The sequence below is a fragment of the Pseudoalteromonas sp. SWN29 genome (assembly GCF_015864465.1).
In the GTDB taxonomy this organism is placed as follows: Bacteria; Pseudomonadota; Gammaproteobacteria; order Enterobacterales; family Alteromonadaceae; genus Pseudoalteromonas.
Genome location: NZ_JADYXE010000002.1, coordinates 1 through 57,671, shown reverse-complemented (window position 1 = coordinate 57,671; position 57,671 = coordinate 1). Strand labels below are relative to the sequence as shown.

Genomic DNA, 57,671 nt, shown 5'->3' with positions numbered 1-57,671 from the left:
TGCTACCTTAGCATGGAAAGTTAAGATATTTAACGTTCAGTACTTGAATTATTTTTGATTGGAAGTTTGATTTTTATTTATTAAAGATGAATTTAAATTCACAACTGCACGTGAAAATTCATGCAAGGCTAAATTGTAATTTTTTTAAAAGGGAATTTTAGAAGTATTAGGTTAGGTGTGGGTTTGTTTAAAAATATAACAATTAATGGGCTTTATACTGCATTGCGATCGCAAAAAACCCATTAACTAAAAGCTGATTAGTTAAAACCAGTTACTCAGCAGATTCTTCTGGACGGTGCTGCTTTTGAACACCAGTTAAAAACAAGCGTAGTATTTGATCGTTACAAACACGGTAATGTTTGTTGTCTACTTTACGAGAAAATGCGCTTAACTCATGTTTACTTAAATCAAAATCAACAAGTGCCAGTGTTGCAATAACATCTTCTGCTTTCATGTTTAAAGCAATACGCAGCTTCATGAAGATAATATTGTTATTTAGCTTTTTCTCAGGCTCTGGTTGCTCACCTTCGCGTTTGCCACGTTGGGTGTTAATAAACCCATTTAAAAAGCTAGCAAACTCAGTATCACTTATTGGGGTAAAAGCCTCTTCACCTTCTTTAGTTAACCATGCAATTACTTGCTCTTTGGTAACAGTATGCTCTGCTGATGCAAAAACATTGACCATAGCAGTATCAGTTAAGTTAAAAGTGTAGCGAATGCGGCGTAAAATATCGTTATTAGTCAAAGTAAATCCCAAAGTGAGGTATAGCAACCAAGCAGTTATTGCTTAATTTTAAATAAGCACCTAGTTTAACAGGTTTACTAATACCACCCTATTAATTTTTATTTAAGCTTCTTATACCTAATTACCTAGCACCTTGGCAGGATCTACGCGCGTTGCTTGCCATGCAGGATAAATAGTGGCAAGTATCGCAAGCACAAACGTAACAATCACTGTAATACCAATGTCTTCAAGTGCTAATTTACTTGGTAAAAACTCTATAAAATAAACACCTTCAAGCGGGTTAGCACCAAATAATTGGCTTATCCAGGTAAATAGCTCGCTTATGTTAAGCGCCAATACCACTCCAATTAATGTCCCGAGCGCGACACCTACAAATGCTTGCATTAAGCCCTGCATTACAAAGGTGGCTAAAATAGTGCTGTCTTTTGCGCCCATGGTTTTTAAAATAGCAATATTGCCTTGTTTTTCGCGCACTTCCATCACCAAAGACGACACAATATTAAAACTAGCTACCGCAATAATTAAAAACACCACAATATAAACAATAGTACGTACCATTTGAATATCTTGATAAAGGCTGCCTTGCGTTCTAAACCAGCTAGAAATATACACATAGTCATCAATAGTTTGGCCCACTTTTAGCGCTATTTGATGCGCCGAAAATACATCATCAACACTTAATCGTAGCCCTGTTACTTGGGTTTCGTCGTAACCTAATGCTTGCTGCGCTTTATTAAGATGAATAAACGCAGCGGTACTATCAATTGGGCCGCCCATTTCTATGATACCCGCAAGGTTAAGTGTTACGCGTTTAGGTGCTAATAATGACTTACCTTTTTGGCTTATTTGGGGAATAAGCAACGTAATATTATCGCCGACTTTGGCATCTAACTGTTTTACTATTTGCTTGCCTAAAATGACGTCATCAAGGCCTAACTGGCTCACTAATTTACCGCTAGTAAACTGGTTTACTGCCGATACATTACTCTCGAGCGATGGCTCTACACCACGAATTTCAACCGCTTTTAACTGGCTTTTATATTGCGCCATACCATTGACAGCAATAAATGGCGCAGCCCCTGTTACATGCGGTTGTGTTTGTAAGTCCTCAACTTTTTGCGACCAATTTGCAATAGGCCTACTTGGTGCTACATATTCAACCTGCGGCACAACGCTTAGTAAACGGTGTACTAACTGCTGCTCAAAGCCATTAATTACCGACAGCGCCACTATTAAAACCGCGACCCCTAATAAAATACCAATGGTTGACGCTTTAGCGATAAAACTAACAAAGCCGTTTTTTTCGTCTTTATGGCCTGAGTAAGCTCTAAAGCGTTTACTTAAAAATGCACTAAGCAACATGCTGCGACTCTTTAATAGCTAGTTTTCCATCATCTAAATACGCTATTTTACCCAGCTTATCGGCAAGCTCTAAATCGTGTGTAACCACTACAAAACTCGTGTTTAAACTTTGGTTTAGCTCGTTAATTAAATCGTAAATTTTAATCGCATTTTGTTTATCTAAATTACCGGTTGGCTCATCAGCAAGCACAAGCGCAGGTTTAGTAACCAGTGCGCGGGCAATTGCCACGCGTTGGCGTTCTCCACCAGAAAGTGCAGACGGTTTATGCGAGCTGCGATGTGCAAGGCCTACTTTTTCGAGTATATCGAGCGCTTGTACTTTGGCCTCTTTTGCACTTAAACCTTTAATTAATAATGGCATAGCTACGTTTTCTACCGCGCTAAACTCCATTAATAAATGATGAAATTGATAGATAAACCCTAAGTTTTGGTTTCTAAATGCGGCTTGCTCTGTTCGCGAAAGCTTGGCAACTTCTTGGTTTTTGATTTTAGCGCTACCCGAACTTGCGGTATCTAATGTACCAAGTATATGTAAAAGCGTACTTTTACCAGAGCCTGAGCTACCCACAATCGCGAGCATTTCGCCTTGCTGCAAAGCTAAATCAACGCCTTTTAATACTTCAACTTGGTTGTTGCCGTCTTGATAAATTTTACTTAAATTTTCACAACTAATAACTAAATCATTCATAACGTAATACCTCTGCTGGTTTTACTTTTGCGGCTTTACGCGCAGGATATAAGGTAGCTAAAAAGCTCATAGCAATACTGGCAAACGCTATTATTACTAAACTCAAAATATCAAATTTTACCGGAAGCTCTATACCTGCAAGTAAGTTTAAACCTACTAATGCCAGTAACTCATTTATATACAAACTAAATATAACACCTAAAAACGCACCTATTGCAGTACCAATTACACCGTTATATAAGCCTTGTACCATAAATACTTTTTGTACTTGGGAAGGCGTTAAACCTAACGTTTGTAGTATGGCTACCTCACCTTGTTTTTCACTCACCATCATGGTTAAAGCCGATACAATATTAAACACAGCCACCAATACAATAAGCGCAAGCAACATCGACATAATGCGCTTTTCCATAGCAACGGCTGCAAATAAAGTCCCTTGGGTACTGCGCCAATCACTATAATTATGATCATTTAAAATAAGCTGGCTGGCTTCAATAAATTCATCTAGCTCGAACGGTTCGTGCAACGAGATACTTAAATTAGGGGCGGTGTTTTTATCAAGCTTAAGCACGCGTTGCAGCGAAGCGCCGCTGGTAAACGCAAGTGCCATATCGATTTCAGAGCCGGTTTCGTATATTGCGGCAACTTTAAATAAACGCTGGCTAGGTACTCGCCCAAGTGGCGTATAAGTTGAAGCGTTAGGCATAATAACGCGCAGCTTATCACCCACGCTAACGCCTAATTTACGGCTCAAATAACGGCTTATTGCAATGCTGTAGTTTTTGTTAAGTACGGTTTTCCAATCGCCTTGCACTATTTTGTCGGTTATTTTATATAAAGAGCCGTTATCGTCGTAAAGGCCTTGCAGTAAAACGCCATGTAAATCTTTATTAGTTTGTAAAATAGCTTCGCCGTGGCGGTATAAGCTTACATGGTCAACATAGGGAGATTGTTCGAGGTCGGTTTTTAGGGTATTCATTTGTGTAGCGGTATGTGCTTCCGCTTTTATTTCAACATGAGGAATAAGCCCTAGCATGTTCGTTTTTAAGCTATTTTCAAAGCCATTCATTACACTGCTGACCGTAAATAAAGCCATTAAACCAATAGCGATACCGGCAATAGAAAAAAACGATATAAACGATATAAACGCATTTCCCTTAGAGGAGCGACTATATCTAAGCCCTATAAATAAGCTAACCGGTTGAAACATATTATTTTTAACACTTATCCTAAAAGTATTGAGCAATAGTAGCACGAAAAAAGTGCCTTTGGGTATGACGTAAAATGTAAGAAATAATTTAAAAATCTGATACTTGGCTATATTTAAAGCAATATGTATTTAACCATTAACTCGCGGTTAAGCTTTAAGTCCTGCGACTAAATAATCGAGTAATACGCGTACATTAGTGGCCACAAACTGCCTTGGTGGATACACGCCCCATACACCCTCTTGCTGTGGTTGATAAGCAGTTAGAATAGGGACTAATTCTCCAGAGGAAATTTCGTTGCCAATGTAGTAGTCGGGTAACTGTACAATACCGAGCCCCTTTTTTGCGCCATCTACCAGTGCCCAACCGCTGTTACACTGCAAACGGCCCGCAATTTTAATGTGTTTATCGCGCCCATTTTCGTTTACGCGCCAATAACTACTATTACCAACCAAACATTGATGATTATTTAATTCACCTAAAGTATGTGGCTCGCCAAAACGCCTTAAATATTCAGGCGCAGCACACATAATAAAGCGCCTTGCACTTAACCTGCGTGCTTTTAAGCTTGAATCTTTTAAATGCCCTAACCTTATTGCTAAATCAAAGCCGCCTTCTAGCAAGTTTTCTTGCTCGTTGCTTAATGTGGCAACAACTTCTACCTCAGGATGGTCATACATAAAGTTATTCACTAAAGGCATTATGAACGTTTCCCCGTACATAACCGGAGCCGTGAGTTTAATTTTACCTTTTGGTGTAGTTTGGTGCGTGGCAAGACCTTGCGTTGCTTCATCCATTGCATACTGTAAGTGCTTTATTTGATGTAAATACGCTTCACCCTCTTTAGTCAAAACGACTTTACGAGTTGTACGGGTTAAAAGTTGAGTATTTAAACGTTGCTCAAGCGCTGTTACATGTCGGCTAATATGCGCAACCGACAGCCCAAGCGTTTTAGCCGCTGCGGTAAAACTGCCCTCTTCACCTACCGCTATAAACTCATCTATCCCATCCCAACGCGCCATTATTACCATACTGTAAAAGTGTTTTAATAAATCAGAGATTATCATTGTTTGAGAAACAAATACAATAGCTACATTACCCAAGCAAATTGGGTCTACAATTATTATCTAACCACTACAAAGGATAAACACATGTCAGAATTTATTAAATCAAAAGCAGCTATTGCTTGGGGTCCTAATCAACCACTTAGCGTTGAAGAAGTTGATGTGATGATGCCTAAAAAAGGCGAAGTAATGGTAAAAATTACCGCTACTGGTGTATGTCATACCGATGCATTTACATTATCGGGTCAAGATCCTGAGGGCATATTCCCTGCTATTTTAGGCCATGAAGGCGCAGGCGTTGTATACGCAATTGGCGAAGGCGTAACCAGTGTTGAAGTTGGGGATCATGTTATTCCTCTATACACTGCTGAATGTGGCGTGTGTAAAATGTGTACTTCAGGTAAAACTAACCTATGTTCAGCCGTGCGCGAAACTCAAGGTAAAGGCCTTATGCCAGATGGCACAACACGCTTTTTTAAAGACGGTCAGCCAATTTATCACTACATGGGGACATCAACGTTCTCTGAGTACACAGTACTTCCAGAAATCTCACTTGCTAAAGTAAACAAAGAAGCCTCTTTAGAAGAGATTTGTTTACTAGGTTGTGGTGTTACAACAGGCATGGGTGCAGTAACAAACACAGCAAAAGTAAAAGCTGGCGACACCGTGGCTATATTTGGCTTAGGCGGCATTGGTTTATCTGCCATTATTGGCGCAAAAATGGCAGGCGCTGGACGTATTATTGGTGTTGATATAAACACCACTAAATTCGATTTAGCGACAAAACTTGGTGCAACTGATTTAATTAATCCAAAAGATTTTGATAGGCCAATTCAAGAAGTTATTGTTGAAATGACTGACGGTGGCGTTGACTACTCGTTTGAATGTATTGGTAATGTTGATGTAATGCGCTCTGCGCTTGAGTGTTGTCATAAAGGTTGGGGTGAGTCGGTAATTATTGGTGTAGCCGGTGCTGGCCAAGAAATATCAACCCGTCCGTTCCAACTGGTAACTGGGCGTGTATGGCGTGGTAGTGCATTTGGTGGCGTTAAAGGTCGCTCACAACTACCTGAAATAGTAGAACGTTATATGGCTGGCGAATTTGCTCTTAACGACTTTATTACCCATACAATGGGCCTTGAAGATATTAACGAAGCATTTGATTTAATGCACGAAGGTAAAAGTATTCGTACAGTCATTCATTACTAATAACTGCTAAGCACGTTTAATAATAAGCCGTAATACTTTTAAGTAGACGGCTTTTAAGGATTAAGTATGTTAGAAAATATCTCAAGTGTAAAAGTGTCTGGCGGTTGGCATAAACAATATACTCACGCTGCAACAAGTACACATTGCACTATGCGCTTTGCCGTATTTTTACCGCCTGGTGCAAGTGAGGCAAACAAAGTACCGGTGCTTTATTGGTTATCAGGTTTAACCTGTACAGACGAAAATTTTATGCAAAAAGCCGGCGCATTTAAAAAAGCAGCTGAGCTGGGTATTGCTATTGTAGCGCCTGACACTAGCCCGCGCGGCGAAAACGTCCCCAATGAAGACAGCTACGATTTTGCACAAGGTGCTGGCTTTTACGTGAATGCAACGCAAGCTCCTTACAACACCCATTTTAATATGTACGATTATGTTGTTAGTGAGTTACCGGCTCTTATTGAACAACACTTTCCCGTCACAAGCACAAAGGCAATTAGTGGACATTCAATGGGCGGGCACGGTGCATTAATGGTCGCGCTTAAAAATCCTAAAGCATACGTTAGTGCATCTGCGTTTAGCCCTATCGTTAACCCAATAAACTGTCCGTGGGGCGAAAAAGCATTTACGGGATATTTGGGCAGTGATAAATCGCTTTGGGCACAGTACGACACGTGCGAGCTTATGAAAAAAGCCAAACAAACTGATTACTTACCGATGCTGACTACTCAAGGCGATGCTGATGGTTTTTTAGAGGAGCAACTTAAACCACAAAACTTAGTGGCTGTTGCTAACGAAAAGAGCTACCCGCTAACACTAGAGATGCAAGAAGGTTACGATCATAGTTACTTTTTTATAAGTAGTTTTATTGACCAACACTTATTATTTCATCATCAGTTTTTAACTGCTTAGTGTGAGATTCGTTAGTGTGTAGAGATGACTTTTCTACCTCTACACACTCTTTTAGACTTTTAGTGACCTGCCTACATACTTGCGTTGTAGTGCTTTCCCCCTTCACTAGGCTAACAAGAGCCGAATCTATTTTTAATCCCATATCAGTAAAGTTAAATCCGTTTTTATCTGTAGGTACTGGATCTAGTGGGTTTTTATAAGGCTCTGAACGAGCAAGACTATTATTATATTTATTATCACGCGCATTTGACTGTGCTTGGCCGTCAATAATAGCGCCGGCAACTGTGCAGCCACTTAGGTAAATAACACATAAAAATAAAGTTAGCGTTTTCATGATTCATCCTGTTCAAAAACATTACCTATATTATATACAACTTTAAAAGTAGCATTGTAAAAATATGTAAGCATGATTACTTAAACTCATTTATAAACTCTTTTGTAAAACCCACCAGCTGAAAAATAAAAATAACTAAAAATGGCAAAGCGCCAATAATCGCAACACTTCTGTTTAACGGTTCGTTATTTTGCACTAACAAAACAAACGCACATAAACCTAACGCAAACGACCAAGCATATAAGCTCCATGTTTGATCTTCACTTGCACCACTTAATTGGCGAATTACCAAAACAGCAGAGTCTGCTGAAGTTGCTACAAAAATAAGTAACAGTAATAAGCTTGACCAAATTAATAAACCACCTTGCCACCCTAGCTGCTCAAAAAATACAAATAGCCCTTGTGTATAATCGGCTTTAATAGCCGCTAAAATACCTGCATTATGCGTTTGATCCCACGCAATCGCAGAGCCCGAAAACACACTAAACCAAATAATGGTCACAAGGGTTGGTACAAATACAACACCAACAATATATTGCCAAACTGGGCGCCCTTGGCTTATTTTAGCTAAAAACACACCAACAAACGGACCCCAAGCTAACCACCAAAAATAGTAATTGTATGTCCAACCTGTTGCCCATGCGGGGTCATTAAGTACACTTTCAAACTGCCATGTACCTGTGGTTATGAGCTGAATATAATCCCATGTACCGCCTATTGCTATGTCTATAATTGGCTTTATAGGCACAAAAATTAATAGCCATACTATAAGTGCAAATGCTAAAAACACATTAAATTTACTAAGAGTTTGAATTCCTTTTTTAAGCCCCAACTTTGCAGAAATAGTATAAAGCAGCGCAATTAAACAAATTATAATAAGCCCCGAACATAAAGCCGATTCAACCCCTAGCTCAAGCTCGAGCCCTTTACGCAGTAATAAAGTTGAATTAGCAATTGTGCCCACGACACCAAAAAATATTGCAAGTATGGCAATTAATTTAATGCTAAAGCTCAGCTGTAACTGCCAAGCCCGATTAATAACGCTTTTAGTTGCACTGATCACAGGAGCGCTAATATCGCCCGCTGTACCACTATTGCGAGTAAGCCCACCTAATACCAAGCCAAATACTGCATAGAGCGCCCATGCATGCGCGCCCCAATTAACTAGTGTAAGTGCCAAACCACTTGTTTGATTGTTAGGATACAAGCTTTGCTTTAAAGGCGAGTTAACCGTGTGTAGTGCAGGCTCTGCTACTCCCCAAAATATAAGTCCTGAGCCCATTCCTGCTGCAAACAACATAGAAAGCCAACCAAAGGTACTAAACTCAACAAGTGCTTGCGCTCCTCCTATTTTTCGTTGCCCTAATGGGCTTATAGCAATAGCTATCACAGAAAAAAGTAACAAGTTTACCAATATAAAAAATGGCGACCCTAAATAACCTAAAATTTTATTAATAGCGGGTTGTAAGTGCTCTGTGAGTAATTCAGGAAATAAAAAAGCAATAACAGATAACCCAACGCAAAATAGTAAGGCTGTTTTTTCAAGCTTAGTGGGTGTGCTTAATGTTTGATTTAAAGGCAAGAGATTCACATAGGTGTCTTTTAGTCTGGATAAAAGAATACGGGGCTTTAAAACTCAGATCAAATTAACTATTGCGTAAAATAGTAATAAAAACATGTAAAAGTTTCCTCAATAATTCTTGTTAAATATAGGTATTAACAATAAACCATTGATTACTAGTCATTTATTCCATGGCTTGCTGTTTGCTTATTATTAACAAAGTTAACCAGCACAGGCTCAATAATGGAAATTGATTTACAGTGGAATGAAATCATTGATAACTTAATACACTTAGGTATTGCATACCTACTTGCACTACCCATGGCATACGACAGAGAGCGTAGTAATGATGGCGCAGGCCTTCGTACCTTTCCTCTTGTTGCTGTTGCATCGTGTGGGTATGCATTAATTGCTATGTCGGTTTTAGATGGCGCAGAAGCTCAATCAAAAATGTTGCAAGGCATCATTACTGGTATTGGTTTTATTGGCGGTGGCGCAATTTTGAAAAATAATAAATCAACCTCCGGCACAGCAACCGCAGCAAGTATTTGGAATATGGGTTTAATTGGTATAGCCGTAGCGTACAGCCGCTACGAAATAGCCATTTTACTTGCCATTATTAACTTTATAACGCTTAGGTATGTAAAAAAGTTTAAGTAACAGTTTTTTTAATAAGTATTGCAGCAAAATTCCAATGCATTGTTTGTATAGCCAAGACTTATTAATGCAATAACTCCCCATAATTTATATGTGGGGAGTTACAATTTTTATAAAAAGCTTTCACCGCTTTGCTTAAGTGTAATTGTTTGTGCTTGAGCGCTTTTTATTAATAATCCACAACGCAAATCATTTTTCGAAATAACAATTTTATCAATTGTATTAATGTCATAGTCAACGACTTTGTTTTCGCATCTAAGTTGCACTTTGCTCAGTGGTAATTCTGATTCTAATTTAACCTCAGACTTCGACATCATAGGCATTACAGCTTGTTCTGAAGCTAAACTAAATTGTTGTTTTATATCGCCAGAACTTTTATAAATGTCATTAACTTGAGCTAATAACTGTTCCTTATTTTGCTGTGTAAAAGTGATGGATTCAATATTGCCTAACGCATCTATTGCGTCATAGGCACGTACAAAATCTTGTTTTGATATAAACCATTGTAATGCATTTTTTATCACACGCTTTTGAATTTGATCTGGTAGGTTACCTCTAAATAAAAACGCTTCATTGATGTGCTGATCAAAGCTCTTCCAATCTTGTACAAAATAACTGTGCTGGCTTTTAAGCCACGCAAGCAAAACAATCTCAACCGTATTTTTTGTATGTTCGTTTTCTAATTCATCGATAAGGGTTTTAGCTTCATCGAATTGTTTGTCATCTATGAGTTTACTTGCTTGCTTGTAATCATTAAAAAAACCACGCGATGCCTTATCATTTGAAAAACCTGTATGTAAATTTTGCGAGCTCACAGTAATCGTTTTTGCTACAGGTATAGTCTCACCATTTAATTTTGCACTTTTATAATTGAGCTTGGACACGTAATCCATTACTTCTCTTTGGTATTTTTTTTGCCCAACCGTAGCTACAATTTCTATATCGCTAACCTGTCCATTTTTATCAACCACATAACTGCTTAAGTTAATTCCCTCTAGTCTTGAGGCACGTGAAGAGGTATTAGTGAGCTGATCGTAGTTTTTATTAATTACTTCTGCAGGAACAAAGTCATCAGCAAAAACAGAGTATTGAGTAAAAGCAGACGTTAAAGAAAGCGCTAATATGAGTTTTTTCATCGGTTTATCCATCCTAGACAGTGTTTATATAATAGAAACAAATGATCAACATAAAAGCAAGTTCAAACATAAAACTGCTTATTTTATGAGCTTTATTTTAGCTAAACAATAACAAGCTCATCGTTTTATATATTTTAGACATTAAAAAAGGCGCTTAAAAAGCGCCTTGCTAACAAGTATGAGTGCTTAAAACATATCTTGATAGGAATTTGTTGTACTAAACGTAATTGCTTTTTCAAAGCCTGGCAACTGAATGCTTTGCTCGTCAATTACAATGTCGTTGTCGTCAATGAGTCCGTCGCCAAAGCGGTAAATAAGCTCGTACTGGCCTAAATCGGCTTGCGTTTTATACGTTTTCTGCGCAGCTTTAATTGCTACATTTTTCTGCGCGTAACGAGTCATAACGTCATTGCCATGGCGCTTAGCGAGCATTTGCATTGTCACTTTTGGCGAAAGCGCAACAGCGGTTGCATTGTTACCGCCAAAGCCTTTTGAATTTATAAAAGCTATATCCATTTCACCGCATTCGTAATGGCTATTACGAATATCAAGGTGGTCGGTATAAACATCGTCAGCCACTTTATCAATTGTGGTAATACCCGGCATAATATTGTGACTAAATACACCTAGAGCTATCGCTAATTGGTCGCCACTTGCTGGGGCTATAGTATGTCCAACATAAGCTTTTGGCGCTGTCACTTTCCAATTATCAATAGCAAATGTTTGTGCTACTTTGTGGTATATCAGCGATTCTGTTACGCGGTTTAGCGGTGTACTTGAGCCATGCGCTAAAATAAAGCTACGTTCTTGTAAAGCTTCTTTACCTAAAAGGCTCGTTGCCAAAGCAGCCGATTTAGCCATGGTAATATAGTTACCAGGCCCGGGTGATGTAATTGATTTTTTTATGCCATCTGCATTAACAAATACATCAGGTACAGAGCCCATAATGTCAGCGCCTAACTCAAGAGCTAAGGCATCATCCATCAAAATCGCAACTTGTGCACCTTCACCTAATGTAAAGCCACAATTATCCCCAAACGGACGGCTGCTTTTACGGTAATCGGGTTCTTCATCATGTGATAAGTTATCTAAACGGCGCAAACCTTCAACATTGGCAAGTGCGCTCATGTTACCAAAGCCTTCAATCACTTCTGGTGTAATAGCACACTCAACACTTGCTACAACTGCAACACGCGTACGCCCTGCCTGTATATCGTTAACCGCTGCACGTAAGTTATATAAAAACGTAGCACAGGCTCCTGAGGTCGAAAATGTAGTCCCCACATTGCCAGTAACATACGCGTTAATAAAATCAGTCGACATGGTATTTAAACCCAATGCCAACTGTTTAGTACTAACACGGTCGCCCTGTTGGCGTGCCTTTACTAAACCGCCAAGGCCTTTGTCGTCCATTTGGCCAATTACCGATGCTGAATAGGTACCAATTTTATCTGGCTCTACGCTATTCATAATGTGTTGCCAATCAAGCCCTGTTGATTTAATCGCATCGGTAGCTGCAAAAATTGTCGCTTGCAGGCCACGTGGCTGATAGCGGCTGTTATACATAACAGACGGATCAAAACCAGTTGGAAATTGCCCTGCAGATTTAATTGGGTTATCACGCGTTGAGTTGTGTTTTACATCTATTTCGGAAGCAATAGTAACTTTAACTTTTTTGCCTTCAAGTTCTTCAACCTGCCAACTAGCCGGAACCGGCGTTGGTAAGTCGCGAGCACGCGTTTCAAACACAATAGCGTTTTCGCTTGATGCGCTTAGTGTCATTTTTTGCTGCCACGGTGTGGCATCTGCATCAAAGTGTTCTTTTTCAATTTTACGAATAAGTGTACCAGCAATAATTTGCTCACCAAAACGTGCTTCTATGTCGCTTTGCTCAACATTATTACCTTGTGTATCTTGTAATTGGCCGTTTACAACGCTTACTAGATTCATCAGTGTGGCGAGGCCTAAAAATGTTTCACTGCGATCTTCAGCGTTTAAACTATCTAACACGATACGGCGATAACCTTGATGAAAAGAAGTACGGCCAGCGGCGTTAATACCACCCATGCCTACTATAACGGGTAATGCAGTCATAATTTACCTTTAAAAAACGTGTTATAAGAAGAACAGGCAGTTTAAATGGATTATGCACTATACATTGTGCTTTAATAGCCAAATATTCAGCACAAAAGGCCAAAAGACACTGGTCGGAGCATTTATATGACTGATAAACACACTAATCCACCACTAAACATTGCTATAGCGGTTTATCCGCATTTATTAGTGACTAGTTTAACGCTGCCAATTGAGATGTTAAGAGCCGGCGAGGCCTTCGCTAAAGGCCATATTGATAAGCAAAGTTTTAGACCGCTTGCTATAAATTTAGTGGCTAAAAATGCAGAATCTATAGCTACTCGCGCTGGCCTTGCGATAATTCCTGATTGCATAACAACTAATGCGCCCTATAGTGATTTAATTATAGTGCCTGGTATTTGGCGCAATCCGCGCCCAGTAGTGCGTACAAATCAAGACGTAGTTGACTGGCTAAACGAGAGCTTTAGCGCAGGCAGCCATATAATTGGTGTAGGCACTGGCAACTGCTTATTAGCTGAGGCTGGCTTACTTGATGGGCGCCCTGCTACCACCCATTGGCACTACGCCAATCAATTTAGCCACGACTACCCGTTAGTGCGTTTAAAACCCGACTTTTTTATAACTCAGTCAGAACGCATGTATACCGTAGCAAGCCTTAATGCCCTTGCAGATGTGATCGTACATATTATTAGTCAGTACTATGGAAAAGCCGCCGCTCAACATGTAGAGCGAAACTTTTCGCACGAAATACGTAAACCCTACGAAGATCAACGCTACCGCGAGGGCGCAGTTGACCGCCACCCCGACGAGCTAATTGCGCAAATTCAGTTTTGGCTAAAAACAAATTTAGCCACCGAGTTAAACCTGCAAGAAGTCGCTGCCCAATTTAGCTTGAGCTACCGTACTTTTACCCGCCGTTTTAGAGCCGCAACCAATCAAAGCCCTATTGAGTATTGGCAACAATTACGCGTAGAAGGTGCAAAGGAGTTACTAGCGTCATCAAATCTATCAATTCAAGAAGTAGCTTTAGAAGTGGGATATAACGACCAAGGGCATTTAACGCGTGTGTTTAAAAAGGTATTAAGCCAAACACCCAGTGGTTACAGAAAAGTAGTTAGACGAAAGTTATTTGGTTAGTCGTAATTTAATAGCACTTGTTCAAAATGTAATTATTTAAATGGCACTAAAAAACGCCACTTTTAGTGGCGTTCTGACTCGTTAAATTCCTTTCGATAATAGCGCTTTTGATAGTTTTTTACTTTAGTGTGTACGCCTTTACTTAAGCTTTTAAATTTAGCTTCGAGTACGTCTACACCATATAAAATACCGACCACCAGCACCGAAAGTTTTATTGCAGCGCCAAGGTTTTCGGTCGCTATCATAACGCCTATTGATGCAAGCACCCAAATAGTCGCGGCTGAGGTTACACCAACCACCGCACCATCTTTTGCAAGCATAACGCCTGCCCCTAAAAAGCCAATGCCTGTAATTATTTGCCCCACTACACGAGAATGATCTATTACATCCCCTTGTAAATTAAACGCAGTGGATAAAAACAAATACGTACCCAGCGTTATTAGGGCTGATGTACGAATGCCTACAGGTTTACCACGCAATTGGCGCTCTATTCCAATAATGGCACCGCAAAAAGCCGCAGTACCAATAGCCGCCCACGAATACGGGGCTACATCAATTAAATCTAAAAAAGTCACGGTTAACCTTATATTTTATTAGCTATAGCCACCGCCGTTCTTAAACGTTGGCTACCAAACGCTGACATTTTACTAAAATCACTTCGTGCAATAGGCACATATTGGCAATCTATTGCGAGTTGCTTGTCGTTATCAGTTTCGCAAAACGGATCATGAACATACACGCAATGCTCATCAAGGTGCGTAACACACACCCAATGTGGCGATTTTTTACCATCAAAGCTGTATGTACTAATTAATAACAGCACACTAAAGCCTTTACTTAACCACTGCTCAATATGTTCAAGCTCTACATCTTTATACGTAACCGGTATATTTGCTTGCGCTATACCATCTACAAATTGCTGGTGCACGGTAGCTAACACCACTTTTTTGTTCTCGTTACGTACGCCATCTAAAAACAAAGGCTCTGTGGTATTAACCATTACCTCGCTTTTAAAACCCCGCTTATTAGCGGCAAGTGCCAAACCAAACGGATGGCAACCACCATGACCCGATGTCATAAAAATAGTGGTACCTTCACGCCAAAGTGCTAACTCATGTGATTGAGTAAGCTCTGTAGTTGGCTCAAGTGCACCCATTGCCATTAATAGCGCAGCAGGTCCGCACGTAAACTCGGTAGTTTGCTGATACCACGGCGTTAAACGTGCTACGTTTGTCTCACTCGTTTGTCGAATGTTTTTTTGCATTCGTAGTGCGTCACTGTGGTCGTCGTAATAATCGCTGTATTGACCAAACACTCTGTAGCCTAAGCTTTTATAAAGCCCTATCGCACTGTCGTTATTTACAGCCACTTCTAAGCGAAGATAAATACGAGCCCGCTCACACGTTTCTTTTTCAAGGTTAGTAAGCAGTGCTTTTGCAATCCCCTTACCTTGCATTGTGGGTTTTACAGCAAGCGAATATAAACGCGCTAAACGCGTGCCTTTATGGCACCACACTAACCCATAGCCGCATATTTTCTCGCCATTTTCTGCAACGAGCAAAATACCATGTTTTGCACTAAGCCAGCGCTTTAAACTACGCGGGCTTAATTTATCGTTATTAAAGCAAGCGTTTTCAACGTCAATCAGTGCAGTTAAATCACTGCTAAGCGCCTTTCGAATAACAAGGTTGCTCATGTTATTATCCACGGCCTCGTGCTTCTAAGCGTTGTTTAAACTCATCCATAATGATCATGTATAGCTCATCGCCTAAATAGCCGTCTTCTACTTTGTGATCAATACTTGGGTTGTCGTTTACTTCAAGCACGTATGCTTTGCCTTGATGCTCTTTAACATCTACGCCATATAAACCCCTACCCACTGTTTTACATGCTTTTAATGCTGCATCTAACACCGCTTTTGGTAACTCAAAGGTTGGTAATGTTTCAAAGCCACCAGAGAAAAACCGTTTAGCGTCGTGGTTATAAATTTGCCAATGGTTACGCGCCATTAAATAGCGGCATGCATAAATTGCACGGCCATTTAACACACCCACTCGCCAATCGTATTCGGTATACATGTACTCTTGTGCAAGCACTAATGCGCTAAATTCAAACAGCTCTGTAAGCTTAGCGGCAAGCTCATCACGGTTTGAAACTTTAAACACACCTTTTGAGAAAGACCCTTCAGGCATTTTTAAAACAAGCGGATATGTAAACGCTTCTTCTAATTGCTCAAGCGTTTCATTTGCTTGATCAGCCACTACAACCGTTTTTAAACTTGGCACTTTTTGATAATTAAACGCATCGTGTAAATACACTTTATTACAACAACGTAAAATAGACTCAGCATCGTCAATAACCACTAAACCAAGGCTTTGCGCTTTGCTCGCAAGGCGATACGTTGGGTGGTCAATCGCTGTAGTTTGGCGAATAAATAACGCATCAAACTGAGCAATATTATCAATTTCGTCAAAGCTTAATGCTTGTGCATTAATGCCGTGTTTAGCAGCTGCTTTAATAAAGCGTGCAATGGCGTCTTTATCGCTCGGCGGTACTTTTTCGTTATGATCAACAAGTATTGCCATGTCCCATCTAAAACGACGTTGCACTGAGCCAATGCGCCATTGTGTTTTAGTAAAGTTATCTAGCTTGGCAACAAAGTCGCTGTACTGCTGCTCATTTAAAGACGACAACGAACCTTGTTGTAATAAGCCTTGCTCATCAACAAATAAAATAGGCGCTGGGTATTGTTTAAATACCGACTTTGCCGCTTTTGATTGTAAATCGTTTAGTGCATTACCAAAGTAAAGTGTGCCGTCTATTTGGCCCACATTTAACATAGGGGCTTGGCCACTACGAAGTGCGTTTATTGTTTTTACACTTGGCAAAACTTGGTGCTTGCGCGCCTCAGCAAGTAACGAGCAGTAGTAACCTTTGCTCAAGTATTGGCTTGAGTCGCACAGATTAATAATGCGTGTTTTTGGTTCATTTTGTTTTGGGTAATCACGTAAGTAGGTATTAAACGTAATTACATTTTCGAACGATTGAGCAAGCGTTTGCTCGTTGTTATCAACCACAATTAAGGTTTTAAACACGACTTTTCCTAGTTAAGTCAAAATATAAAAAGCATGCTTAAGTAACATTACTAAGCATTATAAATAGAAACACCCATCGTACTAAGTGGGCATTGCGCGAATCACTTAATACGATGGGTGCTTTAACAGGTACCTACTGTACGAGTTAGCGCTTAAATTGCTTAAGCGACATGTGCTTTATATGCCCTTTTTTAAAAACGCACAAACGAGATATTTTTAGCGTGAAGATAAAAAATATTGATTAACTAATAACGCAGATTAAAATACGCGAAACAATACTTTATGAGAGTTAAAAATGTCGCTGCCAGCTTGCCCAAAGTGCCAATGTGAATATATTTACGAAGACCAACAGCTGCTTGTTTGCCCTGAGTGCGCTCATGAGTGGAACCCAAATAATACAAACGATGAAGACGCTATTTTAGTTAAAGATGCCAACGGCACATTACTTAATGATGGCGACAAAGTGACAGTAGCCAAAGATTTAAAAATTAAAGGCAGCTCGCAAGTAATTAAAATTGGCACCAAAGCGGTAGTTAGAAGAGTGCTTGATAAAAAAGATCACGAACTTGATTGTAAAGTAGAAGGCATTGGCGAAATGATGGTAACAGCAAAGTTTGTGAAAAAAGCTACCTAAAATTGGATATTTAAAATATAGGATGTTAGATGAAAAATCATAAAAATAAATTCATCCAAGCCTTATTGTCTGTTATTGAGGCTTATTATTAGTGCGTGTAATAGATTTTGTTTAACTGCTATTAGTTGGTGTATATCTAAAGGTCCACCTACATTTAATAAGGCGAATTATCGCTTAGGTATATTTAAGCATTTAACCTCCTCACCTTAATGAGGAGGTATGATCAGTTTACATTTCAGTTAAAGTGCTTTTTAAGCTTTGATTACCCAGTAAAGAAATCAAATACGTTACCAAGTGTTGATGATGAACTTTTATAAAATTCAGTAAAACTACATCGACTGCATGTCACAGCGGTGTACTTTTTATTTTGAACATCAAAAATTCTTGACCAAAAGCCACCCGAAACTCTTATTTCACCGGTATCAAATTCGTTATTATTACACTTAGAGCAAGACCAATTGTTATGTCTCATATTTCAACCTCCATATTATTTATGTACGGTATATTAAACACTTAAGGAACGTGTGTAGCAATTTTTTTAATAAACAAACCATAATTTAGCTCTTATATTGGTTAAGTTGGAATTTTGATAGATGTTTGGATGGCTTTTTAATAATTGCTTTTTATAATAATTAGTATGGGGGTCATACTAATTTCACTCAGGGATTACCTACTTGTTAGCTGTATATTGCGTTAACAACAAAAATTTTCGTAAGTCTCGCTCTTGTCTCATTACGTGCAAAATATATACTTTATCGTTATCTTTTTTGTAAAATATACGACAAGGATTCACGACCAGTTCAAGATAATTTAGGTTAGCTAACTCAATTGGTTTTTTACCTGATTCAGGAAAGAGTTCGAGACGTTCAACTTTTTCAAATATTTTGGAAACCAATTTTTTCGCTGACTGCAAATTGCTTAATGCGATATATTCAGCGATATCGTTAAGATCATCCAAAGCTGGATTAGTCCAAATTATTTCAGCCATTTATTCATTTTATCTTTAGCTTCAACATTCGACATGGTTTCACCACGACTTATTGCCTGCTCTCCTTTTGCAAGAGACTCAAGAATTTGCATACGCTTTTGCATAAATTCATAATCATCAACATCTACTAAGTATGCAGATGGTTGTCCATGTTCAGTTATCAACACAGGTTCTTTAGAGGAATGAAGTTCAGATAATATCTTCGTTGCTTGACGCTTCAATGTTGTTACTAGTTCTACTCTCATAATAATCCCCAAACAAATGTATCACTATAGTAGCACCGAGTAGCCAACTTGGGAAATACAACTAACGAGGCTGTATAACCAACAAAATCAATTAAAACGGGAGCACCTAAAGTCAACCCTGCTCATTTTTAAACTATTAGGTACTTCTCATTATATGCCTTTGTACAAATTGAAATACACACCACGTTACACTCTAAAAGCATAGCTATAGGTTGGATAAATGGCGGAGCCATGCCATCCGACAATTAATTTATGAATATAAATAAGCGATTATTACGTTGGCATAGCTTTGTCAGATGGTGTTCTCTTAAAAAAACAAAGCTTTATAAGATCTCTACCACCACGTATTCGTGAACTTTACCTGCAATTGTTAACGTAATTTCATCATCAATCTGTTTATTTAATAACTGCTTACCCATTGGTGCGCCGGGTGTTACAACGGCAATGGAATGCTGTTTAACGTTTACGGTTAAACCACCAGCGGCTGGGCCTAAATAAAACCATTTTTGCGCTGCGTTATCATCTTCTAAACACACCAGCGAGCCGATAGCTATTTTGTCGGTTGGTTTTTCGTTAAAAGCAGGCTCAAACAATTCTATGCTTTTATAGCAATCGTTTACGCGCTGGGCTTGGCCTTGTGCTAAATAAGCGGCTTCGAGCCCTAGGGTATCGTATTTATTTTCTGCTATGTTTTCTTCATGTGTGGCGGTGTCGTGCGCAGTTTTTGCCGCTACTTTTGCTGTTGTAAGCTGCGCTTCTAGTGCAAAACGAAGATGTTCGATAACGTGGGCTTTATTCATGGGGATTAATACAATACAGGCTGTAAAAAATAAGGCAGTTAGTTTAACATTTTTGCGGGACTTAAAACCATTGTTTTAAACCCCGCAAGGTTGGTTGGAGTATTAGCGGGGTTTTAATAAGCATTAAACAAGCAAAGAGTCGTTTATTGGTTGGTGCAGCTCTTTGCTTGTGCTTTATTTAAAACCTTATGGCATATCTAATAATGTTTGCGTGTGGGCATCTACTTTAACTTCGTAGTTTTTAGCGCTTAAACCCAATAGTTCTGGCAAGGTTGCCGCTATACAAATAGACGAAAACGTACCCACTACAATGCCGGTAAATAATGCAATAGCAAAGCCTTGCAGTGGTGCGCCTGCAAGTAGCCAAACGCTGGCAACCGTTGCAAGTGTGGTACCCGACGTTATTAAAGTGCGTGTTAACGTACTTTTAATCGCATTATTAATAATAGTCGCAGGGCTAAGTACATTATTTGATTGAACACGTAAAAGCTCGCGCACTCTATCTCCCACTATTATTGAGTCGTTAAGTGAGTAACCAATAATAGCCAGTAAGCTGGCCAGTACAGTTAGGTTAAACTCAATTTGTAATAGTGAAAATAACCCAAGTACGAGTATCAAATCGTGCACTAGCGCAACCACAGAGCCAACAGCTAAGCGCCATTCAAAGCGAACTGCAAGGTAAAGCATTACCGCAATCATTGCAGTAAACATGGCTAAACAGCCTTGATCAAATAACTCATCGCCTACTTGTGATCCAATATAAGCCGATGATAATACCTGTGCGTTTATATCATCGTTTTGTGTAACGGCGCTTTGCCAATCAAGGCTATTAGCTGTTGTTGATGTAGTTGGCGCTTCTCTTAATTGAAAATGGCTATTACCTTGCGCGGTTAGCTCAAACTCACCGTTGTGATTTTTAGCAATAAACGATTGAAGCTCTTTTAGCTCAACACTTTGGCTGGTTGTAAACTCAGTTAAATAACCGCCGGTAAAATCCAGGCCGAAATTTAGCCCTTTTTGCGTAAGCGTAAATACCGATAGCAGCACTAAAATAGCACTTAAAAGCATACCCATAAAACGTAAACGTGTACCCTTTTCACCTTTCAAAAAAGTGTTAAGCATGTGCTTTTACTCCTGCTTTTTTACCCATTTTTAAATACAACGTTTGGCTTAATATTTTTGATACGTACACACCTGTAAATACAGACGTTAAAAGCCCCAGTGCGAGTGTAATGGCAAAACCTTTAACGGGCCCATAGCCTATGCCGTATAAAATAAGTGCGGTGATCATGGTGGTTATATTGGCATCAAATATTGTATTTGCGGCTTGTTTATACCCCTCTTGAATAGCCTGATATGGTGCACGGCCTTGGCGACGTTCTTCTTTAATGCGTTCAAATATTATTACGTTAGTGTCTACCGCCATACCTATGGTTAGCACCAGGCCTGCAATACCCGGAAGCGTTAACACAACCCCTGGTAATAATGACATTAAGCCCACAAGCGACGTTAAATTTAATATAAGTGCTACATTTGCAATAAGGCCTAAACGGCGATACCAAAGCGCCATAAATGCAAGCGTAATACCCATACCTAACATAAGCGCGGCTAAGCCATTACTTATGTTTTCGCTGCCAAGGCTTGGCCCTATTGTTTGTTCGTGCACAATTGTAACGGGCGCGGTAAGCGAGCCTGCACGGAGTAACAATGCCAGATCGGCTGCCGCTTGTTGGCTTTTCATATTGGTAATACTAAAACGCGAACTTAAATGCTGAGCAATATTAGCAACATTAATAACTTCGCTTTTTTTAACTACTTCGCCTTTAGCGTTTTGAGAATACTCAGAGTAAACCGTCGCCATTGGCTTACCAATATTGGCTTTTGAAAACGCCGACATTGCATCGCCGCCTTGGCCGTCTAGGCTAAGTTGAACAAGTGGTTTACCCCAATCGTCGCGGCCTATGTTTGCATTATTAATATGATCCCCTGTAAAAATTGGCACAGGATCGAGCTTTATCGTTCCGCCCGATTGCATATTAAATGTTTGCCCGCCAATTTCTTTTAATTGATAAAAACCAAGCGATGCGGTTGCACCAATAATACGCTTAGCTTCGGTTGGATCTTGCACGCCCGGTAGCTCTATACGAATGCGGTGCTTACCTTGTTGCTGTGTTACCGCTTCAGTAATGCCTAACTCTTCAATACGCGAACGAAGGGTTGTAAGTGTTTGCCCCATAACCTCTTTATCAAACGCGCTGCGCCCTTGCTCCGAATAACTAAATTTGGCAGTTTTAACGCTGCCGTTATTGCTTGTTACAACGGCTAAATTAGCAAAGCGGCTTTGTAGCTCTTCAATAACGGGGGTTAACTTGTCGGTTGCACTAGGTAATGCGTTTATTTCAAACCCGTGCTGAGTTTGCTGCGCTTTTACACCATGTGCTTTTTGCTTAATAATAATTGATTTAGCTTGTTGATACGCACTAACTAATTGCTCATCAACGGCTTTATCTAAATCTACGTCTAGTACAAATAGCACACCGCCATTTAAATCAAGGCCCAGCTTTATTGGCGATAAACCAAAATCTTGTAACCATGTAGGGCTGGTTGCATGCTCAACAATTTTTACTTGCGTGTTTGGGTATTGCGCTTTTATAGCCGCTTGCGCCTGAGCGCTTTTAGTTGGCTCGTTTAAAAGTACATTAATAGTTGATTGCTTATCTAAGCCCTGCTCAACCTCAAGCCCTTGGTTATTTAAAAAAGTAACTAGGGTTTTAGTGCTCGGTAAAGATTGCGTTTCGCTGTGCGGCGTACTACTTACGTGCAACCACGATTTATTTGGATATAGGTTTGGTAATGCGCTAATAGCTAATAAAACCAATACTATTAGCATAGCTATATAGCTTAATTTGAACTTAGCCGTAGACGGCTTTTTATCTTTTTTGAAACTTAACATGTTGAATCCTTACTATCAGCCATTAGCTGATAACGTACTTTTTAAAAGCACAATTAATCTGCAGGCTAAAACTTTAAAAGTTAAAACCTAATAAAATTAAATAAGGAAAATTAAGCGTGGTAGGTAGTTACGGCAGTGTAGAGTAAGTTAACGTCTTTCCAGCCACTCAAGCGCGACTTTTTACTATTAGTAACAAACGTGTACCAAGGCTGTATAGGATTAACAGCGCGTGGTTTTAAAAATATATGCCTAACAAGGTTTTGAGCAAAAAATTCAAAAACAACATCGTATTCAGACTCACTTTGAACAGTGTGCAAAAACAATGATGAATTATTGGCAGTTAACCGTGGTTGGTGCGCGTCAAAATCGGTTTGATGCGTTTTTTTATGCTGCGTAGTATCTACAGATTTAGTAATAGGCTGTATTTTAGTTAAATCGCCAATATCAGTAAGCGAAACCTGCGTACTAACAGTAATATTTAAATTTTGTGAGGCGCCCATAGCATTACTTTGCACACTAAAAAGTGCAGCAAGTAGCAAAAAGGCAGTTAAAAACACTCTAAATTTAAACATTCACGTTTTAAAACTAAAATAAGGGATGCGTAGTATATAAGGGCTAGTATTTGAAATACAATAGCCCTTAGCTATTTACTATCTAATTTAATTTTACTGAGACTTTTAATGCGCCCCAGACAAAGCAGTGAAAAACGACCAGACGCGATGAATTTACGCCAAAGTGTAAAAACACTGTGGCCCTACCTTACAAAATTTAAAGGCCGTGTTTTTATTGCACTTATGGCGCTTATAGGCGCAAAAGGTGCCACGCTTTTAATGCCTTGGGCACTTAAAGAAATAATAGACTCGGTTGATAAGTCGATTAACCCACTGTTAGTTATTCCCGCTTTATTGTTGTTGATGTACGGTGCACTGCGTTTTGCTAGCGTATTTTTAGGTGAAATAAGAGATGCTGTATTTTCGCGCGTAACCGAGCACGCCATGCGTGATATTGGTTTAAAAGTATTTAAGCATTTGCACTCGCTTGAACTTGCCTTTCACCTAGACAGACAAACCGGTGGCATTAGCCGCGATATAGAACGCGGTACGAGCGGCTTAAGCTTTTTAATGCGTTTTTTAATGTTTAACATTGTGCCTACTTTGTTTGAAATACTGACCGTTGCGATTATTTTCGGCACGCTGTTTTCTGTTTGGTTTGCGCTTATTACATTATTGGCAGTTGCTATTTATATTACCTTTACTGTGGTGGTTACTCAGTGGCGAAACCGTTTTATTAGAGAAGCAAACGCTGCCGACAATCAAAGTAATACCCGCGCTATAGACAGCCTGCTTAATTATGAAACTGTAAAATATTTTAATAATGAGCAGTTTGAAGCAAAAACGTACGACACCTTTTTAGCAAACTGGGAAAAAGCCCGTTTAAAAAATAGAATGTCGTTGCTCGCGCTCAATTCAGGCCAAGCGCTTATTATTGCTTGTGCTATTACCGCGTTAATGTGGTTGGGCTCAACCGAAGTAGTTGCAGGTACCCTCTCCATTGGTGAACTTGTGATGATTAACGCGTATATGATTCAGCTATTTTTACCGCTTAACTTTTTAGGTTTTGTGTACCGCGAAATAAGACGCGCGCTAACCGACCTTGAAAATATGCTTGGGCTACTTAACAAAAAACCTCAAATAACCGATGCACTTAATGCAAAAGAGCTCAATATTAGCCAAGGTGAAATAACATTTAACAATGTAAGTTTTAGTTACGATGCGCATCGCCCTATTCTTAACAATCTTAGCTTTAGTGTTAAAGCTGGCAGTAAAGTAGCTATTGTTGGCGCCAGTGGTGCAGGTAAAAGCTCATTAGCCCGACTGCTTTATCGTTTTTACGATGTAAACGCTGGTGAAATTAGTATCGATAATCAAGCAATAAACTCAGTAACACTTAATAGTTTACGAAAAGCCATTGCAATAGTCCCGCAAGATACTGTGCTGTTTAACACGACTATTCGTGAAAATATCGCTTACGGTAGGCCATCAGCAAGCAATGCAGAAATTGATGAAGCGATTGCTATGGCGCATTTAAAAGACTTTATAGCCACACTTGATAAAGGCGATAAAACGCTTGTTGGAGAGCGCGGTTTAAAAGTATCCGGCGGCGAAAAACAGCGTATTGCTATTGCGCGCGCTATTTTGAAAAAGTCCCCTATTTTAATTTTTGATGAAGCAACTTCTGCTCTCGACTCTCATTCTGAGCAAGCAATACTCGCAGCAATGCGTGAAGTGGCCAGTAACCATACGAGTATTGTTATTGCTCATCGCCTTTCTACTATTACCGATGCAGACACCATTATTGTGCTCAAAGCCGGACAAATTATTGAGCAAGGTAAGCACGATGAGTTACTTACTCTCGACGGAGAATATGCCCGTATGTGGGAACTACAGCATAAAAAATAAGGGATAGTAGGCGTGAGTTTACCTCGCGCTTTTTGAGCTAATTTAAACAATCGCGGCGTAAAGCCGCGCCTACACATAAATTAAAGCCTCAGCCCACGAATACATCTAAGCATCGCTATTAACCGTGGGCGGGAGTTTACCTCGCGCTTTTAAGCAAATTTAAACAAGCGCGGCATAAAGCCGCGCCTACAGATAAATTAAGCCCCAGCCCACGAATAAATCGAAACATTGCTGTTAAACCGTAGGCGTGAGTTTACCTCGCGCTTTTTGAGCCAATTTAAACAAGCGCGGCATAAAGCCCCGCCTACAGATAAATTTAAGCCCCAGCCCATGAATACATCTAAACATTGCTGTTAAAGCGTAGGCGTGAGTTTACCTCGCGTTTTTGAGCAAATTTAAACAAGCGCGGCATAAAGCCGCGCCTACAGATAAATTAAGCCCCAGCCCACGAATAAATCGAAACATTGCTGTTAAACCGTAGGCGTGAGTTTACCTCGCGCTTTTTGAGCCAATTTAAACAAGCGCGGCATAAAGCCCCGCCTACAGATAAATTTAAGCCCCAGCCCACGAATACATCTAAGCATCGCTATTAACTGTCGGCTGGAGTTTACCTCGCGCTTTTAAGCTAACTTAAACAAGCGTGGCATAAAGCCCCGCCTACACATAAATTTAAGCCCCAGCCCACGAATACATCTAAGCATCGCTATTAACTGTCGGCTGGAGTTTACCTCGCGCTTTTAAGCTAACTTAAACAAGCGCGGCATAAAGCCCCGCCTACACATAAATTTAAGCCTCAGCCCACGAATAAATCGAAACACCAAGCTAAAGCGTAGGAGCGAGTTTACCTCGTGCTTTTAAGCTAATTTAAACAAGCGCGGCTTAAAGCCACGCCTACACATAAATTTAAGCCCCGGCCCACGAATACATCTAAGCATCGCTATTAACTGTAGGCGTGAGTTTACCTCGCGCTTTTAATCTTGCTCTTCTTGCTTAATCTAAGCTTTATCGAGCGCTGTGGTGATTCACCTCAAAAGGTTTGTTTGTCTGATTAATATCAATAACAATCGATAAGTTAAATATTCGTAACAATAAAATGATTCGCACCTATTTGAATCAAAAAAGCTCCTCAGGGGAACATAATGAAAAAGAGTTTAATTGCCGCAGCATTAGCTGCCACATTTATTACCGGTTGTTCAGAGCCGCAAACAACAAAAACAGACGAGCAACAACCTAAAGTAGCCACAGCAACAGTGGCAGAAAAAGCAGAATTAGGTAGTTTTGGTGTTGATTTAACAGCCCGTAACGAAGCCGTTAAACCAGGCGATGACTTTTTTATGTATGCCAGTGGCACATGGTATGACAACTACGAAATGCCTGCAGATAAAACTCGCTACGGTGCATTTTCAGGGTTAGCTGAGCGAAGCGAAGGCGATGTTAAAGCTATTATTGAAGAAATAGCAGCACGTAAAGATTTAAATGCAGAAGAAAAACTCGTTGCTGATTTTTACAATGCGTATATGGATACCGAAACGCTTAATAAACTAGGTGTAGAGCCTATCAAGCCATTGTTAAGTGAAATTAGTGATATAGCGTCAACTGACGATTTAGCTGAAATGTTTGGAAAGTCTTGGTTAACCGGTAATAAAGCCCCTTTTGGTGGCGGCATGTGGTTTAACCGCTTAGACCCTAATAAATATGAAATGTCACTCGGTGCTGGTGGTTTAGGCCTCCCCGATCGCTCTTACTACCTTGAAGACGCTGAGCGCTTTATTAAAACGCGTGCAGCCTATGTTGCCCACATTGCCGATATGCTTGAATTTACAGGCACTGAAAATACCACTGAGCGTGCTCAAGCAATTGTTGATCTTGAAACTAAGATTGCACAAGGTCATTGGCCTCGTGAAAAACGTCGTAATCGCGATTTAACCCTAAACCAAGTTGAACGTGCCGATTTAAGCACTGCTTATCCTGGCTTTAACTGGGATTTATACTTTGCACAAACAGGCTATAAAGTACCTCAGTTAAATGTCTCTCAGCCTGAGCCAATAAAAGCGATGATTGAGCTAATCAATCAAGAAGATATTGCAGTATGGAAAGACTACTTAACGTATCACGCTATTAGCGGTAACGCGGGTTTACTATCAGAGGACGTATTTAATACTAACTTTGCTTTTTTTGGTAAAGAACTAAACGGACAACAAGAACCTCGCCCTCGCTGGAAACGTGCAATAAGCGAAATGTCGGGTACGACCTCTCTTGGTTTTGCTATTGGTAAAATATACGTAGCGCGTTACTTCCCTGAATCATCAAAACAACAAATGTCTGAGCTGGTTGAAAACCTACGTACAGCCCTGGGTGAACGTATTGATAACCTAGAATGGATGGGCGATGACACTAAAGTAAATGCGCGCGCTAAGCTTGCTGCATTTGTACCAAAAATTGGTTACCCCGATGTTTGGCAGTCTTATGACGGTTTAAGTATTACCAAAAACGATTTAATCAGTAATGTGAAAAACATGCGTGAGTTTTTCCACGCAGAAAGTGTTGAAAAAGAGCTACAAAAAACAGATCGTAACCGCTGGGGCATGACGCCACAACGCGTAAACGCTTACTACAACAGCTCATTTAATGAGATTGTATTTCCGGCTGCGATATTACAACCGCCGTTTTTCGATCCAAATGCCGATCCAGCTGTAAACTATGGCGGTATTGGCGCTGTAATTGGTCACGAAATGGGTCATGGGTTTGATGACCAAGGTTCAAAATCAGACGAAAACGGGGTGCAACGTAACTGGTGGACTGATGCTGATCGCGCTGCATTTGACAAAAAAGCCGATCAACTGGCCGAGCAGTACAGTAAATACGAGCCAATCGAAGGTAACTTTGTTAATGGTCGTAACAGCCTTGGTGAAAACATTGGTGATGTGGGTGGTTTGTCGATGGCTTATCATGCTTACAAGCTAAGTTTAAATGGTAAAGAAGCGCCTGTTATAGACGGTGTGACTGGCGATCAACGTTTCTTCCTTGCGTGGGCACAAGTATGGAAAGAAAAACGTACTGAACAAAGCATGCTTAACCAACTTCGTGGTGGCACACATGCACCAGGTCGCTTTAGAGCACAAGCGCCACGTAACCACGATGCATGGTACAAAGCGTTTGATGTAAAACCAGGCGATGCGTTATACCTTCCTGAAGATGAACGTGTACGTATTTGGTAAGTAAAATGGGGCTTTAGTTAGTCTCGTTTAATTTTATTACCCTTTAGGCAACTCATTAAATGAGTTGCCTTTTTATTGGGTCAAATTTGCTCTGAAAACCACCTTCAAGTCCCCCCTTAAAATCCCTTAATAAAATGCACTTTAGATGGCTTTTAAACACGACAGTTTTAATCAGCTTTAATACTTACTAGCCCTTGAATGCATTTACCTTTAGAATACGCACTATAATTTTATTCTATTATTTACATATATTAAGGCGAAACGCAGATGGGAAGAGCTTACCAAAACAAAAAAGATTCAATGGCTAAGACTGCGGGTGCTAAAACTAAAGTTTATTCTAAGTACGGCAAAGAAATTTATATTTGTGCTAAAAACGGCGGTGTAGACCCAGATGGTAACTTATCATTACGTCGTTTAATTGAACGCGCTAAAAAAGACCAAGTTCCAGCACACGTTATTGACCGCGCAATAGACAAAGCAAAAGGTGGCGGCGGCGAAGACTACTCAGCAACACGTTACGAAGGTTACGGCCCAGGTAACTGTATGATTATTGTTGACTGTTTAACTGACAACAACAAACGTACCTTTGCTGATGTACGTGTTTGTTTTACCAAAGCAAATGCTAAAATTGGCGCTCAAAACTCTGTTTCACATTTATTTGATCACCTTGCTATTTTTGTATTTGACGGTGATGACGACGAAGCAGTACTTGAAGCGCTTATGATGGCTGATGTTGATGTAACTGACGTAGAAGTAGATGACGGTAAAGTCACTGTTTTTGCTCCTCACATAGAGTATAACAATACACGTACAGCGCTTGAAGAAATGGGCGTGACTGAATTTGACGAAGACCTAATTAGCTTTGTGCCACAAATTGAAACGCCAATTGAAGGCGAAGACGTTGAAGTTATGGAACGCTTTTTAGCAATGTTAGAAGATTGCGACGACGTACAAAACGTTTACCATAACGCGCAATTCTAAAGAACAATTTAGTAAGTTAGAACGATTTTAAGCCAACAGCTATGTTGGCTTTTTTATTTTTAGAACGTGGTATAAATATATGAATTCCCTTGAAGAGCTTAAAAGTGGCAAGCTTGTTGGTGCTACTCGCCTGCAATTAGTAGAAGAGCTAACCACATTTCCTGAAGAAATTTTTAGCTTAGCTAACACGCTTGAAGTGCTCGATTTATCAAATAATAAATTATCAACACTACCTGATGAATTTGCCTGTTTAACACGCCTTAAGCGAGTATTTTTATCGTTTAATCAGTTTAAGCATATTCCTGCGGTTTTAGCTAAGTGCCCTGCTCTGATAATGGTTGCATTTAAGGGCTGTAAAATAACTGAGTTTAGTGATTATTGTTTACCAAAAAATATTGAATGGCTCATACTCACCGACAACAACATTACTGAGCTGCCTCAAACCTTTGGCCAATTTACACAGCTTAAAAAGCTCGCACTTGCGGGCAATCAACTTAAGCAACTGCCAAGTAGAATGGCGCAGTGTAAAAACCTTGAGCTTGTTAGGCTCTCTGCTAATAACTTAACACACGTAGACGACTGGCTTTTTGAACTGCCTAAACTTGCTTGGCTGGCGTTTGCCGGTAACGATTTTAATAAAGCTCAGTGCCTTACAAAGTGCAGCTTAGAAAATAAACCTCTTAACGATTACACTCTTAGCCATGTTATTGGTCAAGGTGCATCGGGCGTTATTCATTTAGCAAAAGCGGCTGATAACGCTGTAGCGATTAAGTTATTCAAGGGCGCAATTACCAGCGACGGCTACCCGCTTGATGAAGTAAATTGCTGCTTACAAGCAGGCGATCATGCTAATTTAATTAAGGTGCTTGCTTATATTGAACAAAGTGATCAGCTAGGTTTAGTGATGGAACTAATAGATAAAAGATTCGCTAATTTAGGCCTGCCTCCAAGCCTCGAAACCTGCACGCGTGATACCTTTAACAATGATTGCCATTACTCAACTCAGGCTATTTTAAAAATTGCACAGCAAATGGTAAGTACCTTACATCACTTGCATGTTTTTAAAGTAAGTCACGGCGACATTTATGCGCATAACACTATGGTTAACCAAGACCATGATGTTTTGTTTGGTGATTTTGGTGCTGCTACTAATTTAGCAATGCTCAGTGAGTATCAACAAAAGCAGTTAGAGCTTATAGAAGTAAGAGCCTTGGGCTGTTTAATTGAAGACTTATTAGGCACGGTAACCGGCGATGACAGGCAAAGTGAGCTGTTTGATAAAATGTCCGATATGGCAAAACGTGCGATGCAACCTTTATTAAATCAAAGGCCTATATTTACTGAGTTATTAGAAGGGCTAAATATATGACTCAGTATTAATTAAGTAAATTCTAAAAGGGGGCAATGTATAACGCGTTGCTCCCTTTTAGTTTATATTTTGTATTTATTCGAACTTCGAATTTATTTAGCGCGTTTAAACGGGTAAACCTGCTGTTTAAGCATACCTACCGGCATGTAATCCCCAACTACACCGTATGCTTCTGGCCACTCTTTTTGGCCTTTAACAGCAGTACCAAACGCGTAATCTAAAAACGAAAAATGCGCAGCATAATTGCGGTCAATCGCGGCTTTATCTGATGCATGATGCCAATGATGAAACTGCGGTGTAACCATAAAATATTTTAGCCAACCAAATCTAACGCGTACATTTGCATGGTTAAATACCGCTTGTAAGCCTACAATAATGACGTACAAACTAATTATTTGCTGTGAAAAACCAAGTACAAATATAGGCGTGAGCACTAAACTACGTGTTATAAAAATTTCAAAAATATGTTGGCGAGAGCCCGCTAACCAATCCATTTCTTTGGCGCTGTGATGTACGCCATGAAAACGCCATAATAAAGGAACTTCGTGATAAGCACGATGCACCCAATATTGCATTAAATCGGCCACGAGTATAATTAAAAATAACTGCACTACAAATGGTGTTTGCTCTATATAACCTTGAATAGTCGATGATACAGCCCAGCCAAAGCCGTAGTGCACAAAGTGGTTAGTAACGAGTAATACAAAACCAATAATTAAATGATTTACAAAAAAGTGGTTTAAATCACCCCGCCATTCGCTACGTAATATTTTTTGCTCTTTACGATGTGGTAGTAGCTTTTCAATCACGATAAATATGAGCGTTGAGCCGAGTAAATCTAAAATAAACCAATCGAGCCCTATGTAAGGTGTGTCGCTGGCAAACTCGTTTACCTCAACGTTTGGTCCGCCAAACATAATAGCCAATATAATAAAAAACCACGCTGTAGCTCCTAAGCGTTTATTGGTATTACGTACAAAGTTAAGTAGCCCTAAACTGCCCGAGACCAATAATGATGCGAACATAAGTTGGCGTAAAAAGTCGACGCTGTAGCTTTTTCTCAGCTCCGGTGTGGTTAAGTATTCAGGAAAATGAAAAGCTAGTACGCCTAAGCAACTTAGTATTGCTAAAAAGCAGGCTATGTAGCCACTTATGTTGCCCTCACCTATTTGTAGATGATTTGTGCGAAATATCTTTCGTGATAAAGCTTTGATCATTGTTATTATTCCTTGCTTCGTTGAGCTGATTGAGCACAACAAAATTTCCATTGGTTTACACGCCTTTATATTAACAAAATTTAGAGTATAAAAAATACACTTAATTAACCACCTCCTTTCTAAGTGTAAATATTCCTATAGCACATACGCAAAAAAGCCACGCAATGCGTGGCTTGGTTGGATAAAGCTAAACTTTTACAGAGTCAATTATAAGTACTGACCTAATGCTTTTACTTGGTCTAACATGCGGTTTGAGAAACCCCATTCGTTGTCGTACCAAGCCATTACTTTAACTAAATTGCCATCGGCTTTAGTTTGCGTAGCATCAAAGATAGATGACGCAGGGTTATGGTTAAAGTCGATAGAAACAAGCGGAAGCTCATTATATTGTAAAATATCTTTCATTGAACCCGTTGACGCTTCTTTCATGATTGCATTGATTTCTTCTGCAGTCGTGTCGCGTTTGGTGATAAACGTAAAATCAACTAAAGATACGTTGATTGTTGGTACACGTACCGACATACCGTCTAATTTACCAGCAAGTTCTGGTAATACTAAACCAACAGCTGCCGCAGCACCTGTTTTAGTTGGGATCATAGATTGAGTTGCACTACGAGCACGGTATAGATCAGGGTGGTATACGTCAGATAAATTTTGATCATTCGTATAAGAATGAATCGTTGTCATGCTACCTTTTTCAATACCTACTGTGTCGTTAATTGCTTTTGCAAGCGGTGCTAAACAGTTAGTAGTACAAGAAGCATTAGAGATGATGTGGCTATCAGCGTTAATTACATCACTGTTTACACCATGAACCACTGTTGCATCCATATCTTTACCTGGAGCAGAAACGATTACTTTTTTAGCGCCTGCAGTAATATGTTTAGCTGCATCTTCGCGTTTAGTGAAAAAACCAGTACATTCTAAAACGATATCTACGTTTAGTGCTTTCCACGGTAAATTTGCAGGGTCACGCTCTTGCGTTAACGTAATTACGTCATCGTCAATTAACATAGTGTTATTTTCAAGTGTTACTTTTTTAGAAAATTGACCATGAACTGAGTCATACTGCGTTAAATGTGCATTAACGTTAGCAGGTGCTAAATCGTTAATTGCTACAATTTTAATTTCGCTGTTTTGAGCTGACTCATAAAGTGCACGTAAAACATTTCTACCGATACGGCCGTAACCGTTAATTGCTACATTAATCATTTTAGACTCCTATTTAAGTTCACTTGCTTGGCGAGCAAGCGCTTCAATTGCTTGCCAGTCTTTATTTTCAATTAGTTGTTTATCTAGCATCCACGTACCACCAACACATATAACGTTATTAAGCGCTAAATAATTAGGTGCGGTTGCTAAGCTAATGCCGCCAGTTGGGCAAAAAGTAATGTGTGGTAATGGGCCACCGATTGATTTGAGCATAGCCGTTCCACCTGCAGCTTCTGCTGGGAAGAATTTTAAATACTTAAAACCGTGCGACGCAAGTTGCATAACTTCACTTGCAGTTGCAGCGCCTGGTAAAAATGGTATATCTGATGTTTTAGCCAAAGCAATAAGCTCATCGCTCACACCTGGACTCACCATAAAATCTGCACCAGCGGCAACCGAAAGATCAAAACTTGCTTTATCTACTACCGTACCAGTACCTATATAGGCTTCAGGTACTTCTGCTTTCATTAGCTTTATAGCTTCTGCAGCAATAGGTGTACGTAGTGTTATTTCTAAGGCTTTTAAGCCACCGTTATATAACGCTCTTGCAAGTGGTGCTGCATCTTCTAATTTTTCGATTACAACCACTGGCACTACAGGTGCCGATGCTAAGATTTTTTCAATACTCATTACTTGTTCCTCATTACCCAGTATGGCTAATATTTATTCAAGTCCAAAAGCACTCGCGCCTAAATCGGCACTGCTTACGATGTTTCTAAATCCAGTAAATAATTCTCTGCCTGTACCAAATGTGGCACTTGGTTGGCTAAGTTCTGCTTCACGTTTTGCAAGTTCTTCGTCGCTAACGTATACTTTTAATATTCCGTTTGGCGCATCAAGCGTCACTAAATCACCTTCTCGGATTTTAGCAATAATGCCGCCTTCTACAGCTTCAGGTGCTAAGTGAATAGCAGCTGGTACTTTACCTGATGCACCCGACATACGGCCATCAGTAACAATGGCTACTTTAAAGCCTTCATCTTGAAGCGTTGCCATTACTGGCGTTAACTTATGTAGCTCTGGCATACCTTTCGCTTTAGGGCCTTGCTCTTTTAGCACGGCAATAAAGTCTTGGTTTAATTCGCCACGCGTGTATGCATCTTGCAGAGCACCTTGCGAGCTAAATACTTTTGCAGGAGCAGTAACAACCTGATGCTCAATAGCAACCGCTGACACTTTAATAACGGCTTTACCTAAGTTACCTGTTAGAAGTTGCAGACCACCTTGCTTACTAAAAGGGTTACTCACTGGGCGAAGTACTTCTTCATCGTGTGAGTTTGCTGGGCAATCTACCCATTTAACTTTAGTTGGGCCAGTTGAGTTACTCATAATAAGGCTATCGTCTTTATCCAAACGAGGCTCTGTCATGTAAGGTGCTAAACCATCACCTAGCATTGTTTTAACGTCTGTGTGTAAATAACCGGCGCTTGCTAGTTCACGCATTAAGAAACCCATACCGCCCGCTGCTTGGAAGTGGTTTACATCAGCTGAACCATTAGGGTAAATACGTGTAAGCAGTGGTACAACTTCTGATAAATCAGACATGTCTTTCCACGTAACCTGAATGCCCGCCGCTTTTGCTATCGCAACAATATGAATTGCATGGTTAGTAGAACCACCTGTAGAAAGCAGGCCTACTAAGCCGTTTATGATCGTTTTTTCGCTGATCACATCAGCTAAACATGGGCTTTCTTTATCATCGGTAAGCTGCTTAAGCATAGTTTCTACAGCATTACCTGTAAGACCATCGCGAAGCTCAGTGTAAGGATTAATAAACGAGCTACCAGGAAGGTGTAAGCCCATTATTTCCATTAACATTTGATTTGAGTTTGCAGTACCGTAGAACGTACAAGTACCTGCGCTGTGATAAGACGCGCTTTCAGCTTCTAATAAGTCTTCACGGCTTACTAAACCTTGTGCAAATTTTTGACGAATACGTGCTTTTTCTTTATTAGGAATACCTGACTGCATTGGGCCTGCTGGTAAAAAGAACACAGGTAAATGACCAAACGACAATGCACCAATTAATAAACCCGGGACTATTTTGTCACAAACACCTAAACAAAAAACGCCATCAAACACATCGTGCGAAAGAGAAATTGCCGTAGACATAGCAATTACATCACGAGAAAAAAGCGAAAGTTCCATGCCGTCACGCCCTTGCGTAACACCATCACACATTGCAGGAACGCCACCAGCAACTTGTGCTGTAGCATCGAATTTGGTAGCAATGTCTTTAATTAAATCTGGGTAATCTTTGTATGGCACATGAGCCGAAAGCATATCGTTATATGAGTTGATAATAGCAAGATTTGGCTGCTCATCAGCCTTTAAGCGCGCTTTGTCATCACTGCTACAAGCAGCCATAACATGGGCTATATTTCCGCAACCTAAACCGGCACGAACTCTTGTTTGTTTTTTTGCGTGCGAAATACGTTCTAAATAATCTTGACGGGTATTTTTACTGCGTTCGATAACGCGCTGGGTAACTTCTTGAATACGAGGATGTAACATAATTTAACTCATCTCTATTAGTTAGAGGATAAAGGCTCAGTAGCAACTACAGACTCCACGTAAATAACTGTACTGAGCATCTTTGATTTACCCGTTCAAAGGTACGCTACCAGGGAGCCTCTCACAACAACCCTGACACCGGTGTCACTGTATTAACGCATAGCAATGACACCGGTGTCAACCCCAGGTAACAAAAATAGTTTAATATTTTAACATGACCGAATAATGACCTATTTGATTTTTAGGCACAAAGTATATTTTAGCAAGTTTAGAGCAAAAAAAAGCCCGAATAAGCGTCACTCATATTCGGGCTACTGTGAAAGTGTTTTTAACTCACTATTTTATCGCAGAGGTAGACTCACGTGTAATTAAGCGCGATTCAAGCGTTACCTGGTATGGTTGTTCTTGAGGCTGAGCTATATGAGATATAAGCTGTGTTACGGCTTGTTTTGTCATTTCCTCAACGGGCTGTGCAATAGTCGTTAAACCAGGCCAAATATGACGCGCAATAGGTGCGTTATCAAAGCCCGCAATAGAAATATCATCAGGTACTTTAAGTTGGCGCTGGGTAGCTAATTTTAATACCGCTGCCGCCATGTAATCGTTTGATGCAAATACAGCTGTTGGCCTAGGTGATAAGTCTAAAATACTGCGCGCGCTGTCGACACCTGAGTGATAACTAAAGTTACCCTCCTCTACTAAGCGCTCATCAAATTCTATTCCATGGCTTGCAAGTGAACGCCTGTAGCCTTTAAAACGCTGTTGCGTCGCACTATGATCTGGATGACCTTTAATAAACGCTATAGATTTATGCCCAAGACTAATTAAATGCTCCGTAATTTCAAATGCGCCTTGCTCATCGTTGCTACGCACAGAAATTGAGTCATCTTGAAGTAAAGCCGATGCAACTCTTGCGTAAGGAATTTTTTTAGATTTTAAAAAAGAAACGAGTTCAGCAAAATCACCAAAAGGAGGTGTTAATACAATGCCATCTAATCGAGAAGTCTGTAGTAATTGCTCAATATTATTAATAAGGGCTTCACCACGAAACTCACAAGGGTGTATCAATAAGTTATAGTTATTTTCTTTACATGCTTCTAAAGCGCCCGTTTGCACCCGAGTGATGTAACTTTTACTGGGATTATCGTAAAGACAACCAATAATAAAGCTACGATTTTGTGCAAGGCCACGCGCAATAGGATTAGGTGTGTAATCAAGTTCTTTAAATACCGCGAGTACCTTTTCTCGGGTAGCGGCACTTACATTTGGCTCATTATTTAAAACACGCGAAACGGTTTTTTTAGAAACCCCAGCATGGCTTGCTACACTATTTATGGTTACTTTTTTCATCTATCCATTATCCAAATACAACCAATAAGGCCTAAGCCCTATTTGCTATTGTGTAAACACGCAGCAGCGCCAATAAGCGGTATATTGTCTTGTGTTACAAGTGTTACAGGGATTTGCCCTGCGTACTGCGACATAATACCTTTTTGCGAAAATCGTTCAACAAAACGACTCTCTAGAAGTCTTGCTTGCATACGAGGCAGTATTCCACCGCCGATAAATAATCCGCCTAAAGCACCGTAAACAACGGCTAAATCGCCGGCAACACTGCCAATCCAATCACAAAATTGGTTAAGCGTTGCATCACAAACAGTACATTCACCGCTATTTGCTAGACTACTTATTTGTGCCGCGTCTAAATTCTTAGCTGTTACACCCTTAACTGCAGCCATGGCCTTGTACAAATGCGCAATACCAGGGCCTGAAAATACTGTTTCGATAGAAACATGCGGATGATCTTTACGTAACTCATTTAATAATAAAGTATCGAGCTCATTAACAGGTGCAAGCGATATATGCCCTCCTTCTGAACTTAAAACAGCGGTAGATTGCGACGTTCTAACTAAACACGCTGCACCAAAACCAGTACCTGGACCTATAACACCAATGTTTGCATTGTCATCAGCTTGACCCGATTTAACAATGACATTTTGTTTAGGATCTAAATACGGGGCGGCGTATGCAAAGGCAGCAAAATCGTTTATGACTTCTAGTTGTTGTAAATCAAAATGAGTTTTAAATTCACTGACACTAAAATGCCAACCTAAGTTAGTTAAATGCACTTGTCCGGCTTTGATTGGACCTGCAACGGCTAAACATGCGCGTTTAGGTGTAATATGCGGGACTGTTTGTAAATATTGCTCAAGCGCACTTTGAAGTGAGCCAAAATTAGCACTAGGAAAAATATTAATGTGCTCTATTACAAATTGGTTGGTGTGTTCATTAAAAGCAGTGATTAAAGCAAAGCGGGCATTAGTGCCGCCAACATCAGCAACTAAGATGGGATCAAATTGTGCAGAAGCGTTTGGGCTCATAGTATTATCTCTTTTGTTAAGCGACTCATGCTTATTATTTTACAATGGTGTACCATTGTTATTTATACTTTGAGCTATCACCTCAAAGTAGCTATCACAGTAAAAAAATGCTGCCTATAAAGATATAGACAGCGAATACGTTTTGACAACAAAATGATAAAACATTGATATTATGACACCGGTGTCAGCCGTTTATCAATTAAAATATACGTTAATTCACAAAAAGCTTGAAATTATTCATTAATAAACGAAAATGACACAATTATTTATCAAATTAATTAAGTTGTAACAATGAAAGGTAAAGCCACCTCATTTGATATTGCCCACTATGCAGGGGTATCTCAATCAACTGTATCTCGCGCTTTACGTAACAGCCATCTTGTTAATGAAGAAACACGTAAGCGTGTTTTTGATATAGCTAAAAAACTTAATTATAAAGTTGATAAAAATGCCAGTAACTTACGCACTCAGCAAAGTAGTACGCTTGCATTACTTTTATTTGAAGACCCCACTTCTGACGAATCACAAATTAACCCTTTCTTTTTAGCCATGCTTGGCAGCATTACCCGTGCTTGCGCTAAAGAAGGTTACGATTTATTAGTTTCATTTCAATCGGCCAGTGCTGATTGGCAAGCAGACTACGAAGATAGCCACAGAGCTGATGGTATTATTTTACTCGGTTATGGCGATTACATTGATTACCAACCAAAATTTAGCACCTTACTTGAACAAAATACGAAGTTTGTTTGTTGGGGTGCAACCGTTGATAACCGTCCCGATTTAACTGTTTGTTGTGACAACTACGGTGGCGGTAAGCTTGCCGCTGAGCACTTTATTGCTCACAGCAGAACTGATTGCGCTTTTATTGGTGATGCATCTGATCACAGCCCCGAATTTTTTAGTCGCTTTCAGGGGTTTAAAGACGAGCTATTGGCTAACAATGTTAATATAAACGAACGTAAAATGGCTAATGCTATATCCACCGAAGAATCTGGGTATCACGCCACTCGCTCGCTTATCGCTAATAATATTAAATTTAACGCCTTATTTGCCGCAAGCGACTTAATTGCTATTGGGGCTATACGTGCACTTAAAGAAGCAAATATTAACGTGCCTAAAGATGTAGCCGTAGTCGGCTTTGATAACATAGCCATTGCTAGTTATGTAAACCCACCGCTGACGACGATAGAGCAAAACACCACTGTTGCAGGGCAAATGCTCGTAGAGAACTTATTAAAACTGATACGTGGTGAAGAAGTACAAAGCACTCTATTACCTCCTATTTTGATTCCTAGAAAGTCGAGCTGAGCCTGCCTGATAAAATAAAGCAAAATTAATAAACCATTCTAATTGGCAGTTACAACTACTTAAATTTTATTCTCTATACTTTTATCTATTCATTTCACTTTTCGTTCTGATGTATTCCTATCTCACAAAATTCAAAATTTAAATATAAAAAAAGCCTCTAATGAGGCTTTTTGCTAAATTCTTTTTTAACTCAGACTAATAAGTTATTAAAAATCGTAAGACGCTGATAATTGAATTCTACGTGGTGATTGGTAAGACTCAGCTAAACCAAATGTAGCATTTCCATCGCCAGCAGCTATTTCTGCAGCTTCGTCGTAACGAGTTTCAGTAGCAGCATCAAATACGTTAAATACATCCATAGCTAAACGAACTTTCTGATCGTTAAAGCGAAGGTTATAAGTAAAGTTAAGATCTAAACGTGCTGTCCATGGTGTAGTACCCATGCTGCCACGAGGGAAACGTTTGTCACCTACATAGTAAGTATCACCGTAAACGTATTGATCAGGGTCTGGAGTATAACCTTGACCTAAAGCAGTCCAAGGACGACCAGATGCGATATTAACATTAGCACCAATTAAGAAGTCTTCTGTAACAGCAAAAGCACCATAAATTTTAATGTTATGACGACGATCTGCAGGTAAATTACCATTAGCACCATCCATTAAATAAGGGTAATCCCAATCTTGCGTAAGACCAGCATCATCTTGACCATTATCAGATTTAACAAAACCTTCGGTGTTACCGTAGTTGTGAGACCATGTGTATAGCGCTTTTAAAGACCAAACCTGATCCCATGTTTTCTCAAGTGTTAAATCAACTGATGCGTATTTACGCTTAGCTTCCGGGTAACCTAACTCTTGTGCAGTAAAGCTATATTCTTCAGTGGTGCCGTCACCATCAAGATCGAAATTGAAAGTAGCGCCATTACCCGGATTAAATAAGAACCAGTTCTCACCTAAATATTCACCATTTTCATCCTTAAAGATGTATGAGCCATCATCAATTTGATTACCTAAAACACGGTAAGTTGCCTTGATACCCCATGACCAATCATCATTAATTGCTGCTTGATAACCAATCATATACTCATCGTTATACATTGGTTCAAGATCTTTATCAGATAAGGTATTTGATGGTTTTGCAGTGCCGTCACCACCATTTATAATAGCAGAGTCACCTAGCTGTGTACCTAAACCTACAGGGGTACCGTCTGCATTTAATCCTTCATAGGCGTACCAAGTGTGTATATACGTTTCTGCACCAGCTAAACGGATATTAGTATTAGCCGCTACTGGTAGGTAATAACGACCAGCAGTGAAGAACAACTTACTATCACCATCGCCATTAATATCCCAAGAACCACCTAAGCGAGGAGCAATTTGGTTATCGATAGCAACAAATTCTTCGCCATCTGCATTGTAGTTAGTAAAGCTGTCATTACGAAGGCCTAGCGTCAGGGTAATGTCTTCTGTTACTGACCACTGATCTTCGATATAAATTGCCCAGTTTTCAACTTCGAATTCGCCACCACTTTTATAATCACGTACACGTGTTGTTTTCATATCTGCAGGTAAGACATAGCCATTAGGTAACCTGCCACCTTCTTCATATGTTCTGTAGTAGTAGTAAACGCCACCAGAGTTTTGTGTTGTTGAATTCGCTGTATTAGTTTCTGAATCATAGCCAAATTTTAACGTATGCTCATCGTTTAGGTAGTAATCAAAGTCAACGCGTAATTGCTCACGTTTATCTTCATTTTCACCAACGCTAAAGTTAACATAGCACGTAGTATCCTCACCTAAATCAGCATCTATGCCCGTAGGGCAATCATCAAAATCTGAATAATCCGTTTCTGAAAATTTAACTTCACCATACATTGCTGACATACTTAAATCATCAGTAAGATTACCTGTATAGCGAAGAGCAAAACTTTCTCCGCCTCGCTTATGAAAAGCTGTACCGCCATCTTCAGTATAATTACCATTTCCTTCAGGATCTGAAATTGTTTTTTCTGAATAAGTACGCTTATCACTGAAACCCCAAAGCATTAATTGGTGATCTTCGTTAATATTCCAATCAAAACGAGCTAGGTAATATGGGTCATCATCTTTTTCAACTGCTAAATCTGTTTGAGATGCATTACCGTATTCGTGGTCATTATCTCTTGCAGTATAAATACCATAGAAGAATAATGTATCTTCAACTATCGCACCTGAAGCATAAATACTTGTTTCAAATGAATTGTCGTAGTCGTCTTGGTTATTAACATATAAATCACCAATACAATGCCCGTCTGCATCTTCACAACGATCATTTTGTTTGTAAAGTGAGTTAGGAGCTTGCTCACTTAACGAGTCAGATGAATAAATCGTTTCAACACCAAAGTGAAAATCATTAGAACCAGATTTAGTAACTGATGAGATTAATCCACCGGTAGTACGCCCGAACTCTGCAGAATAACCACCCGTTTTAACTTGGAAGCTGTCGTACGCGGTGAATGGGATTGTTGCACCACCAAGGCCATTACGGAAGTTAGTCATATTTAGACCATTCACGTAATAAGCATTTTCAGCTACAGAAGCACCACCAAATGAAGCTTGGTCGCCAAAACGACTGTCCCCTTCAGTTGCGCCAGGCGCAAGCAATGCGACTGAAGTTACTGAGCGAGATATTGGTAGTAGCGCTAATTCTTCAGAACTAATATTTAATGAAGACTCTGAAACAGATACGTCTATTGCACGAATAGAGCCACCTACAACAGCAATTCTTTCGATATTACCTGTAGTTAGTGGAATTTGAATGAGAGCTGTTTTACCTACCCCTATAACAACATCTTTAACTTGGGCTTGGTCAAAACCAGATTGAGAAACTGTAATGTCGTACTTACCAACAGGTACTTGCTTGAGATCAAACTCACCATTTGCATCAGCAGTTAATGTTTTTGAATAGCCTTTAGTACTGTCCGTTATTGTAATTGTTGCTCCAGATAATGAAACACCTGACTGAGCTGTTAAGCTACCTTTAATAGCACCGTTAACGTTATCCGCCATTGCTGGCATTGCAGCACTTAGTGTCATAGCAACTGCAGCAGCAGTGAATGAGCGCTTAAATGTCTTAGTAAAATTATGGTTCATCTTGATTTATCCCTAGATAATTAGATTATTATTTTTTATATATTACGTCATTTAACTTTACATAAAACCTACTTATATAAAGCAATTAACATCTCTTAATCTATAAGAGAAACAAATTAATAACACAATAAAAACGAACTTACCAACTAAATGCGACAGCAATTAACAGAAAAACCATCAATAAAAACAATAAATTAACATAAAAACATGGATAAAACCAAAAAACTAAATGGTGAACATATTGTTCACAAAATAAATATGCATAATTATTTACAAGACTAATAAACCAAATTAAAAAACAGAGCTTAACATCAACATGGGAAGACATTAAAACTAAAATAGGAACAAAAATCACACAAATAATTTATAACTTTCTAGTACATATAATACAGATTAGTTAGCATAAATATTCAAAGCAAATTTGTCTCAATTGAAATTATTGCGAAAAGCAAAATTAACTTCAGTTAAAAAAAAGCTTCAAATAGAAGCTTTTTTCATATTTCGTAATTTTATAAATCCTAATTAAGCGACTCAGCAACTACAGGATAATAATCCCACACTTGTTTATCGCTTAAAGAACGTACAAGCTTAATGTATTCTGCGTGTGTCCAAGCAAGTGGCGTTGCTGAATTTGTGCCCTCACCTAACTCATAACCTGCTTTGTTTACGCCTACACCATCCCATACTTGTTCAGGTAGCATCATGCCGCTATTAGCAAATTGCTCTAAGCCTTTAACATAGCTGTTTTTAATCTCGCTTTGTTTTTTATCATCTAGCGCATTATTTGCATTTGCTGCAGCGATTTCATAATGCCCGCGCTCACCTGTAAAAAATGGCCATACACGACCACGTTGCCCTGGTGTGTTACTGCCGCTTTCGGCGTAATTAGTACCGATGGTTTCATCTTCGCCATAACCGTCGTTACCATAGCGGCGATAGCCTGCAAATGTGCCGCTACCATCGGTAAAGTTAAAGCTGTATTTAACTTGTAGATTATCTTCAAGTGTTTCGTCGTCATACTCTGGTAGCGTTTTAATGATGCTTGAATCGTTAGCGCTTCTTACTCCATAGCGAACTAATTCTAAAAATCCACCATCTAAAATCTGCTTTTTGTTAAAACCTTCACGGCCATTGTTGGCATTAATTTTAGTATTTGAGTTAGCGTTAGTATCTTGACCTATACGAATGAAATACTCGCCGTCGGTGCTATCACCTTTTAAATTACCTTGGGTGGTAAACATTTGTGACTCTATATCGTTGTTATATTTTTTAGCCGTTGCTAAATAACGTTCTGCATTTTGAGTATCACCACTGAGTGTTGCTATGTCACTGGCTGTTATAAGGCCTGCCACAATGGCTGCGGTTGTAGAGGGTGAATAACCATTTTGCTCTTCCCAGCGCTCTTGCTGTGTTGCAGGTGGAGTAATTTGCGTATCGTTCCATAAAATTTTAGCTCTTCCGCCATCAACTAAAAAGTCAGCTGCCGGTTTTAGCATGCGTGCGTACCAATCTTTAAGCTCGGTATCGCTTAGTACGTTTGCTTGATGTAACTTCCACGCGAGCATAATTGGCATAGCCGTTTGATCAAGCTGTACCCCTACCCACTCAAGTTCACCGTCTACATGTGTTTTTTGTAAAAACCAGCCAGTGTCGCCATTGTTACCGGGGGTTTTACTGTTAACTTGTACTTTTTCAAGATATTCGAAGGCAGTTTTAGCTGTAGCAGTATCACCCAAAGCCATAAACGCCATAGCTACTTGATAAAAATCACGAACCCATACCGCTTTATAACCCGTCGACCCTTCTTTGGCCGAAACCGTTTCACCCCAAGGGTTAGAAAGCGAGGCGATAAGCGCGCCCGCATTGGTTTTATCTTCTTGCGCTTTTAGCACCATTGCACTGGTATAGAGTAGCTTTCCGTTATCGGCTGTTTGCTTAACCATTGTATTTAATGGCTCAAGGCTTTGTAGATAATCCTCCCATCCTAGCGCTTCACCTTTACCGTTGTAGGCATCGAGCACACTTTGATAACCTTTAGATAAGCTCTGTGCACCTTGTTGCTGGCTTTGTATCTGCGTTTTACCAAAACTAAGTGCTAAATCAAACGTGGTATTACTACTTATACTGCCAAGCTCTGCAAACATACTGACATTGCCCGATTCACTCCCTGTATTTGCATATTGCTCACTGAGTCGTTGTTTAGTTTTAAGTGACGTAATACCATCGCTTACACCTGCAAAGCCAACGCTTTTCATTTTAAATGGAGTAGATGATTGCAGTGTTAAAAAGTTATCGTCTTCCCAAGCAACTAAACCTTGCTCAGTTGTTTTTGCAAAATCACCTAAACCGTTGTTGTTAATGTATGGATTAACAGCAACATACGCTTTTACACCTTCAAGTGATGTATTAAATACAGTACGCACTAATAGTGTTTGTCCGTCTGGATCGGTGAATATGTGTTTTTCGAGGGTAAAACGCCCTTGCTTATCTGTACTTGTTACTTTGTAAGCGAGCGAGAGCGGTCTGCCTTTATCATCTTTATGTAAATAATCAATGCTAACGTCTAAGTCGTCTGCTTCAGTAACTATAAAATCTTTACCGGTTACTACAAACTGCATATCTTTAATTTGCGCTTGGTGAATGAGTCCAAACATAGTTTCGGTGATCATACCTTTAGCAATTGAAAACCATACTTTTGATACTTCACCTGTCGCAGCGTTGTTATTATATTGGCCGTTTTGGTATTGCTCAAAAGAAGTACCAATCCCAGTTTTACCTGCGTAAGCCCAAAATGGTTCAACCCCTGGTGCGCCTGGAGCTGATGCAATCGTAGCGTCAATATTTTCGTTATTCGTATTTTGCACGCCACAGGCCGTTAAACCCAAAGTTAAAAGAGAAGCGGTAATAAGGTTATATTTTTTCATTGTGTGACCCTTAGTTTGAATTTTTAACGCGCATAACAGCAATCGCAGCAACAACAAATGATGCTGCACCAATTAATAATGCGTAAATAGGCTGGTTAGAAAATACGTGGCGTAAAATAAGCCCTAAAATACTGGCAGCTAATAACTGTGGAATGACGATGAAGAAGTTAAATATCCCCATATAAACGCCCATTTTATTACTCGGTAGTGCGTTACTTAACATGGCGTAAGGAAGCGACAAAATAGACGCCCATGCAAAGCCAACTCCTATCATAGGTATAATTAGCATTTTTGGATCTGTTATAAACATAAAGCTCGCTAGGCCTAATGCACCTAGTAGTAAGTTAAAGCAATGTGCGCCTTTTAATCCCATTTTTTTAACTAAAAACGGAATACACATTGCAGCAATGGCCGCAAAACCATTGTAAGCGGCAAATAAAATACCGACCCAGTCGGCACCATCGTTGAATGCTTTACTGGTTGCATCGCTGCTACCATAATGAAAGCTTGTTACTGCGGCTGTAGTGTATATCCACATAGCAAATAACGTAAACCAGCTAAAAAACTGCACCCACGCTAGCTGCTTCATTGCCTCTGGCATAGTAAATACATCTTGTACTACTTGATAAAAGCCGCCTTGTGTTTTATTAGCGCCTTTTAGAGCACCCGCTATCCACTGCACAATACCAAACGCTAATAAACCACCAGCAAGTAAATACAGCTCTTTTTCAAGCGCTAAGCCCATAACTAAAGCAAGGATTGCTAAACCTAGCACCACAAAAATAATGGCACCTTTATTGAAGTTGATATCGACTAATGCCGTGTTAGTCGGTTTGGTAGTTTGGTTTTCAAAAGCAGCTAATTGCTCAGGGCTATATTCTTTGGTTCGCATAACTGTCCAAAGAACTGCAACTAGTAATACAACCCCACCCCAATAAAATGAATATTTAACAGACTCAGGTATTTCTCCTGCAGCAGCGGTATTACTAACATCAAACCAATTAGTCATCATCCATGGTAATGCTGAGGCTAGTACAGCACCAATACCAATAAAAAAGCTTTGTAAGCCGTAGCCTGTAGCACGTTGTTTTTCTGGCAAGTTATCGCCTACAAGTGCTCTGAAAGGTTCCATAGTAACGTTGATTGATGCATCCATAATCCACAACATACCTGCAGCAATCCAGAGCGTTGGCGAGTGCGGCATAATAAAGAGTGAAATAGTAGTAAGTACCGCCCCTATAAAAAAGAACGGACGACGACGACCAAAACGTCCCCATGTTTTATCACTCCAATAACCAATTATTGGTTGCACTATTAAACCCGTTAAAGGTGCTGCTACCCATAAAATAGGAATATCATCAACTTGTGCGCCTAGCGTTTGAAAAATACGGCTCACATTGCCGTTTTGCAGTGCAAAACCAAATTGAATGCCTAAAAAACCAAAGCACATATTCCATATTTGCCAAAAGCTCAGATTTGGTTTGTTGCTGTCATAATTATTATTTTGATTATTCATGATTAGCCTTATTAGTTAACACTGCGCTACTAAATGCGTTTAGCGTGAGCGTAAGCTTTGTAACTTGCCCGTCGGTAATGAGCTTCGTGGTATTTTGTTCAAGTAAGTCGTGTAGCGGTTTATTTTTTTCAAAGGTATTGGCTTGCTCTGCTATTAAGTTAATAACCACAGTTTGTGGCTCCTCACTAAAATTACTAAATACATAAATCGATTGCTGGCCTAACGTGCGTACAAAACCAGCAACGCGTTCGCTACCACTAAGCGAAAGCGCTGTCATACTTCCACCTACAACAGCCGGCAAACTATTGAGCGACATTATTGATTTATAATAATCACGAAGTGATGCTTGCTCGCTCGTTAAGTTAGCGCCATCGAATTTGCCGTTATTCATCCATGCTTGATGCGCTGGGACACCAATGTAGTCAAAAATGCTGGTGCGAGTAGATGTGCCAAAACCTGCGTTTTCAGATCCATCCTCCCCCACATCTTGGGCAAAATATAATAAAGTAGGTGCACGACTAATTAAGCTAGAAACGACCATTGCTGGTTTCCCCCAGCGTGCATCACCTGCAAAATCAGGGCTCGCAATGCGTTGTTCGTCGTGGTTTTCTAAAAAGTGCAACATGTGCGATTCAATATCATTAACGTGGCTTTGGGCGGCAAAAATCGTATTAGCAGCTTGCTTACCCTGCATAATGGCTTTTAATGTGTCGTAAAAGCCGACTTTGTCATACAAATAATCCATTTTTCCTTGCTGAATATACGCTCTGTACATTTTCGGGTTATAAACTTCAGCCAATAAAAATGCATCAGGTTTTTGCATTTTGATTGATGAGTTTAAAAAGCTCCAAAATTCAACCGGCACCATTTCGGCCATATCGTATCTAAAGCCATCAACGCCTTTATCAAGCCAGTACAAAGTGATATCTCTAAATTTATACCAACTATTAGGAAGCTCTTTATTTTGCCAAAACGCATAATGAGCGCGATAATCTTGATGTTCTAACTCTTTAGGTAAGGTAGGAAAGTCATAGCTGCCATCAGGCTTTACCCCGTAGTTAACTTTTACTGTTTCATACCAATCGTTTATATCAGGTTTTGGTGCTCGCGCCCCATTACCCGTCCATTTAGCCGGTGTTTCGTCAAAAAACCCATCAGCTAATGGGTGCGTATTACCACCTAAAACGGAGTAACTTTCTGACGCTGGTACTTGAAAAGACTGCCCAGGTACATAATAAAAGTTGTTCTTTTTATCGTACTCTTTGTTGGTGTCGTCTTGTTCACCAAAGTCTTTTACCCCTTTGGGTTTTGCTACTGATTTATAATTACGTGCAACATGATTAGGCACAATATCAATAACCACTTTCATACCATGTTGATGAGTGCGCTCAATCAGATCACTAAACTCACCCAACCTATTAGTCACATTTATGGCTAAATCGGGGTTAACGTCGTAGTAATCTTTGATTGCATAAGGTGAGCCTGCACGGCCTTTAACTACATCAGGGTCGTCTTGCGTAATCCCATACTCGGTATAATCGCCCACTAGCGCATGATGTAAAACACCGGTATACCAAACATGGGTCGTACCCAATTCTTTAATACCTTTAAGTGCAGCATCATTAAAGTCGGCAAATTTGCCTACACCATTTTGCTCTTTTGTACCCCAAGGTAAATTTGCGGTTTGTGTGTTACCAAATAAACGTGTAAACACTTGGTATACAACAGGCTTTGTTAACTCATTTTGCGCCTGTTTAGGCATTTGCTGCGGTTCGGTTTTATTATTATCTGAGCAGGCACTTGTTATAAGTGCGCTACACAGTAATGCGGGTACATAAACTGATTTTTTCATTGTGTGTCTTTTTGTCAGTAGTGTTATAGCTTTATACTAAAGATAACTGCAGCAAGCATACAGTTGCTGCATACGTATTCACTTAAACATTCACGGCGTATTAATCACTAATACCGTGGCAGCCATTGGCTTTAAGTCAATACTGTTAGTTAGTTTAAAAGTGTGTTGTGTGAATAATGCCTGCGCATTGGCATTTTTTGGTATAGCTTCTTGCATGTAATCAAGATTATGCTTTTGTGTTACTTTGTTTTTATTCATAAAAACTAATACAGTTTGCGTGTCACTAACGCGAGCATAACTATAAACACCATTTTGCGGACTAAAATGAACGAGCTTACCCTTTGTAAGCGCAGGGCTTTGCTTTCTAAAGTTAAGTAGCGTGCTAATGGTCTTGTGCATATCGCGCTGCTCTTCGCTTAAACCAGCACCTGTAAACGCATTAGTTTTTTGATTTTTGAACCCACCAGGAAAATCAATTCGTATATCACCATGATCTTTACTCGGCGTGTTATCTAATATCACTTCCGTTCCGTAATACATTTGAGCAATGCCGCGCGTTGTTAAAAATAACGTCATCGCCATTTTAGTTTTAGCTAAGTCTTGCCCAAGCTCTGTATATACTCGGCTCATATCGTGATTATCAGCAAACACCATAATGTTGTTGGTATCTGGGTATAAAAAATCGTTAGCTAATGACTGATATACTTTAACCCAGCCTGTACTCCAGCTTTCATCTTCATTTAAAGCTTGAATTACCGCTTCTTGTAATGAAAAGTCCATTACACTGGGTAAGCTTGATGTGTACCCATCTTTATTTACTTTGCCGCGTTGCCAATACGACGCTATTGCAGGGTTTGAAGTCCACTCCTCACCAACAATATTAAAGTGTGGGTATTCATCCATAATGGCTTTTGTCCAATCACTTAAAAACGCTTTATCTGAATAAGAGTAAGTATCAACACGAATACCGCTTAAATCGGCGTATTCAATCCACCAAATAGCGTTTTGAATTAAATATTCACTTAAAAGTGGTTGGCGCTGATTTAAATCAGGCATGCTAGCAACAAACCAACCATCGCTAAATTGGCGTTTATCGTAGTTGCTTGCGTGTGGGTCTTGAATTGTTTGGCGCGCATGGCTTGTCGCATTTTCACCATTTTTAAATTCGCCATTAAAGTTAATCCAATCTTGGGTGGGTTTGTCTTTAACCCAAACATGTTCAGAGCCAAAATGATTAAGTACCATATCCATAACAAGACCAATGCCCTGCTCTTTAGCCTTTATTGATAACGTTTTGTACAACTGGTTTGAACCCATACGTGGATCAACGTTATAAAAATCTGTGATCGCGTAACCATGGTAAGAATAGTCAGGCATGTTGTTTTCAAGCACAGGTGTTAACCAAAGCTGTGTCACGCCTAAATTATTTAAATACGGTAGCGAATTAATTACGCCTTGAATATCACCGCCATGTCGCCCGCCTTTAAAGCTTGGACTTGCACCCTCTAGCATACCTTTAACTGTATCGTTTTTTTCATCACCATTAGCAAAGCGATCAGGGTTAATTAAATACAAAGTATCTGCATTTGTGAAACCTTGACGTTGCGCGCTATGTTTATCTCGGGTAAGTAAAGGAAATTCAAAGCTATGTTCAGGGTAGCTACTCTTAAATTGTAGCGTTCCTGCTTTAGCCATATCGCTAATGCTTAAATGTAGAAAAGCATAATTAGGGTTGTCGGTGCGCGTTACGTTATTAAGTTCAACCCCTTTATACTTATCTAATTTAAATTTTTCGTTAGCTATATTTTCCTCGTGCACGAGTATCGTAATGTTATTTTTATTCATGCCTATCCACCAATTGGCAGGCTCTACATTAAGTGCATAACTAAAGCTTGGTAAGCTACATGCGCTTACTAGTAAAAGTGTGTTTAAAAATCGCATTATTAAACCTTTTTAATACTGGCTAAAAAATCTTGATGAGTTGGTAGCTGCGCAACTGTTGAGTTTATCAATGTTTTTAAGGTAGAAAATAAATCGCTCAGTTGCTCATCACTTAACGAATCCACAATACTATTGTAGTCATCAGGGATAAGCCCTTGCCCTATCATTACTTGCTGCCAAGCAACCTCAGCAAATAGCTCGTCGTCTTCGCGTACTACCTTGCCAGTTTGCTTAAATAATTTCATTTTTTGGCTCAGGGAGTTAGGTATATCCATTTGCCTACATTGGCGCCAAAATGGGGAGTCTTCTCGTTCGGTGAGTTTGTAATGTAAAATAATAAAATCACGTATGTGCTCTATTTCTATTACGCTTTGTTTATTAAACTCCGTTACTAACGCATCGCTAATACCGTTGTGTGGAAATAGCTTAATTAAACGCGTAACCGCAGTTTGAATTAAATGAATACTGGTTGACTCAAGCGGCTCTAAAAAACCACTTGATAAACCAACCGACACCACATTTTTATGCCACTGCTTTAAGCGTCGACCTGTTTTGAATTTTATAACGCGTGGCTCTGTAATTGGCTCAGCGGGTAATTTTTGAAGAAGCAGCTGTTTAGCATCATCGTCTGATAAATATCGGCTACAATAAACAAGGCCATTACCAATACGGTTTTGCAGCGGTATTTGCCATTGCCAGCCTGCACTATGTGCAATGGAGCGCGTATAAGGCTTTAGCCCATTGGTACTGTGTGTTTGAACGGCCACAGCACTATCACAGGGTAAGTAATGAGACCAATCAATAAACCCTGTATTAAGTGTTTGCTCAATTAACAAGGCACGCAGCCCTGTGCAATCTATAAATAAATCACCACTAATTTGACTATCGTTATCAAGTGCTAGGCTTTTAATATTGCCTGTATAGCATTGTTCAACATGGTCTATTTTTGCATCTATATGTTTAACACCGCGCGATATAGCCAACTTTTTTAAATATTCGGCGTAAAGTGTGGCATCAAAATGGTACGCGTAACTCAGCCCAGGTAGTTGGGTATTAGGAATTGTATTGAGTGGCGCAAATTTATGCTGTTTAGCAGCTTGGTAATTGAGTGAAAAATCCCATAGCTCGTCTTCGCAACCCGTAACTTGGCCTTTTAACCAAAAGTTATAAAAATCACAAAAAGGAAAGTCTTTACCAAACGAGCCAAACGCATGCATATAACTATGCTTTGGCATTTTCCAGTTTTCAAACTCAATACCTAATTTTATTGAAGCATTAGTGGCATTAATAAAATCTTGCTCGTTTATACCCAGCGCGTTATTGAGCTGAACAATCGGCGGAATTGTTGCTTCGCCCACTCCAACCGTACCAATAGCCGATGATTCTATTAGTGTGATATTAATTACTTTACCTAACACTTTATTAAGCAGTGCTGCTGTTATCCATCCTGCGGTACCACCGCCTGCAATTACCACGTGTTTTATTGATTTCATATTATTATCCACGTTTTATTAAATTTAAGTACGGTTAAAAAGTTAGGTAAACTAGCTATAAAAAAGCCCCTGTAACACAAATTACAAGGGCTTCTACACACAGTTTTTATTATAGCTTGTAGCTAAAGCCTAACAAGTAAGTACGACCGTAATCTTGGTAATCACGTACTTGAAGTGCATTGTCGCCTGAAAGCGACGTAAACGGTTCTTCTGTCAAGTTTTGTACTTGGAACTGAATTGATAAACCTTCAAGGCTTTCAATACCCGCTTCACTAAAGTCGTAACCCGCTTGAACATCCCAAATAGTTTCACCTAAAATATCAACTTGTTCCGTGTCAAAGCCTAAGCCATATACATCGCCTTTAAAGGCACTACGTTTACGCATACTGGTACGTAACTGCATGCCATGCATTTCGTAGTAAACCGTTAAGCTTTGAATTTTATCTGAAAGACCCGGTAGTTCGTATTCGTTACCATTTTGGTCTTCAATATCAGACTCAATACCGGTGTGACTAGCAATTAAACCAAAGCCTTCAAGAGACGGATGAAATATTTTAAATGGTAATGCCAGTGATAGCTCGTAGCCATATAAATCGCCACCGCCGCCATTTATTTTACCACTGCCAGTACCCGATGATGTTGCTGGTAATTCTCCAGTAGATGGATCTGCAACACCCGACATATCAATTGCGTAAGTACCGTCAAAAATCCACTGAGTTAAATCTTTATAGAAAAACGCAGCAGAGAAGTAACCTTCATCGCTAAAGTAATTCTCGTAAGTAAAATCGTAACCAGTTGCTTCTTTAGGCTCTAAATTTGGATTACCACCCGACACAGACCAGTAGTTACCATTTTCATCTGGCGTTTGATTATATGACGCATTAACTGATGAATTCATTTCATCTAAACGTGCACGAGAAATTGTTTTAGCAGCACCAAAGCGTATTGTTTGTTGCTCATCAATCGCAAGTGACAGGTTTAAGCTAGGTAATACGTGTGAGTAATCATGACTTATGTCTGTAGGTGATGTAACAACGACACCATCAACAGTACTAAATGCATTACCTTGTGATGATTGATCAGTTTGTACATAGCGCACGCCAACATTACCCGTTAGTGCAAGGCCGCTTACTTCAGCATTAATATTTGCTTGAACAAATGCAGAAGTAATTTCTTCTTTTACAGTCCACGATTTAGTCGCATGACTTGTATTTGTTAAGCTCTCTGCAAGTAAGTCGTAATAACCATCGTTAACTAAACCATTTACATCATAAGCAATCATGTCGCCCATGCCAATAAAGCCTAAATCAACACTTCCGTTGCGGTACTGTTCTGGCACGCTAAGCATGCCTGGGTTATCTAATGAGAAACTAGATAACGTCATGAAGTAACCTTCTGAATCTTTTGTTTTCTCACGTTCTTTGTAAGACATACCAAATTCAATAGAGCTTATGTACTCGTTTTCTAATACCTTTGAAGCGGCTATTTTTAATGTTGATAATTCATCTTCAATAGTAGGTGCATTTATAAAACCGTCTTGCGCTTGGTTTTCATATTCAGTACCAGTTAAACCGTATTTATCGTTAAGTGCAGAGCTTGCACCCCACGAAAGCGGGCCACCTAACTGAATTAAACCATAATCGCTATAATCTAAATCATGTGAAAAAGTAGCCCCAGTGTTACCACCATTAAATGTGTAACCTAAGTTATCTGCTACACCGCGAGCATCGCCACGGCCAGTGCCTGAATAGCTTTCAACACTCCAGATTTTACGCTCTACTTGTGAATAACTTGCATCAAACTCTACTGACCACGAATCGTCAATATCGTATTTAGTATTAAAACCAAAAGCTGTAAGCTCGGCTTCGCGTTCTTCATAGTCATTACGAACTACAACACGTTGACCTTGGGTTACAGCGCTTGTTATAAAGCCTGACGCTTCATCAACTACTACACTGTTTGAGTCGATACTACCTTGTCCCCACGCAAATGGAACTTCAATACCGCGTAAGATTTTTTCATCTGTAAAATCTACATATAACGCATCAAACGTCATACTTAGATTGTCTGTAGGTGCAGCTTCTAAAACAAGCATTGCCGAATCACGCTCAAGCGTTGATGAACGCACGTAAGGTTTAGCACCACCTAAAATTGAATAATCGTTACCATTTTCATTGAATTCTGGGTAACCCCACGAGTTCCAACGTTTTTCTTGATTTGGTGAACTCATCGTATTTAAAGCAAATGCAACACCAATGGTATCGTCTGCAAACTGGTCAATGTATGAAATTGTACCTCGATAGCCGTCATCATTACCGTCTGGGTTTAATTTATCAAAGCTGGTTTGCTCATACTGTCCATTTACTTGAACAACACGTTCGCCTTTACTTAAAGGACGAACTGTTTGCATATTAATTACACCTGCAATGCCTTCAGCATCGATACTTGCATTTGGCGTTTTATATACAGTTACACCGCTCATAATTTCTGATGGGTAAAGGTCAAATTCTACGCCGCGATTATCACCAATAGATACCTGTTCACGACCATTAAATGTAGTACCACTTTCGTTTTCACCAAAACCACGAATGGAGACACGACTTGCGCGACCATCTAAGCGCTGCGCTGTTAAGCCTGGTAAACGTGCGATTGATTCAGCAATTGAAGAGTCTGGTAGTTTACCAATATCTTCAGCTGATATAGATTCTACAACCTGAGTAGAGAAGCGTTTAGTGTTAATAGACTCAACCACACTGCCACGAAAGCCTTTAACTTCGATAACTTCTACATCATCTTTTTTTATTGTATCTTCTTGAGCAGCCTGTGTAGCAAAGCTTGATAAGCCTGCAGCTGTTAATGCCAAAGTTAATATACTTGGTTTGAACATAGACATAATGTTTTCCCGTTACCCATATTGTGATACCCGCGTTAAATGTTTAAGTGATAGTTAAACAAGGCGAGCTAATTTTGTTGTCAGGATGAATATTAACGCCAGATTTATTTTATTAACAACTTTATGCATACGTATTCAACAATTAAAGCTCTCTTTAATATTAACATAAAACTCACAAGGCTGCTTTTAACCACATGATTTTATTAAATATAAATTAAATAAAAAACACAGGGCACACATCAATTGTTAAATCGATTCTATTGAAACTTAATGGCACCTTCATTTAAATGTAAACAAGGTGAAATTAATTATCGCTGTTATATAAAGTTTAAATTATTCCATATTTACCAAGCGTTAAATTGGTCAGACCATTCTATATAAAGCCTAGGGTATATTTCCCTTACAGTACAAACTGTTAGATTAAATTTAACTAACAAATCAATAATTGACGTAATTGGTAAACATTAAACACACAAATCGAATCTCCCTAAAGCTGCGCTAAGCGCTTATTTTTAATAATTTTATTGCATTATTTTTAGTGCATACGTATGCAGACTTTTTACAGGATTAAAGGCTTCACGTATGCTTTTTGCAAATAACGTGATTAATCGTAATCACAATAAAGAATAGTCTAAATACTGTGTGGAATGACGGAGAAAAGCATGACCCAAAAGCAGTGGTATAAAGGTGCGGTTATTTATCAAGTTTATCCGCGTAGCTTTCAAGATAGCAACAACGATGGCATTGGTGATTTAAAAGGGATTATTAATCGTATTGATTACATTAAGAGCTTAGGCGTTGATGCAATTTGGATTTCACCTTTTTTCAAATCGCCAATGAAAGACTTTGGTTACGATATTAGCGACTACCGCGACATTGACCCACTTTTTGGTGACTTAAACGATTTTGATGAACTTATTAGTCAAGCCCACGATCGAGATATTAAAATAATTATAGATCAGGTATTAAGCCATACATCAGATCAACACCAGTGGTTTTTAGATAGTCGTGATAATTTAACAAACGACAAAGCTGATTGGTATGTATGGGCCGATGCTAAAGAAGATGGAACAGCTCCTAACAATTGGCTGTCTATTTTTGGTGGTGGCGCATGGCAGTGGGAACCTCGCCGTGGGCAATATTATTTGCATAACTTTTTAACCGAACAACCCGATTTAAACTTTCATAATCCTGACGTAAGACAAGCTGTACTTGATAACGTAGAGTTTTGGCTTAAAAAAGGCGTCGATGGATTTAGACTCGATGCTATTAACTTTTGCTACCACGATGCATTACTTCGCGATAACCCTGCTAAACCAAAAGACAAACGTCAAGGTCGCGGCTTTAGCGAAGATAATCCGTATGCATTTCAATATCATTACTACAACAACACTCAGCCAGAAAACATTGAGTTTATGCAAGACATTCGCACATTACTTAATAAATACCCAGGTACTGTATCGCTCGGCGAAATCTCATCAGAGGATTCATTAGCGACTATGGCACAATATACCCAAGGCGGTGACAAACTGCACATGGGTTATAGTTTTGAGCTATTAACAAATGATTATTCAAGTGAATATATCAGAACTACGGTTCAAACTCTTGAGCAGCGTATGACTGAAGGCTGGCCGTGCTGGGCATTTAGTAACCATGACGTAGAGCGCGTAGCAAGTCGTTGGAGTGAAAACGGCGAGATAAACCCTCAACAATGTAAAATGCTAACCGCCCTACTTGCTTCCCTTCGTGGCAGTGTGTGTATGTACCAAGGTGAAGAGCTAGGTTTAGGTGAAGCATCTGTTGCTTTTGAAGATTTACAAGACCCATATGGCATTACATTTTGGCCTAACTTTAAAGGGCGCGATGGCTGTAGAACGCCAATGCCTTGGGAGCAAGCTGATTCATCTCATGCGGGTTTTAGTGAAGTAAAACCTTGGCTACCTGTTGATGATGCACACAAACAGCAATCAGTCGCTGTGCAAACTAATGATAGTAACTCAATTTTAAACGCCTATCGTGAATTTATGGCGTGGCGCAAAAGCCAAACTGTTTTACTTGAGGGTGATATTGAATTCATCGAAACGCCTGAGCCTGTGCTTGCTTTTTATAGAACCCTTGGAGCGCAAAAAATGCTTTGCATGTTTAATCTAAGTTCGCAGCAAACAGCTATTAATATGCCAATATCAATCGTTAAAGAATATAACGAGCTTAGCCATCACAGCGCAAAGTTAAGCCAAAACACATTAACGCTTGAGCCTTATGCTTGCTTTTATGCAAAGTGTTAATAATTTGAAGTTATGCTTAGCGCTATAACTAAGAGTTACACCCCGTCCTGAAGTGAACTACCCATCGACGCCACTACATGTCGATCAATGGGCTTCTACAGTCTAGCTTTTGAATGCTAGGCTGCTTCTTTTTTCTCAGATCCAACAGCTAACTT

43 protein-coding genes are annotated in these 57,671 nt (G+C 39.6%); 11 read left to right on the top strand and 32 right to left on the bottom strand.

Annotation, left to right across the window (positions count from 1 at the left end; genetic code table 11):
• Positions 1 to 271 precede the first annotated feature (271 nt).
• The 5 genes from I6F53_RS00995 to I6F53_RS00975 form a co-directional block, all read right to left on the bottom strand.
• Positions 272 to 745 carry a DUF1456 family protein gene (locus I6F53_RS00995; protein WP_002960721.1) on the bottom strand — a complete coding sequence of 158 codons (474 nt, stop codon included), beginning with the start codon at positions 743 to 745 and terminating at the stop codon, positions 272 to 274.
• 117 nt (positions 746 to 862) lie between these two features.
• On the bottom strand, positions 863 to 2,107 hold the full coding sequence (locus I6F53_RS00990) for a lipoprotein-releasing ABC transporter permease subunit (protein WP_166419062.1): 1,245 nt from the start codon (positions 2,105 to 2,107) through the stop codon (positions 863 to 865).
• Positions 2,097 to 2,795 (bottom strand): lipoprotein-releasing ABC transporter ATP-binding protein LolD, encoded by a 699-nt coding sequence (gene lolD / locus I6F53_RS00985; RefSeq protein WP_166419063.1) that lies wholly within the window; start codon positions 2,793 to 2,795, stop codon positions 2,097 to 2,099. The genes I6F53_RS00990 and lolD overlap by 11 nt, the downstream gene beginning before the upstream one ends.
• A complete protein-coding gene (locus I6F53_RS00980) occupies positions 2,788 to 4,005 on the bottom strand; it encodes a lipoprotein-releasing ABC transporter permease subunit (protein WP_166419064.1) in 1,218 nt (405 codons plus the stop codon). The genes lolD and I6F53_RS00980 overlap by 8 nt, the downstream gene beginning before the upstream one ends.
• Positions 4,006 to 4,152: 147 nt before the next feature.
• Entirely contained in the window at positions 4,153 to 5,025 is an 873-nt protein-coding gene (locus tag I6F53_RS00975; protein WP_197238219.1) for a LysR family transcriptional regulator, read from the bottom strand.
• Positions 5,026 to 5,154: 129 nt separating this feature from the next.
• Here I6F53_RS00975 and I6F53_RS00970 point away from each other — a divergent pair, with 129 nt between their 5' ends.
• Positions 5,155 to 6,276, top strand: coding sequence for an S-(hydroxymethyl)glutathione dehydrogenase/class III alcohol dehydrogenase (locus tag I6F53_RS00970; RefSeq protein ID WP_166419066.1), 1,122 nt, complete (start codon positions 5,155 to 5,157; stop codon positions 6,274 to 6,276).
• A gap of 66 nt (positions 6,277 to 6,342) precedes the next feature.
• The gene (gene fghA, locus I6F53_RS00965; protein ID WP_166419067.1) at positions 6,343 to 7,185 is read left to right on the top strand and encodes an S-formylglutathione hydrolase; all 843 of its coding nucleotides are present in this window, start codon (positions 6,343 to 6,345) and stop codon (positions 7,183 to 7,185) included.
• Here fghA and I6F53_RS00960 read toward each other — a convergent pair.
• Positions 7,139 to 7,519: a hypothetical protein gene (locus I6F53_RS00960; RefSeq protein WP_166419068.1), complete on the bottom strand. Its 381-nt coding sequence runs from the start codon at positions 7,517 to 7,519 to the stop codon at positions 7,139 to 7,141. The two genes, fghA and I6F53_RS00960, sit on opposite strands and share 47 nt — an antisense overlap.
• A gap of 76 nt (positions 7,520 to 7,595) precedes the next feature.
• Entirely contained in the window at positions 7,596 to 9,110 is a 1,515-nt protein-coding gene (locus I6F53_RS00955; protein ID WP_331460743.1) for a BCCT family transporter, read from the bottom strand.
• A 213-nt stretch (positions 9,111 to 9,323) separates the two neighbouring features.
• Between I6F53_RS00955 and I6F53_RS00950 the strand changes: the two genes are divergently transcribed.
• Positions 9,324 to 9,740: an MgtC/SapB family protein gene (locus I6F53_RS00950; protein ID WP_024590122.1), complete on the top strand. Its 417-nt coding sequence runs from the start codon at positions 9,324 to 9,326 to the stop codon at positions 9,738 to 9,740.
• 107 nt (positions 9,741 to 9,847) lie between these two features.
• Here I6F53_RS00950 and I6F53_RS00945 read toward each other — a convergent pair whose 3' ends face one another.
• Positions 9,848 to 10,873, bottom strand: coding sequence for an energy transducer TonB (locus I6F53_RS00945; RefSeq protein ID WP_197238218.1), 1,026 nt, complete (start codon positions 10,871 to 10,873; stop codon positions 9,848 to 9,850).
• Between the two features lie 186 nt (positions 10,874 to 11,059).
• Positions 11,060 to 12,967: a beta-ketoacyl synthase gene (locus tag I6F53_RS00940; RefSeq protein WP_166419070.1), complete on the bottom strand. Its 1,908-nt coding sequence runs from the start codon at positions 12,965 to 12,967 to the stop codon at positions 11,060 to 11,062.
• A gap of 126 nt (positions 12,968 to 13,093) precedes the next feature.
• On the opposite strand from I6F53_RS00940, the gene I6F53_RS00935 reads away from it, so the two are divergent.
• Entirely contained in the window at positions 13,094 to 14,104 is a 1,011-nt protein-coding gene (locus tag I6F53_RS00935) for a GlxA family transcriptional regulator (protein WP_166419071.1), read from the top strand.
• Positions 14,105 to 14,166: 62 nt separating this feature from the next.
• On the opposite strand, the gene I6F53_RS00930 is transcribed toward I6F53_RS00935, so the two are convergent.
• From I6F53_RS00930 to I6F53_RS00920, 3 genes are read right to left on the bottom strand one after another with little or no spacing between them, the layout of a single operon-like run.
• A complete protein-coding gene (locus I6F53_RS00930; RefSeq protein ID WP_002960746.1) occupies positions 14,167 to 14,679 on the bottom strand; it encodes an MgtC/SapB family protein in 513 nt (170 codons plus the stop codon).
• An 8-nt stretch (positions 14,680 to 14,687) separates the two neighbouring features.
• Positions 14,688 to 15,800, bottom strand: a complete 1,113-nt coding sequence (locus I6F53_RS00925) for a GNAT family N-acetyltransferase/peptidase C39 family protein (RefSeq protein ID WP_166419072.1) — start codon at positions 15,798 to 15,800, stop codon at positions 14,688 to 14,690.
• Positions 15,801 to 15,804: 4 nt separating this feature from the next.
• The gene (locus I6F53_RS00920) at positions 15,805 to 17,199 is read right to left on the bottom strand and encodes a RimK family protein (RefSeq protein ID WP_166419073.1); all 1,395 of its coding nucleotides are present in this window, start codon (positions 17,197 to 17,199) and stop codon (positions 15,805 to 15,807) included.
• Between the two features lie 295 nt (positions 17,200 to 17,494).
• Here I6F53_RS00920 and I6F53_RS00915 point away from each other — a divergent pair, with 295 nt between their 5' ends.
• Complete coding sequence (locus tag I6F53_RS00915; protein WP_166419074.1) at positions 17,495 to 17,833, top strand: zinc ribbon domain-containing protein YjdM; 339 nt, start codon at positions 17,495 to 17,497, stop codon at positions 17,831 to 17,833.
• A gap of 262 nt (positions 17,834 to 18,095) precedes the next feature.
• Here I6F53_RS00915 and I6F53_RS00910 read toward each other — a convergent pair whose 3' ends face one another.
• The 7 genes from I6F53_RS00910 to I6F53_RS00880 all read right to left on the bottom strand — a co-directional run bounded on the left by I6F53_RS00910 (position 18,096) and on the right by I6F53_RS00880 (position 23,391).
• Positions 18,096 to 18,305 carry a zinc ribbon domain-containing protein gene (locus I6F53_RS00910; RefSeq protein WP_076916369.1) on the bottom strand — a complete coding sequence of 70 codons (210 nt, stop codon included), beginning with the start codon at positions 18,303 to 18,305 and terminating at the stop codon, positions 18,096 to 18,098.
• A 198-nt stretch (positions 18,306 to 18,503) separates the two neighbouring features.
• Positions 18,504 to 18,821: a type II toxin-antitoxin system RelE/ParE family toxin gene (locus I6F53_RS00905; RefSeq protein ID WP_024592928.1), complete on the bottom strand. Its 318-nt coding sequence runs from the start codon at positions 18,819 to 18,821 to the stop codon at positions 18,504 to 18,506.
• Complete coding sequence (locus I6F53_RS00900) at positions 18,809 to 19,066, bottom strand: type II toxin-antitoxin system Phd/YefM family antitoxin (protein ID WP_010555056.1); 258 nt, start codon at positions 19,064 to 19,066, stop codon at positions 18,809 to 18,811. The genes I6F53_RS00905 and I6F53_RS00900 overlap by 13 nt, the downstream gene beginning before the upstream one ends.
• 323 nt (positions 19,067 to 19,389) lie before the next feature.
• Entirely contained in the window at positions 19,390 to 19,866 is a 477-nt protein-coding gene (locus tag I6F53_RS00895; protein ID WP_166419075.1) for a GreA/GreB family elongation factor, read from the bottom strand.
• 186 nt (positions 19,867 to 20,052) lie between these two features.
• Entirely contained in the window at positions 20,053 to 20,988 is a 936-nt protein-coding gene (gene secF / locus I6F53_RS00890; RefSeq protein ID WP_166419076.1) for a protein translocase subunit SecF, read from the bottom strand.
• Positions 20,981 to 22,819: a protein translocase subunit SecD gene (gene secD, locus I6F53_RS00885; protein ID WP_197238217.1), complete on the bottom strand. Its 1,839-nt coding sequence runs from the start codon at positions 22,817 to 22,819 to the stop codon at positions 20,981 to 20,983. Before secD ends, secF begins: the two co-directional genes overlap by 8 nt.
• 110 nt (positions 22,820 to 22,929) lie before the next feature.
• On the bottom strand, positions 22,930 to 23,391 hold the full coding sequence (locus I6F53_RS00880; RefSeq protein ID WP_197238216.1) for a hypothetical protein: 462 nt from the start codon (positions 23,389 to 23,391) through the stop codon (positions 22,930 to 22,932).
• Positions 23,392 to 23,499: 108 nt separating this feature from the next.
• Between I6F53_RS00880 and I6F53_RS00875 the strand changes: the two genes are divergently transcribed.
• The 4 genes from I6F53_RS00875 (at position 23,500) to I6F53_RS00860 (ending at position 30,846) form a co-directional block, all read left to right on the top strand.
• Positions 23,500 to 25,278 carry an ABCB family ABC transporter ATP-binding protein/permease gene (locus tag I6F53_RS00875; RefSeq protein ID WP_197238215.1) on the top strand — a complete coding sequence of 593 codons (1,779 nt, stop codon included), beginning with the start codon at positions 23,500 to 23,502 and terminating at the stop codon, positions 25,276 to 25,278.
• 1,139 nt (positions 25,279 to 26,417) lie between these two features.
• The gene (locus I6F53_RS00870) at positions 26,418 to 28,496 is read left to right on the top strand and encodes a M13 family metallopeptidase (protein WP_166419080.1); all 2,079 of its coding nucleotides are present in this window, start codon (positions 26,418 to 26,420) and stop codon (positions 28,494 to 28,496) included.
• Between the two features lie 267 nt (positions 28,497 to 28,763).
• On the top strand, positions 28,764 to 29,477 hold the full coding sequence (locus I6F53_RS00865; protein ID WP_197238214.1) for a YebC/PmpR family DNA-binding transcriptional regulator: 714 nt from the start codon (positions 28,764 to 28,766) through the stop codon (positions 29,475 to 29,477).
• 79 nt (positions 29,478 to 29,556) lie between these two features.
• Positions 29,557 to 30,846 carry a leucine-rich repeat domain-containing protein gene (locus I6F53_RS00860; RefSeq protein ID WP_197238213.1) on the top strand — a complete coding sequence of 430 codons (1,290 nt, stop codon included), beginning with the start codon at positions 29,557 to 29,559 and terminating at the stop codon, positions 30,844 to 30,846.
• Positions 30,847 to 30,938: 92 nt separating this feature from the next.
• On the opposite strand, the gene I6F53_RS00855 is transcribed toward I6F53_RS00860, so the two are convergent.
• From I6F53_RS00855 to glk, 6 genes are all read right to left on the bottom strand, one after another.
• On the bottom strand, positions 30,939 to 32,063 hold the full coding sequence (locus tag I6F53_RS00855) for a sterol desaturase family protein (RefSeq protein ID WP_166419082.1): 1,125 nt from the start codon (positions 32,061 to 32,063) through the stop codon (positions 30,939 to 30,941).
• Positions 32,064 to 32,270: 207 nt separating this feature from the next.
• Positions 32,271 to 33,275 carry a type I glyceraldehyde-3-phosphate dehydrogenase gene (gene gap / locus I6F53_RS00850; RefSeq protein WP_166419083.1) on the bottom strand — a complete coding sequence of 335 codons (1,005 nt, stop codon included), beginning with the start codon at positions 33,273 to 33,275 and terminating at the stop codon, positions 32,271 to 32,273.
• A 9-nt stretch (positions 33,276 to 33,284) separates the two neighbouring features.
• Positions 33,285 to 33,905: a bifunctional 4-hydroxy-2-oxoglutarate aldolase/2-dehydro-3-deoxy-phosphogluconate aldolase gene (gene eda / locus I6F53_RS00845; protein ID WP_165740597.1), complete on the bottom strand. Its 621-nt coding sequence runs from the start codon at positions 33,903 to 33,905 to the stop codon at positions 33,285 to 33,287.
• Between the two features lie 33 nt (positions 33,906 to 33,938).
• Entirely contained in the window at positions 33,939 to 35,789 is a 1,851-nt protein-coding gene (gene edd / locus I6F53_RS00840) for a phosphogluconate dehydratase (protein WP_197238212.1), read from the bottom strand.
• 336 nt (positions 35,790 to 36,125) lie between these two features.
• Positions 36,126 to 37,139 carry a LacI family DNA-binding transcriptional regulator gene (locus I6F53_RS00835; RefSeq protein WP_165740595.1) on the bottom strand — a complete coding sequence of 338 codons (1,014 nt, stop codon included), beginning with the start codon at positions 37,137 to 37,139 and terminating at the stop codon, positions 36,126 to 36,128.
• Between the two features lie 38 nt (positions 37,140 to 37,177).
• Entirely contained in the window at positions 37,178 to 38,170 is a 993-nt protein-coding gene (glk, locus tag I6F53_RS00830) for a glucokinase (RefSeq protein ID WP_165740594.1), read from the bottom strand.
• Positions 38,171 to 38,461: 291 nt separating this feature from the next.
• Between glk and I6F53_RS00825 the strand changes: the two genes are divergently transcribed.
• Positions 38,462 to 39,478, top strand: a complete 1,017-nt coding sequence (locus I6F53_RS00825) for a LacI family DNA-binding transcriptional regulator (protein WP_166419084.1) — start codon at positions 38,462 to 38,464, stop codon at positions 39,476 to 39,478.
• Positions 39,479 to 39,684: 206 nt separating this feature from the next.
• Here the strand turns inward: I6F53_RS00825 and I6F53_RS00820 are convergent, their stop codons facing one another.
• The 7 genes from I6F53_RS00820 to I6F53_RS00790 all read right to left on the bottom strand — a co-directional run bounded on the left by I6F53_RS00820 (position 39,685) and on the right by I6F53_RS00790 (position 55,231).
• On the bottom strand, positions 39,685 to 42,612 hold the full coding sequence (locus I6F53_RS00820) for a TonB-dependent receptor (RefSeq protein WP_166419085.1): 2,928 nt from the start codon (positions 42,610 to 42,612) through the stop codon (positions 39,685 to 39,687).
• A 518-nt stretch (positions 42,613 to 43,130) separates the two neighbouring features.
• The gene (locus I6F53_RS00815; RefSeq protein WP_166419086.1) at positions 43,131 to 45,536 is read right to left on the bottom strand and encodes a glucan 1,4-alpha-glucosidase; all 2,406 of its coding nucleotides are present in this window, start codon (positions 45,534 to 45,536) and stop codon (positions 43,131 to 43,133) included.
• Between the two features lie 10 nt (positions 45,537 to 45,546).
• Positions 45,547 to 47,052, bottom strand: a complete 1,506-nt coding sequence (locus tag I6F53_RS00810) for an MFS transporter (RefSeq protein ID WP_166419087.1) — start codon at positions 47,050 to 47,052, stop codon at positions 45,547 to 45,549.
• Positions 47,045 to 48,904, bottom strand: a complete 1,860-nt coding sequence (locus tag I6F53_RS00805) for an alpha-amylase family glycosyl hydrolase (protein WP_197238211.1) — start codon at positions 48,902 to 48,904, stop codon at positions 47,045 to 47,047. Before I6F53_RS00805 ends, I6F53_RS00810 begins: the two co-directional genes overlap by 8 nt.
• Before the next feature lie 90 nt (positions 48,905 to 48,994).
• A complete protein-coding gene (locus tag I6F53_RS00800; protein ID WP_197238210.1) occupies positions 48,995 to 50,845 on the bottom strand; it encodes a glycoside hydrolase family 13 protein in 1,851 nt (616 codons plus the stop codon).
• A gap of 2 nt (positions 50,846 to 50,847) precedes the next feature.
• The gene (locus I6F53_RS00795; protein ID WP_197238209.1) at positions 50,848 to 52,338 is read right to left on the bottom strand and encodes a tryptophan halogenase family protein; all 1,491 of its coding nucleotides are present in this window, start codon (positions 52,336 to 52,338) and stop codon (positions 50,848 to 50,850) included.
• A 109-nt stretch (positions 52,339 to 52,447) separates the two neighbouring features.
• Complete coding sequence (locus I6F53_RS00790) at positions 52,448 to 55,231, bottom strand: TonB-dependent receptor (RefSeq protein WP_166419091.1); 2,784 nt, start codon at positions 55,229 to 55,231, stop codon at positions 52,448 to 52,450.
• A gap of 662 nt (positions 55,232 to 55,893) precedes the next feature.
• On the opposite strand from I6F53_RS00790, the gene I6F53_RS00785 reads away from it, so the two are divergent.
• Positions 55,894 to 57,516, top strand: a complete 1,623-nt coding sequence (locus I6F53_RS00785) for an alpha-glucosidase family protein (protein WP_197238208.1) — start codon at positions 55,894 to 55,896, stop codon at positions 57,514 to 57,516.
• The last annotated feature ends 155 nt before the right edge of the window (positions 57,517 to 57,671 follow it).

Bases quoted from the DNA above. Each gene is read 5' to 3' on its own strand.
- I6F53_RS00820 (WP_166419085.1), bottom strand. From the start codon at position 42,612: ATGAACCATAATTTTACTAAGACATTTAAGCGCTCATTCACTGCTGCT.
- I6F53_RS00855 (WP_166419082.1), bottom strand. From the start codon at position 32,063: ATGATCAAAGCTTTATCACGAAAGATATTTCGCACAAATCATCTACAA.
- I6F53_RS00990 (WP_166419062.1), bottom strand. From the start codon at position 2,107: ATGTTGCTTAGTGCATTTTTAAGTAAACGCTTTAGAGCTTACTCAGGC.
- I6F53_RS00970 (WP_166419066.1), top strand. From the start codon at position 5,155: ATGTCAGAATTTATTAAATCAAAAGCAGCTATTGCTTGGGGTCCTAAT.
- I6F53_RS00815 (WP_166419086.1), bottom strand. From the start codon at position 45,536: ATGAAAAAATATAACCTTATTACCGCTTCTCTTTTAACTTTGGGTTTA.
- I6F53_RS00900 (WP_010555056.1), bottom strand. From the start codon at position 19,066: ATGAGAGTAGAACTAGTAACAACATTGAAGCGTCAAGCAACGAAGATA.
- I6F53_RS00810 (WP_166419087.1), bottom strand. From the start codon at position 47,052: ATGAATAATCAAAATAATAATTATGACAGCAACAAACCAAATCTGAGC.
- lolD (WP_166419063.1), bottom strand. From the start codon at position 2,795: ATGAATGATTTAGTTATTAGTTGTGAAAATTTAAGTAAAATTTATCAA.
- I6F53_RS00945 (WP_197238218.1), bottom strand. From the start codon at position 10,873: ATGAAAAAACTCATATTAGCGCTTTCTTTAACGTCTGCTTTTACTCAA.
- I6F53_RS00975 (WP_197238219.1), bottom strand. From the start codon at position 5,025: ATGGCGCGTTGGGATGGGATAGATGAGTTTATAGCGGTAGGTGAAGAG.
- gap (WP_166419083.1), bottom strand. From the start codon at position 33,275: ATGATTAATGTAGCAATTAACGGTTACGGCCGTATCGGTAGAAATGTT.
- I6F53_RS00905 (WP_024592928.1), bottom strand. From the start codon at position 18,821: ATGGCTGAAATAATTTGGACTAATCCAGCTTTGGATGATCTTAACGAT.
- I6F53_RS00795 (WP_197238209.1), bottom strand. From the start codon at position 52,338: ATGAAATCAATAAAACACGTGGTAATTGCAGGCGGTGGTACCGCAGGA.
- secD (WP_197238217.1), bottom strand. From the start codon at position 22,819: ATGTTAAGTTTCAAAAAAGATAAAAAGCCGTCTACGGCTAAGTTCAAA.
- I6F53_RS00940 (WP_166419070.1), bottom strand. From the start codon at position 12,967: ATGACTGCATTACCCGTTATAGTAGGCATGGGTGGTATTAACGCCGCT.
- glk (WP_165740594.1), bottom strand. From the start codon at position 38,170: ATGAGCCCAAACGCTTCTGCACAATTTGATCCCATCTTAGTTGCTGAT.
- I6F53_RS00865 (WP_197238214.1), top strand. From the start codon at position 28,764: ATGGGAAGAGCTTACCAAAACAAAAAAGATTCAATGGCTAAGACTGCG.
- edd (WP_197238212.1), bottom strand. From the start codon at position 35,789: ATGTTACATCCTCGTATTCAAGAAGTTACCCAGCGCGTTATCGAACGC.
- I6F53_RS00895 (WP_166419075.1), bottom strand. From the start codon at position 19,866: ATGAATAAAGCCCACGTTATCGAACATCTTCGTTTTGCACTAGAAGCG.
- I6F53_RS00960 (WP_166419068.1), bottom strand. From the start codon at position 7,519: ATGAAAACGCTAACTTTATTTTTATGTGTTATTTACCTAAGTGGCTGC.
- I6F53_RS00785 (WP_197238208.1), top strand. From the start codon at position 55,894: ATGACCCAAAAGCAGTGGTATAAAGGTGCGGTTATTTATCAAGTTTAT.
- I6F53_RS00875 (WP_197238215.1), top strand. From the start codon at position 23,500: ATGCGCCCCAGACAAAGCAGTGAAAAACGACCAGACGCGATGAATTTA.
- I6F53_RS00835 (WP_165740595.1), bottom strand. From the start codon at position 37,139: ATGAAAAAAGTAACCATAAATAGTGTAGCAAGCCATGCTGGGGTTTCT.
- secF (WP_166419076.1), bottom strand. From the start codon at position 20,988: ATGCTTAACACTTTTTTGAAAGGTGAAAAGGGTACACGTTTACGTTTT.
- I6F53_RS00805 (WP_197238211.1), bottom strand. From the start codon at position 48,904: ATGAAAAAATCAGTTTATGTACCCGCATTACTGTGTAGCGCACTTATA.
- I6F53_RS00860 (WP_197238213.1), top strand. From the start codon at position 29,557: ATGAATTCCCTTGAAGAGCTTAAAAGTGGCAAGCTTGTTGGTGCTACT.
- I6F53_RS00925 (WP_166419072.1), bottom strand. From the start codon at position 15,800: ATGAGCAACCTTGTTATTCGAAAGGCGCTTAGCAGTGATTTAACTGCA.
- I6F53_RS00950 (WP_024590122.1), top strand. From the start codon at position 9,324: ATGGAAATTGATTTACAGTGGAATGAAATCATTGATAACTTAATACAC.
- fghA (WP_166419067.1), top strand. From the start codon at position 6,343: ATGTTAGAAAATATCTCAAGTGTAAAAGTGTCTGGCGGTTGGCATAAA.
- I6F53_RS00825 (WP_166419084.1), top strand. From the start codon at position 38,462: ATGAAAGGTAAAGCCACCTCATTTGATATTGCCCACTATGCAGGGGTA.
- I6F53_RS00870 (WP_166419080.1), top strand. From the start codon at position 26,418: ATGAAAAAGAGTTTAATTGCCGCAGCATTAGCTGCCACATTTATTACC.
- eda (WP_165740597.1), bottom strand. From the start codon at position 33,905: ATGAGTATTGAAAAAATCTTAGCATCGGCACCTGTAGTGCCAGTGGTT.
- I6F53_RS00915 (WP_166419074.1), top strand. From the start codon at position 17,495: ATGTCGCTGCCAGCTTGCCCAAAGTGCCAATGTGAATATATTTACGAA.
- I6F53_RS00880 (WP_197238216.1), bottom strand. From the start codon at position 23,391: ATGTTTAAATTTAGAGTGTTTTTAACTGCCTTTTTGCTACTTGCTGCA.
- I6F53_RS00910 (WP_076916369.1), bottom strand. From the start codon at position 18,305: ATGAGACATAACAATTGGTCTTGCTCTAAGTGTAATAATAACGAATTT.
- I6F53_RS00935 (WP_166419071.1), top strand. From the start codon at position 13,094: ATGACTGATAAACACACTAATCCACCACTAAACATTGCTATAGCGGTT.
- I6F53_RS00800 (WP_197238210.1), bottom strand. From the start codon at position 50,845: ATGCGATTTTTAAACACACTTTTACTAGTAAGCGCATGTAGCTTACCA.
- I6F53_RS00790 (WP_166419091.1), bottom strand. From the start codon at position 55,231: ATGTCTATGTTCAAACCAAGTATATTAACTTTGGCATTAACAGCTGCA.
- I6F53_RS00980 (WP_166419064.1), bottom strand. From the start codon at position 4,005: ATGTTTCAACCGGTTAGCTTATTTATAGGGCTTAGATATAGTCGCTCC.